This is a genomic window from Pseudoalteromonas sp. CF6-2, from assembly GCF_021729425.1.
GTDB classification, from domain to species: Bacteria; Pseudomonadota; Gammaproteobacteria; order Enterobacterales; family Alteromonadaceae; genus Pseudoalteromonas; species Pseudoalteromonas arabiensis.
In genome coordinates this window covers 3,407,007-3,464,677 of the sequence record NZ_CP091442.1, presented here as the reverse complement: position 1 = coordinate 3,464,677, position 57,671 = coordinate 3,407,007, and the positions used below count along the sequence as shown (strand labels likewise).

Sequence of the window (57,671 nt, the reverse complement as noted above, 5' to 3'; positions counted from 1 at the left end):
AGTGCTTACATTAAGTACCGCAATAATCAGTAGCCCTACCGCACCAGCTAACATCATCAAGCTTAAGTCATCGTTGTTACCCAGCTCAACGTCACGATACGGGGTTACTTCAGGTTTTACATCGGTAATCCCACCATTGTTTAGCCACTCTGATTTAACCGTATCAATTTGCTGTTTTAAATCGACTTTAACTTGATCCATGGTGACCCCAGGCTTTAAAGCAGCAATTAGTTTTAAGTTTTTGAAAGTGTTTGTCCATGGGCTTTGCCAATCGTCATTGTGAAAGAAACGGCGGTCAGCACTGGATGGAAACCACACTTCAACATCACTTGCTTTAAACATGTAAGGTGGGCTGAATGAGTCATCAACAACACCGACGATACGGTGCACATAATCGGTTTCACCCGCCATGACTGAAAGTGTTTTACCAATAATGTTCGGGTCGCTGTTGTAATGTTTACGCCAGAAGTTAGCAGAGATAACAACCCGATCATCAGGAGTTTCTAGCGTTTCTCCAAGGTCAAAACCTTGTCCCATTAAAAATGGCGTGTTTAATAAGTCAAAGTAGTTGCCGCCAACATACAGCACAGGCTCTTTTGGCTCGCCATCGAGGTTTGCAAAAATTTGCTCACCCGCATTGATCATCATACTTTGTTCAAAGCTTTGATTATGCTTAAGCCAATGCACCATGGACTGATAGCTTTGAAAGCCAGTGGCATCGTAGTCATCATAAGTAAGTGATTGCTCTACCACCACCATGCGGCTTTCATCGTATACATCAAGGGGCTTTAAAAAGTAGCTGTTAACAAGGCTAAGCACCACAAACAAGGTTGCCAGTGTTAAAGCAAGCGTTGCGATAACCGCAGTGACAAAGCCCGGTGCATTCATTAATGATGCCCACGCTAAGCTCAGTTGGGCGCGTGTTTTGGTTAATTTCATTACATCACCTCGGCGCTTTCGAGTGCATGCTCAGCAGTGTCGCTGCTAGGTGCTTGGCGAGCTTCAGAGTAGGAAACAATTTCACCATCTAGCAATTTAAGTTGCGTTTTAGCGCGCCCGGCATAACGTAAATCATGGGTTACCATACAAATCGTGGTGCCTTTTTTATTCAGCTCATCAAGCAAGTCCATAACTGCATCACCATTTTTTGAATCTAAGTTACCAGTTGGCTCATCCACCAATAAAATGCTTGGCTTGCCAGCCAATGCACGGGCAATGGCAATACGCTGTTGCTGACCACCGGATAATTGGTTTGGTTTATGCTGAGCACGGTGGCCCATTTCAACTTCATCAAGGGCCTGCTTTACCGCAAGCTCAATTTCGCTTGGGCTCATGGCTGGCTCTCGGTACGTGAGCGGCAGTGCCACGTTGTCAAATACCGATAATTCATCAATTAGGTTAAACGACTGAAATATAAAACCAATGTGACGGTTTCTAAGTTCAGCTTGCTGATCCATATCGAGGGTTTTTGTGTCGACTTCTTTAATGAAATAGTCGCCAGCAGTTGGGCTATCGAGTAAGCCTAATAATGACAGCAGCGTCGATTTACCACAGCCTGAAGGGCCGCTAATGCAAATATAGTCACCTTGGTTAATGTTTAGGCTGATGTCTTTTAATGCATAGGTTTCAACATTTTGGCCGCGATAAACTTTGGCGATTTTGTTTAATGAGATAAGCGTGTTGGTTTTCATAAACTGTCCTGTTCGATTTTTATTGTTGCCAAATGCTGCCATCTAGAAAGGTCTGAAATGATCAGCTGTTCGCCCACGGTGGCACCGCTCAAAAGTTGAATTTGATTGTCACTGAGTGTACCAAATTCGATATTGGTTGGCGTTGCTAACTGGGTATTTGGATTAAGTTTAAACAGCGTGGCTTCGCTGTATGCTTGTGCTTTTTGTGGCACGTTAATGGTTAACGCATTGGGAATAATGTTGCTAATTACATAGCCTTCAATGCTTAAATCTGGGCGGGCATTAGCAGGCAGTGTGCCTTGTAAATCAAGTTCGATAATAACTCGACCATCGGTAACGATAGGATCAATTCGGGTGACTTTGGCATCAACTTCACTGTGGCTTGCTTGGCTAAAGGTGTTTACTTTCGCTGCCATATTGAGTGCTACTTTTTCGGCATCAGCTTGCTTAACGCTTAGCTCTGCTTTTAGTGCTTTGTTTGAGCCAACCACGGCAAGGCGAGAACCCGGCACGAGATTTTGGCCAAGTTCAACATTCAACTCTTGCAACATGCCATCGATGCCTGCTGTTATTTGTAGCTGATCAAAAGCGTGTTGCTCAACTTGATAATTAAGCTCAAATTGGCTTAATAGTTCTTGCTGTATTTTGCTACGTTGTAAGTGCATTTCTTTAAGTTGTGCAAGGCGTTGCTGCTCGATACTTACTCGTTCTGTAAGCTGTGCAACGTTTAGCACGCTTCGTTTGTAATCGAGGCTTGAAACAATTCCTTGCTCGATCAGTTTGCTTTCGGCATCGACTCTGAGCTCTGCGCTTTGCAGCTCACTTTTTAAAATGGCGAGATTTGCTTGGCGTTCAAGTAGCTCGCTTTGCTGGTTAATTTTTTGCTCATTAACACTGGCTTTTTGGCGAGCAAGTTCTAGCCGAGCGACCGATAGACGCTGTGCTTGCTGCGGGTTTACTAGGCTTAAAATTACCGTGTCTTTTTTAACGATAGTGCCAGGGTAAACATGGATAGCTTCGACCATTGCGGTGTCGGTATTGGTTAAATAGCGTTGATACTTTGGCTTTAAACGGCCAAAACCACGTATTTTTACCACAAAATCGGCTTGTTCTACGGTTGCTATTTGCAATTGGCTTGCCGCAACCACAGTGGGTGTCGCCCATTGATACATCATTAAAGCGCCAAGAGCAGATACGCCAATAGCTGCACCAATCAGCCATTTTTTAGCTTTTGATTGTTGAGGTTTGCGTTTTAGTGTGCTGTCTAAATCCATTGGCGATATTTCATTATGTTGTAGGTTTAGCAACACAAAAGCGAGGAACGTGCCAAGGTTTAATTTATTGATTTTAAAAGTGTTATATTTTTGTGGTTAGGTGGGTTTTCCCACTTTTGGGATTAATAAAATCAAAAGTGGGACAAATTATAATGTGCTGTTTACTGCATCAGCTTTGCAAGTTTAGCCAGTTGCTTTTTAGCATGTGCGTTATCAGGTTTAAGCTTTAATACATGGTTATAATTGGTGGTTGCTTGCTTGAGATCACCGAGGTACCAATATGCCTCTGCTAAGCTATCAAAGGTATTGTAACTATGTGGGTAAAGGTGCGTATTAAGTTTAAAAATCGCTAACGCTTCATTGAGTTTATCTTGGTTAATAAGCGAGTAACCCCATAAGTTAATATCGTTTTCAGTAAATTGAATCTGCTCGTCTTTAGTTAATTGATCCGCAGCTGTAATCGCATTTTCATAGCCTTGTACTTCAAGAACTTGCCATAAGCGTTTAATATTTTTCGGTAAACCAAAGCCATTCTCTTGTTTCATTTGTGGAATATAAAAGCCCGCAATTTCATCTACAAATTGCGATGGCATTGCGCCAATTAAGTTGGTTAAGATCACAATCGACATATTATCTTCAGGGTAAACAAAGATACCAGCCCTGTTACCGCCCACAGCGGCTAATGCAGGATGCTCTTCTCGTCCCATAACTGGCCAGCCAAGACTGTAGCTATTTAAGCGTTGATTGAAGCCTTGAGTACGACCGTTTTTTAGTCGAGCCGGAGTCCACATTTGCTGCATACTGTCTTCACTAATAAATTGATTTGTTTGTAAAGCGATTAGCCAATTTGCCAATTCTGTTGCTGTTGAGGCCATACCTGCGGCGGTTTGTAACATTTCAGAAAAAATGGCTTCTCTTGAATTGAACAGTTCGTTGCCTTGCTTTTCATATCGTCTAGCTGAATGTTTTACAACATTGTTGAGATTACCAAAGCCCGCTTCAAGTGTTCTGCTCATTTCAGCCTGCTGTAATTGGTTTTTTTCGATAAATTGCTGAAATGGCATCCCCGATAGTTTGTTAATTAACTTACCAATAATAACGTAATTTGTTTGGTTGTATTTAAAGCGAGTGCCTGTTTCGAATTCTAATGGCTTGGTTTGAACTAATTGCCATGCATCATCGGGTCCTTGATCTGAGATTAAATCAGCAACTTCACCTTTTATTATGTCAGGTAAGCCTGATGTATGGCTCATTAACTCTCTGGTTGTTATAGCGTGCCACTCAGTTGGCAATTCTGGCAGATAAGTGCCAATAGGCGCATTAAGATCTAATTTCTTTTGCTCAACAAGCTGCATCAGCGCCACACCAACAAAAGCTTTTGTTGCAGAATTAATGGCAAATAAAGTGTTGCCATCAACGGCGATATTATCTTCAATATTTGCAACTCCGTAGCTGGCAACTTTAGTTACTTTATTATCTCGAACGACGGCGAGTTGTAGCCCTGGAATATTTCTTTTTTGCATTAACTCAACCACCCATTGGTCAAGCTCATCTGCATGTGCAGAAAAGGCGCAGAAACTGGCTGATAGCAGTGTTATGGTCGGAAGAATTAATTTTTTTGCTAGTTTTTTGCAAGCTGTGTACACGATGTTGTCCTTAGTGTTCATTTTTATCTATTATTTTTTACTTAGATAGTTTTGATGTGAGCACTATAGCGAGGAGCATGCCAATATTTAACGTTTTGAAATTTATAGTTTTTATTTTTTTCTTGGTTTAGGAATTCCCATTTATGGGAATTTCAAATTAAAACTGGGAGTAAATGCTTAAATTAGCTTTCTTCGATTTTGCCAACCTGCGAAAGCTGGTTAAACAAAATGCCCGCTTGGGTACGGTTATAGACATTAAGCTTACGTAAAATCGCTGACACATGTTGTTTGATAGTGGTTTCTTGAATCGACATTTCAAAGGCGATTTGTTTATTCAATAAACCGTCGGCAATCATTGCTAATACGCGGTATTGCTGCGGAGTTAGTTTTTCAAGGTTACGAGCAAATTCGCTTTGTTCGTCGTTGATCACCACATCGGTTAAATCAACTTCGGGTGGTAACCACGTATCGCCGTTGAGTACATGGCTAATTGCTTCACTAATAACATCTAAAGAAGATGACTTCGGAATATAGCCTGCAGCGCCAAGGCTCATAGCTTGTTTGATTATGGCAGGTGTCTCATTGGCAGAGACCATAATGACTAGAATATCAGGGTAGTGGTTACGCAGTTGCGAAAGGGCTTGTAGACCATTTGCACCTGGGATGGTGAGGTCTAAAAATATTAGTTCAATCTCAGGGTGAGCGCTTAACAGTGTAAACAAACCATCAATGTCACTGGTTTCTTTAATATGTTCTTCAGGCACTGATGTCGCGGCGGCTTGGCGCAGTGCACTTCTAAATAACGGGTGATCATCGGCGATTATAGTGTTCACAGCTAAAGACATTCCCTCTATTCTCCAATGCGTTATGTTATAAGTGATTTTGCCTTTTGAAACAAGGTTTGCCTGAGGGAAGTTTCAGACAAACCTTTTCTCACACAAGGATTTAGATTCTATTTTAGAAACGATAACCAACAGTGAAGGCGACAGTGCGAGGGTCGCCGTAGTAACCAATTAGCGTATTATCACCACCTAAACCTGGGGTATATTTGCTGGTATCTGTTGGGTCTGTTGGATCAGGTGCCACGAACTGGTAACCACCAATCATGTACTCTTCATCCGTTAAGTTTTTACCGTAAAGACCGGCAGTCCAGTGACCATCTGTGCTGTACCAAGTAATACCCATATTAAAAATACCGTAAGCATCTTGCGTTAATAGGCTATCTTCTTCGAATAACGCGTAGTCGCCTCTGTGGTAATAGTTACCATTAATTACAAAGTCGCCCATTTCTGTGTACATACGGTATGTTGCACCCAGATTAAAGGTTAAATCAGGTGTGTTTGATACCGTAAAACGGTCTGATTTATCGAACTGCTCACCTGTTACAGGGTCAAAATCAATCACGTTATCGAAGTTACTGTCAATATAACCTATTGATGCATCAAAGCTGAGCGATTCAGATGCTACATAGTTAAGCTCAAGCTCAATACCATCAGATGTTGACTCCCCAATGTTACCTAAGCGTTGGTTTAGATCTGCATCTGTTTCACCGGGTAACACAGAAATATATTGACGATCTTTATGGTCGAGTGAGAATAGGGTGACGTTTGCACGTAAGTTATTGTTCCACTCACTCTTCATGCCGATTTCGAATGAATCAACGATTTCTGGTTTTGCAGCAGGCTCTGCTGTACTTGCTCGTGGGTTGAACGTACCTGATTTAAAGCCTTGTGCGTAACTTGCAAAGAACATGATGTCGTTTGAGTACTGATATTCAACACCTGCACGCGGTGTGAAGCGTGACCATTCTTCTTCATCATCGAGTACCGTCGGTACGAGTTGACCTTCAGGGCGAGTGTAACCAGGGATCCAATCTGACTCTGGATAGACCGTATCAAAAATTAAACCGTTATAAACATTCGCTTCTTTTTTGTCTTTGGTGTAACGCGCGCCCAATGTCATTGACCATTGTTCGTTAAAGTCATAACTACCTTGAATATAAGCTGCCTTACTTGTTGAGTTACTACAGCCACCGGTTTCACGGGTTAAGCTTGGGCCACCTAATGCCTGACCTAATACTTTCAAGATAGCTTGGAATTGACCACATGATTCACCGTCATAGTAATAAAGACCCGAAACCAGTTTGTAGTTATCGCCTTGATGGTTTAGCTGTAATTCATGAGTGGTTTGCTCATCATCGTAAATTGCAGGAACATCGAAAATTTGAATTGAAGTATTATCAAAGTCGATGTTGGTTGGTGAGTAGCTCTCACGGCTTGAACCTACATATTTAATGCTGGTGTAGTCAGTCATATCCCAACGAGCAGTCAGGCTGTAGCCTTCAAGTTCAACTTTGTTCCATGTTGGTAAGCTGGTGTATGAGTCATACACGCTGTCTGGAACTGGTGCATCGGTTAGTAGGCTTGGTAGTAAACGGTAGCCACCTTTTGCGTTTGATTTGTCTTCTGTTTTATCCCACGCTAAGCGAAAGAATAAGTCATCAGTCGGTGTGTATTCCAGTGTAACACGTGCTGCGGTCACGTCTTTGTTGTAGTTTTCGCGGTCTTGGTTATCAAGAGCCGATGTTAAAAACTCACCAAAGCCATCACGGTTAAGCGTTGCAAACCCAAAGCCTACGTAAAGTTTTTCGTCAACAATCGGTAATTGGCCGGTAATCTTTAAATCTTTCTGGTTATAGCTGCCCACAGTCCCCTGTACATTTAACGTGGCATCACCGCTCATTTCTTTGGTGACGTATTTAATTGCACCACCAATGGTGTTTTTACCGTAAAGCGTTCCTTGTGGGCCGCGTAATACTTCGATTTGTTGCACATCAAGTAGGTCAAGCACGGCACCTTGTGGACGAGCAAGATAAACATCATCAATATAAATACCTACGCCTGGCTCATAACCCCAAAGAGGATCTTGCTGACCTACACCACGAATAAACGCAGTAATGGTAGAGTTAGTACCACGACTGGCTTGCAAGGTAGTATTTGGCGAGAACTGCTGAACTTCGGTCATGACGACAATGCCATTTTCTGCCAGTTCTTCAGCACCAATTGAAGTGACAGCAACAGGCACTTCTTGCAGATTTTCAACGGTTTTACGTGCTGTTACCTGAATACGTTCAAGTTCACCTTTTTTTGCTGCAGGTTCGGCTTGTTCTGCCGCTTGAGCACTGACACCTGCCAAAGCAAGTGATACAGCCAGAGTAAGTGGCGCGACTTTTGGGTTAAGCTTTATCATGTTGTATTCCTTGTTATTGTTGTCATTAGTCTTATGGCCACTCACATCGATGTTGCCGAAGACTGAATAAGATTTGCCCGTGTCACCTGTCAGTTAATGTAGAAGATAGTTGCAAAAATTGAATTAGTACCATAGTGCTATACCCACCACAGCCCTTTATTTATCAAGCAATTAAGCTATTTTTAAAGCAGATAGTACCTTAGTGTTATGTATTTTTTGAACGCTTAAGGTAAGACTAAAAGCATTATTCCGATGTCACCTCATCTGTGTAATAACAATAATTATAGGAATGTCTATGCTGAGCATGATAGGACTGTTAGGCGGCTTAATACTGCTGATCATTTTAACGCTGCGTGGGGTAAATTTATTTATCGCTGCGCCAATCTGTGCACTGTTAGTTGCACTTAGTAGTGGCATGGCCATTTTCCCTGTATCGGCAGATACAAACTTTATTAACGCCTATATGGATGGCTTTGCAGGCTTCTTAAGTGCGTGGTTCTTTATGTTCTTACTGGGTTCGTTATTCGGTAAGTTTATGGAAGACACCGGTGCTGCAGACAGTGTTGCAAGCTACATTGTGGGTAAATTAGGTATGAAACACGCAGTTCTTGCGGTGGTGATTGCCTGTGCTGTTTTAACCTATGGTGGCGTGAGCGTCTTTATCGTTGCGTTTTCTGTTTACCCAATGGCATTAAGTCTATTCAAAGATGCAAACTTACCACGCCGTTTTATTCCAGCAACGCTAGCATTTGGTTCGGTGACCTTTACCATGACCTCAGCTGGCTCGCCAGAAATTCAAAACTGGATCCCGGTTAAACACCTTGGTACGTCACCCTATGCGGCATGGGAAGTCAGCTTAGTGGTCGCTATTTTCATGGCGACAGCAGGTTATTTTTGGTTAAACAAGATGATCAAAAAGGCCGTTGCTAACGGCGAAACCTTTGAAGCGCGTGATGATGATCCTGTCATTATTGAACGTCGTCGTCCGCATCCAATCACGGGTGTGATCCCGCTAATCGTGGTGCTACTTTTATCATTTACACTACATGATGTACTGCAGCAAACAGCGCTGATTGTCGCTTTACTTGGTGGTGTACTGAGTATTGTGATTATCAACTTTAAGCATTTTCACGATATGGGTAATGCTATTAATGTGGGTACAACCGGTGCTTTAGTAGCAATCGGTAATACCGCTGCCGTGGTTGGTTTTGGCGCCGTGGCGAAAGTGTCACCAGCATTTACCGCCGCTGTCGATGTGATGACCCATATGCCGGGTAATGAACTACTTGGCGCAGCCGTGGCAGTGAGTGTCATTGCGGGTTTAACAGGCTCTGCTTCTGGTGGACAAGCCATCGCATTACCACTTGTCGCACCGGGTTATTTAGATATGGGTGTGAATCCAGAACAACTACACCGTGTGGTGGCGATTAGTTCTGGAGCACTCGATACCTTGCCGCATAATGGCTATGTGGTCACAACGATACGTGCTATCTGTAAAGAAACGCATCAACGAGCGTATTGGTCAATGGCAGCACTCACCGCGGTCATTCCGCTTATCGGTGTCGCATTGGCACTCGGACTCTTTATTTTCTTTTAAGGAACAGCAATGAAAACCAAATTAATAATTTTGCTATGGCTGGTTGTATTTAGTAGCACTGCGTTTGGCGCCGAAAACAAAGCCGACACCATGCTGGTGGAAAAACAGCATTTTACAACAAAAGATTTTACCACTGTGTCTGGTGTGACTTTAGAGCAAGTGGATATTGGCTGGGAAAGTTACGGAAAACTAAATGCCAATAAAGATAACGTGATTTTAATCACTCATTACTTCTCTGGTACGTCTCATGCCGCAGGTAAATATAAAGCGGATGATGCCTTACCAGGTTATTGGGATGCGATTATCGGCCCAGGTAAAGCTATCGATACGAATAAATACTTTGTGATTAGCTCAGATACCTTAGTGAATGCCAACTGGCATGATGAAAATGTAATCACTACAGGTCCTGCGTCAACCAATCCCAAAACAGGTCAACCTTATGGCTTGGACTTCCCTGTAGTCACAATTACTGACTTTGTGAATGTGCAAAAACGTTTACTAGAAAGCCTAGGTATCACTAAATTACATGCTGTGATGGGCGCATCAATGGGTTCGTTTCAAGCTCTTGAGTGGGCAACGCGTTACCCAGATAAAGTAGAGCGTTTAATTCATGTGATTGGCGCTGCAACGATGGATGCATGGACAGTCGCTGCACTTGAAAAATGGGCGTTACCAATTCGTTTAGATAAAAACTGGCAGCAAGGTAATTACTACGGCAAAGAGCGTCCGTTAGATGGCTTAGCGGCAACCATGCTTAATATTACGCAAGATGCGATGCATCCAATTATTTATAACGCGAGCTTCCCTGACTTTAACGTATTGGATGAAGGCGCGTTAAAAGACATTCGTACCTTGCCTAAGTTAAATCAAGTATTGGCTGGGCGGGCAATGGCGCGTGCGAAAACGCAAGATGCAAACCATGTACTTTATTTGGTCCGGGCATCACAACTATTTACCGCTGGCATGCAAAGCGATTTAACAACGGCACTTAAAAATATCTCTGCAAAAACCTTACTGCTTCCTGCGAGTAACGACTTATTGCTACGCCCCGAAAACATGCGCGCTGTGTATGAAACCATGAATGCACAAGGTAAAGATGTTGCGATTTCAGAAATTGAAGGGGGCTGGGGACACCTTGATGGCATCTTCTCAATCGCCCCTAAAGCGCAGCTTATCAGTGAGTTTTTAGAGGAGTAGCCCGATGAGCAGGACAGTTTTAATTACCGGTGCAGCCAGTGGTATTGGTTTATATGTTGCAAAGCAGCTGGCGATGCAAGGTCACACTATTATTGTCACTGATTTAAATCAGCAAGCAGCACAACAAGCGGCAGCAGACATTGTTGAGCAAGGTGGCAGCGCCGAAGGGTATGCACTCAATGTGGCAGAAAGCACCGCAATAGAGCAGTTTTTCACTGAGCTTAATCAGCCAATAGATGTACTTATTAATAATGCAGGTATTCAGCACGTTGCAAGGCTTGAAGATTTTCCGGCAGATAAATGGCAGTTTTTACAACAAGTCATGCTTGTTGGCCCTGCGATGATGACCAAGGCTGTACTCCCTCGCATGCGTGAGCAAGATTTTGGTCGCATCATTAATATTGGCTCAATCCATGCCATGGTGGCGTCTAAGTATAAGTCGGCTTATATCGCAGCAAAACATGGTTTAATCGGGTTTGCAAAAACCATGGCCTTAGAAACGGGTGATGCCAATATTACAATCAACACGGTGTGTCCGGCGTATGTGAAAACCCCGCTTGTGGAGCAACAAATTGCCTCGCAAGCAAAAGAGCATGGCATTTCTGAGCAACAAGTGATCGACACGATTATGCTGGCACCAATGCCGAAAAAAGCATTTATCGGCTTAGATGAAATACTGCATACCGTTAGCTTTTTAATGGCCGATGCAGCACGCAATATTACCGCCCAAGCAATCGCCATTGATGGCGGTTGGACTGCACAATAGGAGGAGCCAATGGCAGGTTTTGATAAAGTAGTTACAAGTTACAGCGAAGCGATGGCTGGCCTTGAAGATGGCATGACAGTGATAGCGGGTGGTTTTGGTTTATGCGGTATTCCTGAAGGCTTGATTGCGCAAATTAAACATCAAGGCACCCGTGGTTTAACTGTGGTATCGAATAACTGCGGTGTTGATGGTTTTGGTTTAGGTGTGCTGCTTGAAGACAAACAAATCAGTAAGATGGTTGCCTCTTACGTCGGTGAAAACGCGTTATTTGAGCAGCAGCTATTAAATGGTGAGCTTGAAGTTGAGCTCACACCGCAAGGCACTTTAGCGGAAAAAATGCGTGCTGGCGGTGCGGGCATTCCTGCATTTTATACCGCAACGGGTGTCGGTACACCGGTGGCTGACGGTAAAGAAACCCGCAATATTAATGGTCGCGATTATTTATTAGAGCCAAGTATTACCGGCGACTTTGCGATTGTTAAAGCGTGGAAAGCAGATCGCTACGGTAACTGTATTTATCGTCATACGGCGATGAACTTTAACCCGATGGCAGCAACCGCAGGCAAAATTACGGTTCTTGAAGTTGAAGAAATTGTTGAGCCAGGGGAGCTGGAGCCAAGCCAAATTCACACGCCGGGTATCTATATTGACCGAGTGATTAAAGGTGAATTTGAAAAACGCATCGAGAAAGTTACCACCAAGCAAGAGAATCAATAAGGAGCACGCTGATGGCATTATCACGAGAACAAATCGCTAAACGCGTGGCGATGGAACTACAGGATGGTTACTACGTTAACTTGGGCATAGGTATTCCAACCTTGGTCGCTAATTATATCCCTGATGGCATCGAAGTGATGCTGCAATCAGAAAATGGCTTACTCGGTATGGGACCTTACCCAAGTGCAGACCAAGTTGATGCCGATATGATCAACGCAGGCAAAGAAACGGTCACCGCAGCAACAGGCGCAGCTATTTTTAGCTCCGCAGAAAGCTTTGCCATGATCCGCGGTGGACATGTAGATTTAACCGTTCTGGGTGCGTTTGAAGTGGACCAAAACGGCAACATTGCCAGTTGGATGATCCCGAAAAAGTTGGTTAAAGGGATGGGTGGTGCGATGGATTTAGTGGCCGGTGCTAAAAACATTATTTGTACTATGACCCATGCCAACAAGCATGGCGAGTCAAAACTGCTGACTGAATGTAGTTTACCGCTAACTGGGGTTGGTTGTATCAATAAAGTGATCACCGATTTGGCATTGTTAGAAATTAAAGACGGTGCATTTCATTTATTAGAGCGTGCCCCAGGAGTCTCAGTCGATGAGATTATAGCGAAGACACAAGGTAAGCTTATTGTCTCTGAAGATGTACCTGAAATGACCTTTAGTTAGCAATTAAGCTCCTAATTTGACTGAATTTTATACTAAACCCTAGTAATGTGCTTTTTGTTCATGAATTTTATGAGCAAAAAGCCATTTATTATCATCAATGCAACTTACCTCCTAAACATTTCGTTAATCTATCGTTAACACTAAGCTCCAAACCAGATCGCCATTTGCAGTCGGCCGATCAACGACAACAAATAATTATAATCTGGTGTGGAGTAATTCATGAAAGCAAGTAACACACAGCTCGCTTTAGCCGTTGCAGCGGCGTTAGCAAGTACATCAGCGTTCGCACAAAGCGACACTGAACAACTACAGCAACAACTCGATGCACTTCAAAAAGAAGTGGACTCATTAAAAACATCTAGCGGCTTTAACCTAGAATTTGGTGGTCGCGTACAGCTTGATTACAACTATTTCGACGGCGCTTACAATGCCGACAATGATGGCGCTGGAGGCAGCGACTTCTTTCCTCGACGTATCCGTACTTATGTTGAAAGTGAACATGGTAACTGGGATCACAAACTATTACTCGAATTTGCAGAAGGCACAGCTGAAATTGTTCTAGCCCGTGTTCGTTATGCATTCGACAACGGCTTAAAAGTAAAAGCCGGTAAAATTCGTGAAGACATGTCGCTCAATGCGCTAACCAGTTCTAAGCACATTAACACTATTGAGCGCAGCACCCTTGCTAATACCTTCTCACCTTTCTTTCGTTGGGGTATTTCAGCTTATCAATACTTTAAGGACTCAGGCTTACGTTATGCCGTAGGTGTTTACAAAAATGATGCGTTTGGTGCATCAGGCCATGACGAAGACGACAAACTCACATTGGCTGTAACAGGTCGCTTAACGTGGTCAAGTGCGGCGCCTGGTGATGTGATTCATTTAGGTGCTTGGCACTCCTATCGCGATATGGGCGGTAATGATTTAAGCGCTCGTTTTGCCCGCGGTGAAGTGCGTGAAACCAATGTGCGCTTAGTGGATTACGCAGTAGGCGGTGAAACGGCTGCACTCGATAGTATGTCGCAAACAGGTCTTGAATTTGCCTACCAAGCAAATGCTTTCACTCTAGAGGCTGAATATGCCAGCCGTTACCTCGATACGATTGATAGTAGCAATGCATTAGATGGTGAGCGCTTTGATGGTTTTCATGTTTCTGCCAGTTACTTCTTAGGTGGTCAGCAGCGCAATTACAAAGCGGGCTCTGCGTTATTTGTTCAGCCAAAAGGGATTAAAGACGCATGGGAATTGGTTGCCCGTGTTTCACAAATGAATGCCAGTAGTAAAGACCAAGGCACTGACGTAACCACTTATACGTTAGGCACATCCTATTACCTAAGCAGCGATATTAAGTTTATGGGCAACCTGATTTACAGCGATGTTGATGGTGCAGGCGCTTCTTCGCTGGTAGGTGATGAAGATTCAGGTATGGGCATCAGCGCTCGTATGCAGTACTTATTTTAGGAGTCGTGCATTATGACTATGTTTAAATCAATTAAGAGCTCTTTATTAGCAGCCTCGTTATTAGTAACCAGCCCGTTGGCGTTAGCTGACTTACACTTTTTAGTACCCGGTGGTCCAGGTGGCGGTTGGGATACCACAGCCCGTGGTGTGGGTGAAGCCATGGTAAAAGCGGGGATTGAAGATAATGCGTCGTTTCAAAATATGTCGGGTGGCGGCGGTGGCCGTGCGATAGCTTATTTGATTGAGTCGGGTACTAAAAAAGGCGATATGTTGATGGTGAACTCAACGCCTATCGTACTACGCGCATTATCAGGCAAAATTCCTTACAGCTATCGTGATTTAACGCCAGTTGCCAGCATGATTGCCGATTACGGCGCGTTTGTTGTACGTAATGATTCGCCTTATAAAACATGGCAAGACGTTATTGATGCTATGAAAAAAGATCCAAGCTCAGTCAAAGTGGCGGGAGGGTCAGCGCGCGGCAGTATGGATCACTTAGTGGCAGCACAAGCTGTAAAGGCGGCGGGTATTGATGGTCGTCGATTACGTTACATTCCCTATGATGCGGGTGGTAAAGCGAAAGCAGGTTTGTTGTCGGGTGAGGTCAACTTACTTTCAACGGGCTTAAGTGAAGCACTCGAAGTCGCCAATGGCGGTCAAGCGCGTATTTTAGCAGTGACTTCAGCAGATGCTTTACCGGATTATCCTGAAATTCCAACCTTAAAGTCGCTAGGTTACGACATGGAATTCGTAAACTGGCGCGGCTTTTTTGCAACCCCAGATTTACCCGCAGACAAACTAGCTCAGTACACAGAAAAGTTGCGTAAATTACAAGCAACACCTGAGTGGGAAGCGGTTCGTGCACGTAATGGTTGGTTAAACCTGTTTCAAGAGAAAGAAGCGTTTATTAAAGCGCTTGAGCAGCAGGAAGCACAGCTAAAAGTGGTCATGGAAGAGCTTGGTTTTATTCGTAGACTAGGTTAGTTGGGACTTTTTAATGTTAAACCGTGAACTAATTGGACCAAGTTTATTCTTGGTCCTCTTTACCCTTTACGCCCTTGTGGCTTGGCAAATTCCACTCATGCCATTTGAAGAGTATGAAAGCGTTACTTCTGCAACCTTACCAAAAGTGTATGCCGTATTTGGTATTGTGGTGTGTGTACTATCGATTGGTGCCAACTTATTAAAGCAAGCGCCAACAGAAAAAGCAGAGCTACTCAGTAAGGGCAACTTACTACGTACCTTTGCACTTTTAGTGCTAATGGTTGCCTATAGCGCCATGCTCGAGCCGTTTGGCTTTTTAATTGCCACCAGTGCCTTTTTAATTGCTGGCTTTTTTATTATGGGCGAACGCCGTAAAACGGTGTTGTTGTTTGCCTCTGTGCCTGTGGCTGTGGTTTTTTGGTTTTTAATGACACAAGTACTGGGCATTTACTTAGTACCTGGCAACCTGTGGAGTTAAGTTATGCTTGATGGAATTATGTTAGGTTTGTCGACCGTACTCGACTGGAACAACTTGTTATATGTGATTGTTGGCTGCTTTGTCGGCACCTTTATCGGTATGCTACCTGGACTTGGTCCAATTACTGCGATTGCATTGATGATCCCGATCACTTACAGCATTGGTGCTGATTCGGGCATGATTTTAATGGCGGGTGTTTACTACGGCGCTATTTTCGGTGGCTCTACATCTTCTATTTTGATTAATGCGCCAGGGGTTGCAGGGACGGTAGCGTCATCGTTTGATGGCTACCCGCTAGCAAAACAAGGCAAGGCAGGTAAAGCCCTTGCTATTGCAGCTTATGCATCTTTTATAGGTGGGACAATTGGTGCCATTTTACTGATGGTGGCTGCGCCATTATTAGCGAAAGTATCGTTAAGTTTTCAATCCCCTGATTATGTTGTACTAATGTTTTTAGGCTTAACGGCCATTGCCGCGTTCTCTAATAAAGGGCAATTTTTAAAAGCCATGATGATGACGGTATTTGGTTTAATGCTGGCAACGGTAGGGATTGATCCCTCTTCAGGTACTGAACGTTTTACCTTTGGCCAAGCCGATTTATTAGATGGCATTAGCTTTTTATTAGTGGCAATGGCAACGTTTGCGTTGGCTGAGGCACTGATTAATGTGGCGCGCCCTGAGGCTGAGCCAGATAACAAGTTGGATGATCCTAATACGCCAAAAATTGGTTCAACAAAATTAACCAAAGAAGAAGTAAAAGACATGGCTCCTGTGGTTGGCCGTTCCTCTTTACTTGGTTTTATTGTCGGTGTTTTACCAGGGGCAGGGGCGACGATTGCCAGCTTTATGGCCTATGCCACGGAACGTAACCTTGCTCCAAAGGCACTGAAAGATAAATTTGGTAAGGGCTCGATGCGTGGCTTAGCAGCCCCTGAATCGGCTAATAATGCAGCCTGTACGGGGTCATTTGTACCGCTACTGACGTTAGGTATTCCTGGCTCTGGCACGACAGCGATTATGTTAGGCGCCTTAATCGCCTACGGCATTCAACCAGGTCCTATGTTAATGCAAGAAAACCCAAGCGTGTTTTGGGCTGTCATTGTCAGTATGTATTTTGGCAATATCGTACTGCTTATTCTGAACCTGCCGTTGATCCCATATTTTGCTAAAGTGCTGGCTATGCCTAAATCGGTGCTAACCGTGATGATTTTGTTCTTTAGCTTAATTGGCGTGTATTTAGTGTCATTTAACACCTTTGATTTATTTATGATGGTGGGCTTTGCATTGGTGGCATTAGTCCTTAGGTTGCTAGCTTTCCCAATGGCACCTTTGTTACTTGGCTTTATACTTGGCGATATGATTGAGCGAAATTTCCGTCGTGCGATGATGATTTCAGATGGCTCATTGAGCTTTTTATGGGACCGCCCATTAACACTCAGTATTTTCGTAATTTCAATCTTAGTGTTGTTGTTCCCATTGAAAGACTATATTGTCCAACGTCGAAAAGAAAAAGCAGCCACGCAAGCAGAGCAGCATGCGTAGTACAAGGCGATAAGATGAGATACACCAATAAGCTAAACCCATTTCAGCATATGGTTAAAAAGCCAAAGCGCTTAGAAACGCGACTCATTATTTGGGTTACCGGTCTATGTGTTTTACAAGCTGTGTTGTTTGGCGCTTTGGTGTATCAGATCACAGCGCAGAGTCTACATAGTCACATGGGTGACAAGGCACTGGCGTTAGCAACGAGCATCGCATCGCGAGATGATGTACAAAAAGCGTTACTCACACAAAAAGACCACGCAAAGCTTAATATTGAAATAGAGCAAATTCGTGAATTAACGGAAGCAAGTTTTATCGTTATTGGCGATAGCCAAACAACACGTATTGTTCATCCAGATGCTAATAAGCTGGGTAAGCACATGGTTGGGGGTGATAGCCAAGCGGCACTAAGAGGTGAGCGCTACGTATCTATTGCGAAAGGCAGCTTAGGTGAGTCAATTCGCGGAAAAGTGCCAGTCTATTCTGAATCAGGTGAGATAATAGGGCTTGTTTCAGTGGGGTTTTTGGTGCAATCGATTGAGCCGCTCATTCGTGCTCGAAGCGCCGAAATCATGCTTTGGGGCTTATTGTTAGTGGGGTTGAGCATTTTGGCTGCGGTGTATATTGGTCAACGGGTTCGTAATGCTATTTTTGGCTTGCAACCAGATGAAATAGCACGATTGTTCTCTGAGCAAGATGCTATTTTGAATACGGTTCGTAGCGGTATTATCGCCCTTGATCCAGAAGGCAATGTGCGTAACTTAAACCAACGTGCCTGCGAAATCCTTGGCAAACCGACTAGCTGTATCCATCAGCCACTTAAGCTTGAAGACTTACTTCCTGAACATACCGAGTTTTTAATGCATAACCAACAGCGACCGATTGTTGGTTTTGAATTGTTTGCTGCCGATAAGCGTATTGTGTTGTCGCGATATGCATTGCAAGTGCAAGGTCAGGCGGATGGTATTTTGTTGAGTATGCGCCCTGCTGATGAGCTTGAATATTTATCGCAGCAATTAACCAAAGTGCAAGCCTTTGCTGAGTTATTGCGGGTGCAAACGCATGATTACTCAAACAAGCTAAACTTAATTGGTGCGTTAATTCAAATGGGGCAAACGGATCAAGCTATTGAATTAATAGGCCAAGAAAGCAAAGGCTCACAAGCGCAGATCCATCATTTACTCGAAAGGATCCAAGATCCGGTACTTGCTGGGTTACTGGTTGGTAAATACCATAAAGCCCGTGAACTTAATGTAATCCTTGAGCTCAATCCTGATAGTTTACTGGGATCGATCACCCGTAAAGATATGCTGGAACGGGTTGTCTCTATACTCGGCAATTTGATTGATAACGCAATTGAAGCTGCGATTAGAGCCAGCGATACACGTATACCCAAGGTGCGAGTTACGGTCGATGAAACCAGTAAAACCTTGCTGTTCGATGTTGAAGACAGCGGCTTTGGTTTGGGCGATGACAAGGATGTGATATTTACACCACAATACAGTTCTAAGTCAGGGGCAGAGCATGGCATAGGTCTTTATTTAGTTAAAACCAACTTAGATTCGTGTCGTGGTAGTTTAGAAATAGGTGAGTCTGATCTGATGGGGGCACGCTTAAGTGTCTACATTCCAAAATAATAAAAATGATCAGCCTATAAATAAAAGGTAAAGAAGATGACTTATTCGGTTGTCATAGTTGAAGATGAAGTCGAGGTTGCACAGCTGTTAGCGCAATATTTATTACTTCCTCATGGTATTGCAGGTCAACAAGGAGCGCGTCAAACATTACGCCAAGGGCAATATCAAGTGGTGGGTATTGCCGGTAATTTAGCGACAGCCAAAGCATTATTACAAGCAGTTGATGCAGATTTAATTCTGCTTGATATCCACCTTCCTGACGGTAATGGTCTTGAGCTGTTAAATGAGTTGCGACGTAATGAGCTTAAAAGTGAAGTGATGCTGTTAACTGCGGCAAAAGAAGTCGAAACATTGGAAAAAGCCATGCAACTTGGTGCATGCGATTTTTTAGTTAAACCACTTATGCTTAATCGTTTAGATCAAGCTTTAGCGCGCTTTGAAGCAAGACAGCAATGTTTGTCAGATGCAAATGAAGTCACACAATCTATGGTTGATACCCTTTTTGGTTCACAAGAGCAGCAAAAAACGCCTGTTAGATTACCTAAAGGTGTCGATCAGCTTACTTTGCAAAAAATTCTAAAAGCATTTGAAGCGAACCTAGGAACGGATTTTACTGCCCAGCAGATGGGTGATTTAGTTGGGGTAAGTCGCTCAACGGCTCGTCGATACCTTGAATATTTACTGGAAGCAGAAAAAGTCAGTGCTGATCAAAGCTATGGCAGTATTGGTAGACCTGAACGCTGTTATAAAATGCTTACTGGTTAGATAGCGGTGTTTTATTAGTGTGTTCGCGGATTTTATGTGATTTTTACAGCGTAAAATCATTTCAAGCTACTTTAAAAAGTACCACTTATCTTTAGCATAGAAAAATTTTATAAAATTGATTGCATTTTAAGCGACTTCGATGGTGATGTTCGCTTTAAGTAATGCTATACTCCCGCCGAATAATTTTTCGACTTTATTAAGAGTAAAATAATGGCAGATTTATCGAAGTACAGAAATATTGGTATTTTCGCCCACGTTGACGCGGGTAAAACTACCACCACTGAGCGTATCCTTAAGCTTACGGGTAAAATTCATAAGACTGGTGAGGTACACGACGGTGAGTCTACTACTGACTTCATGGAACAAGAAGCTGAGCGTGGTATTACAATCCAATCAGCAGCTGTAACTTGTGAGTGGAAAGGCCACCGCTTAAACGTTATCGATACTCCGGGACACGTTGACTTCACAGTAGAAGTATACCGTTCACTTAAAGTACTAGACGGTGGTATCGGTGTATTCTGTGGTTCTGGTGGTGTTGAGCCGCAGTCAGAAACTAACTGGCGTTATGCGAACGAATCAGAAGTTGCACGTGTTATCTTCGTAAACAAACTAGACCGTATGGGTGCTGACTTCTACCGCGTTGTAGGTCAAGTTGAGAAAGTACTTGGTGCTAACCCACTAGTGATGACTTTACCAATCGGTATCGAAGACCAATTCTGCGGCGTTGTAGACGTACTTGAGAAAAAAGCATACGTTTGGGATGACACTGGTCTTCCTGAAAACTATGAAGTACAAGACGTTCCTGCTGACATGGTAGACAAAGTTGATGAATACCATGAAATGCTTGTTGAGTCTGCTGTTGAGCAAGACGAAGACCTAATGATGGCGTACATGGAAGGTGAAGAGCCTTCTTTAGAAGACATCAAACGTTGTATTCGTAAAGGTACTCGTGACCTTGCGTTCTTCCCAACGTTCTGTGGTTCTGCATTCAAAAACAAAGGTATGCAATTAGTACTTGATGCTGTTGTAGATTACCTACCTTCGCCTACAGAAGTTGATCCACAGCCTCTAACTGATCCTGAAACAGGTGAGCCTACTGGTGAAGTTGCTACAGTTTCTGCTGATGAGCCACTTAAAGCGCTTGCGTTCAAAATCATGGACGACCGTTTCGGTGCACTTACGTTCATCCGTATCTACGCTGGTCGCATGAAAAAAGGTGACACAGTACTTAACTCAGCAACAGGTAAAACTGAGCGTATCGGCCGTATGGTTGAGATGCAAGCTGATGACCGCAACGAGATCTCTGAAGCACAAGCGGGTGATATCATCGCTGTTGTTGGTATGAAGAACGTTCAAACTGGTCACACTCTTTGTGATCCTAAGCACGAATGTACACTTGAAGCGATGATCTTCCCTGATCCAGTAATCTCAATCGCTGTTGCACCTAAAGATAAAGGTGGTAACGAGAAGATGGGTATTGCGATCGGTAAAATGGTTGCAGAAGATCCTTCATTCCAAGTTGAAACTGACGAAGATTCAGGCGAAACCATCCTTAAAGGTATGGGTGAGCTTCACTTAGATATCAAAGTAGATATCCTTAAGCGTACTTACGGTGTTGAGCTAGTTGTTGGTCAACCTCAGGTTGCTTACCGTGAAACTATCACGAAAGAAATCGAAGATAGCTACACGCATAAGAAACAATCTGGTGGTTCTGGTCAATTCGGTAAGATTGATTACCGCATCAAGCCAGGTGAGCCTAACTCAGGTTTCACATTCACATCTTCAGTTGTTGGTGGTAACGTTCCTAAGGAATTCTGGCCTGCAGTTGAGAAAGGCTTCAAGTCTATGATGGAAGAAGGTGTTCTAGCTGGCTTCCCAGTATTAGACGTTGAAGTTGAGCTTTTCGATGGTGCTTTCCACGCAGTTGACTCATCAGCAATCGCGTTCGAAATCGCTGCTAAAGGCGCGTTCCGTCAGTCTATCCCTAAAGCGGGTGCACAACTTCTTGAGCCAATCATGAAAGTTGACGTATTCACTCCGGAAGACAACGTAGGTGACGTAATCGGTGACCTTAACCGTCGTCGTGGTATGATCAAAGACCAAGAAGCAGGCGCAATGGGCGTTCGCATCAAGGGTGAAGTACCACTTTCAGAAATGTTCGGTTACATCGGTCACTTACGTACTATCACGTCTGGTCGTGGTCAGTTCTCTATGGAGTTCTCACACTACGCACCATGTCCACAGAACGTAGCTGAAACTGTAATCGCTGCAGAAAAAGAGAAAAAAGCTGCTAAATAATTAGCCTTTTGACCTTTATAAAAAAACCCGCACTCGTTGCGGGTTTTTTGTTTATTAGGTTGCTGATATAAATAACTTACTGGTTATTCTTTAACCATGTTGCTGCTTGCTTGGCAAAGTAAGTCAGAATACCGTCTGCACCCGCTCGTTTAAATGCAAGTAACGATTCCATGATGATTGCCTCTTCAGCAAGCCAGCCGTTGTCGATAGCCGCTTTATGCATCGCATATTCACCACTAACTTGATAAGCAAATGTCGGAACACCGAATTCATCTTTGACGCGGCGAACTACGTCTAAATATGGCATTCCTGGTTTTACCATAACCATGTCTGCACCTTCTTGAAGGTCTAGTGCAACTTCGCGAATTGCTTCGTCTGAGTTGGCAGGGTCCATTTGGTATGTTTTCTTATCTGCACCTTTTAAATTACCCGCAGAACCAACAGCGTCACGGAATGGACCATAGTAGCTTGAAGCGTATTTCGCAGAGTAAGCCATAATACGTGTGTGGGTATGACCTTCAGCTTCGAGTGCTTCACGAATCGCACCAATACGACCATCCATCATGTCTGATGGAGCAACTACATCAGCACCTGCTTCGGCGTGAGATAAGGCTTGTTTTACTAAAATCTCAGTCGTGACGTCATTAATGACATAGCCATTTTCATCAATAATACCGTCTTGTCCATGCACTGTGAAAGGGTCAAGCGCAGCATCGGTGATAACGCCGAGCTCTGGGAATGCTTCTTTTAATGCGCGTACAGTTCGTTGCGCAAGTGCATCAGGGTTGTAAGCTTCTTCAGCGAGCAGAGATTTTTTATCGCTTGGAGTCACAGGGAAAATAGCAACTGCGGGAATACCTAAATCCACTAGTTCTTTGGCTTCTTCTAGTAATAGGTCAATTGAGAGGCGATCAACACCAGGCATCGATTCAACCGCTTCACGACGGTTTTTACCCTCTAATACAAATACAGGGAAAATAAGGTCATTGACGGTAAGTTGGTTTTCAGCCATTAGGCGACGAGAGAAATCATCACGGCGCATACGGCGCATGCGTGTATAAGGAAAGAGGTCGAGTCCTGATTGGGCCATTCTTTAATGCTCCTAGTCTGGTAGAGGATAACTAACTACACGATTTCGGCCTGATTGCTTGGCATGATAAAGGGCTTTGTCGGCATAGTCAGTGAATAAATTTGGGTTATTTATATCTTCAGCAATTGCGCTGTAAACGCCTGCACTTAATGTAAATTTAATCGTTGTTCCGGCGACTATTATATCAGTGTTCTGAGCCGCTTTGCGTATTTGCTCAGCAATTTCTAATGCGCCTCTATGAGGGGTGTTGGGCAACAGCACAACAAATTCTTCCCCGCCATATCTTGCTACATCATCAAGAGGACGTTTTAAGTGGGCTTTTATAATATTTGCAGCAGCCTGAATTGTTTGATCCCCTGTTAAATGTCCATAGTTGTCATTAATCGCTTTAAAGTGATCAATATCGAACATAATAATACTTAAGGGGGTTTGTTCGCGTCTCGAGCGGCGTATATCCATCAATAGCTTTTTATCAAAGTAACGACGGTTTTTTGTTTTTGTTAATGCATCTTCCATATTGAGCTGCTCAAGGGCTCGGTTTTTCTCTTCAAGCTCTCTTAATGTTACTTGTAACTCAAATGTACGTTCTTCGATGTTGCTTTCTAAGTCTTGCCTCGCTTGCTCTTGTATCGCTAAACGCTCACGCATGAGGGTGTCTTGGGCTTTACTTTCGGCAAGGGCATTTTGTTGAGCACTTACTTCAGCGTCTCGCTGCATTAAAAACATTTTTATCACGGCGTAACTCAAACTAAGGCTACATATTAAGAAGCACACAAAGGTGAGTGATAACACGCCAATGTTTAAATCAAAGGGATTAAATACACCTAAGGCACTGTAAATAATGGCACAGAAAAAAGCGTTGATTGCAATCAAGTAAGCGATAGAAGGCTGCGTGTACTGATAATTATAGTGTTTAACTGATATGGCAGCAATTAAGCTAAGAAAAATGGGTAAACTTAATAAACATAGCGACAGAGCGATATGAACGGGTACAAACCACGTGAACAGGGTGAGTAGCATTATTGCATACCCTAACCCATGTATAAGCCGACGCTTAGCTGGACCAAAAATAGCCTGTTGCAGTGGTGCAAATAAAGCGCTACTTATAAACAGCAAGCTAGGAATAGCGAGTTGCTGGAATGAGATGCCATCAGGCTGTAAGTAGCGATAACCATAGCCGTATAAGTAAGCGAGTGTGAGCCAAAGCAAAGTGAGTAATATGCCTGTATAAGCAAAATAATGTCGCCTAGAAAACCCATATAAAACAAAGCTTGTTATGGCGAGCGACAAGATAAAACCAACCAGCAAACCATACAGTAAGTTAAACTTCGTTTTATGTTTTAGATACTCGTTTGGTGACCATAAACTTAAAGGGATACGCAGTCCTGCATCATTCTTTACTTGTAAATAGACCGTAGTATGACTTGCTTTAGGGAGTGTGAGCGATACTAGCAAAGACTCACTCTTTATTTGCCGATTAGCAAGCGGTAATGCATCGCCTATCTTTGTCACAAAAATAGTTTTAGTGCCTTGAGTATGCAGTACATTAACTTCATCTAAGAGGGGGTTATCAATAGATAAAATAACGGGTATATCTGTAAGGGAAGTATTATTTATTGCGAGTTTTACCCAGACAGGAGTTAAGTTCATACCTAAATTAAGGGATGTTCCATCACTGTCTAGCCACTCTATTTGATTGTTATTAAGAATCTGTTGTTCAGTGCTAGGCGCAAGGGTGTACTCAACATTTAAAAGCTGCTGAGACTTGAAATCAATGCCAACATTAATAGGATTAGCCACTAAATAGGGACTGAATAAAACAACAAAGAGTACGCTACACAGTGACCATAGGCGTGTCATTTTAGCCCCTAATGGAAAATAATTGCTGAAAGTTGAGTGTAGTTTGTTTTGCCACCTCAGTAAATTCGCAGCCTTTTAAATCAGCAATTTGCTGACAGATATAGGTTAAATAACTAGGTTCATTACGACGCGATTTTGGTTTCGGTTTTATTGTTCTTGGAAGTAAAAAAGGTGCGTCTGTTTCAATCAACAAGCGCTCTAAAGGTATGCTAGGTATTAATGATTGTAATTGCTCTCCTCTGCGCTCATCACACACCCAGCCAGTAACGCCAATATAAAGACCTTTCTCTAAGTAACGTTGTAGTGCAAACTCATCACCAGTAAAGCAGTGAAGCACTCCTTTTACACTATACTCACTAAGTATTGCGAGCATATCCTTGCTTGCATCGCGCTCGTGTAAATAGACTGGCATATTAAGTGTTTCAGCAAGAGCGAGTTGTCTTCTGAATACAGTACGTTGTACATCGCGAGGTGAAAAATCACGGTTATAATCGAGTCCACACTCACCAATAGCAACGACTTCTGGGTGACTTGCTAGTAAGGTTAGCTGCTGTTCTAAAGCTGTATCAGCCGTTTTTGCATCATGGGGATGAATACCTGAGGTGCACAGCAGGGAGTGGCGTTTTGCAAGTTCTAATGATGCTTGGCTGCTCTGTAAATCACAGCCAATCAATAGCATCTGTTTTACTCCGGCTTGAGCTGCACGTTGTAACACTTCATCATGATGCTCATCAAATTGATGATTGCTTAAGTTGACGCCAGCATCAACAAGCTCAATAGTCATTAGTTAGTACGTTTTACGCGAATAGAGCGATTTTGGCCTTTGATTTTCAATAAGAAAGAGTTGAAAACACCACGTTCAATTATCACTGTGTCATTTGCTTTTAAGCGCATACGATCAGAGCCTACTTGACGCCATTGCTGACCGTTATCAAGCTCAATAATGAGTTCACCATAAGCAGCCTGTTCAACACTTTTAACAACCGCGCTGATTTCGTCATCGTTCTCTTTTGTGACTTCTTTGTGCTCTAAACCAAAGTTGTCATTTTTCGCTTGGATAGGTTGTTGAGTAGGTGCTGCCGCTACAACCGCTTTAGTATCCGTAGCAGAAGAGCTGGTTGCGGCAGGTTTTTCTAGCTGTTTTTTGGCTGCAGGCTTTGTTAGTGATTTACCTGCCATGATGTTGTCGTAGCAAAGTAAACGATTAAAATCATTTTCAACGAAAGTGCAGGCTTGAAGTGCTTGGATATTTACTTCGTTAGCGTGCGCAGTGCCAGTAATCGTGAAAAGTGCAACGATGGGAATGAGTTGTTTTTTCATTTTATTCCTCTGATTCCTGTTGAGGCTTAGCAGTGTAAAATGCAGCCAAAATTAAGCCTAGTTCGAATAATAGCAGCATAGGTAATGCTAGTAATGTTTGTGACAGTACGTCTGGCGGTGTTAAGAACATGGCAATCACGAATACACCAACCACAATATAAGGCCGTTTTTCTTTTAAACTTTTTGTTGTTGTTGCGCCACTCCAACATAACAGCATAATAGCCACCGGTATTTCAAACGCAATGCCGAATGCAAAAAACAGTTTTAAAGCAAAGCCTAAATAGCTACTAATATCAGGCGCTAATGTCATCATATCAGGGCCCGTGCTAGTAAAAAATCCTAAAATAATAGGCAACACCACAAAGTAACAAAATGCGATTCCACTATAAAATAGCAAAATGCTAGAGGCTAGAATAGGCATGAGCATACGCTTTTCATGTTGATATAAGCCCGGTGCTATAAAACTCCAAACTTGATGCAATATCATTGGGATAGCAGCAAATAACGCAACAAATAAAGTGAGTTTAAACGGTGCAAAAAACGGTGATGTTACATCCGTTGCGATCATGGTGGCTGTGCTAGGCAAATTTGCGATTAATGGTGCTGCAATAAAATCATAAATATCGTTGGCAAAATACACCAAGCCGATAAATATTAGCAAAATGCTTAACAACGCTTTCATGAGTCGATTTCGTAACTCAATTAAGTGGCCAACAAAGCCTGTATGAGCTTGCTCGGTCATAGTTTATTATTCATCTTCATTATCATTGACCACAAAAGCAGAAATTAAATTCACTTTTTTTCATCATTATTCTTCGTTTCTAGTTGTTCGGATGTACGTTTCTTGTAACTGTGAGTTACTGATTGGGCTGCTTTTTGAAGCTCGTCCACAGAGCTTTTCAATTCAGGAGAAAGCTCCTGTAGGTTTTGTTGCTCTGCTTTTTTCAAGTCTTCATGAAGTTCATGGATACGAAGCTCTTCATTCACCTCAGCTTTGACTGAGTTAGCCACTGACTTTAGTGTTTTTATCCAGCGGTTTACCGTACGAATCGCCACAGGCAAGCGCTCTGGCCCTAAAACAATTAGACCTACTATCATTACAACAACGAGTTCCCACATCCCCATGCTGATTAAACCTTATGGTCGTCTTTGCTTTTCTCTGTGGTTTCTTTGTTTTGCGTAGTATTCGACGTTTGCTCTATTTTTTCGTTTTTTGAATTTGCTTGTTCATCATCAGATACTGCTTTTTTGAAGCCTTTAACAGCACTGCCTAAATCACCGCCGATGCCACGTAATTTTTTTGTGCCAAATAATAAAACGATGATTGCTAAAATGATGACTAATTGCCAAATACTGATACCACCAAAACCCATGGGTTACTCCAATTATTGTCAAATTTAATGAATTTACTTGTTTAGATTATACTCGCCAAAACATAAATAGCACTTAGTTTATGCGCTTCGCCATGCAGCAATAAAACCAATAACTGCAAGTGCTGTTGTGATACCAGCAGCAATTAGGTCATCCTGCAAATAACACAGGCCTGATACAATAAAGCAACTCCCCGCAAAAATACTTAAAAGTAAAGGTTTTGACGATGGCTGTGGCGGCAATTGTACAGGTTGTTGATGACGCTTTAAGTTTTGATAGATTAAATCCGGTAATTCGGGCATTTTTTCAGCCCAAAATGGTAGGTTTGCGTACATTTTTTTCATGACAGCCAGCGGGCCCACTTGTTCTTTGACCCAGTCTTCTAAAAATGGTTTAGCGGTTTTCCACAAATCGAGTTGAGGATAAAGTTGCCTACCAAGCCCTTCAACATACAACAGGGTTTTTTGTAGTAACACTAATTGTGGTTGAACCTGCATATTAAAGCGACGAGCTGTGTTGAACAAATTGACCAACACATGGCCAAATGAAATTTCAGCCAATGGTTTATTAAAAATAGGCTCACAGACAGTACGAATTGCAAATTCAAACTCTTCAATACAGGTATCGGCGGGCACCCAGCCTGAATCAACATGCAGCTGTGCAACTTGGCGGTAATCGCGGTTAAAAAAGGCGATAAAGTTTTCTGCAAGATAGCGTTTATCTTCGCGGTTTAAAGTACCCACGATGCCACAGTCAATGCCAATATATTGTGGGTTGTGCGGGTTTTCTCGCGAGACAAAAATATTACCTGGGTGCATATCTGCATGGAAAAAACTGTCACGGAACACTTGTGTAAAAAATACTTCAACGCCTCGCTCAGCGAGTAATTTCATGTTGGTATTTTGTGCAAGTAGTGCCTCTGTATCAGATACAGGAATACCATATATGCGTTCCATAACCAGCACATTACTGCGACTATAGTCACTGTAAACAAAAGGGATATAGAGTGAGTCAGATTCTTCGAAATTACGGCGCAGCTGAATCGCATTTGCACCTTCACGCATTAAATCAAGTTCATCAAGCAGTGTTTTTTTGTATTCGTTTACGACTTCGATAGGACGTAAGCGTTTTGCTTCTTTGAGTAGCTTGGCAACCAGCCTTGCCACTTTTTGCATGAGCATTAAGTCGGCATCAATTTGCTCTTTGATGTTAGGACGGATCACTTTGATCACCACATCTTGTGGCGCACCTTGCTCATCAATTAAGGTGGCAGTATGTACTTGTGCAATGGAAGCGGATGCCAGTGGTGTTTGCGAGAAATCGCTAAATAATTCACTAATATCGTTAATGCCAAGTGCTTTTTCAATCAGCTGTTGAGCAAGCTCACCTTCAAATGGTTCGACTTGATCTTGTAATAACGCTAATTCTAGAGCGACGTCGTGAGGGAGTAAGTCACGACGGGTTGAAAGCATTTGTCCAAATTTAATCCATACAGGGCCAAGTTTTTGTAAGGCTAAACGCAAACGCATCCCTGCAGGTTTATCTTTATGTTGGTTACGCAACCAAAATAAACTGCCGCGGGCTAGTTTGGCAAACCAAGGTACTTTTTTTTGTGGGATGAGCTCATCAAGGCCGTAGCAAAGTAATGTTTTGGTGATGAAGTATAGACGTGTAGTAGACACACAATATCCTTAGCAAACTAGCATGATTTCAATAGCGCATTGACTCGCATCTCCAGTTGAGATACTTGGCTTTTTAATTGACGGTTTTGTTGTTTAAATTCTGCTAATTCAAGCGGGTGGATTGTAACTGCTAGCTCATCTTGGCATAACGTTGTGAGTGTTTTTTCAAGTTTGCCTTTCATTTGCGCGCCACGTGTTTTGAGCGTTTGTAATGAAAGCCATAGTTGTTGAGCCGGCGCGTCGCCAATATAACGTGAGAAATGCTCTGGCCAATCAATATCAAGCTCTGCAAACGCATTACTGAATCCTTGCGCTATATTTAAATCGCCCTGTAAATCTAATTTATCTTGGCGAATTAGCTGAGTCAGCATTGCGGGATTTTTGAGTGTTAAAAGCGTATTTATATCAGCACTGATCATACAATCAAAACTCAGCTCTTCAGTGCTGTATAAATGGATTTGCTCGTTGCTGTAAACGCACAAAATGCGCTGTTGCCAGTCGCGGATCTCTATGAGTAATTGCTTATCGGCAATAGCAGCTAATCTATCCTTTAAAGAGTTATCTAGCTGCAAGACATGATTAACAACTCGTTCTACCAGTGATAATAGAGCATTTGCTAACATAATTTATGCCTTTTAGTACTTAAAGCCGCGGTGCAGGGCGACAATGCCACCGGTTAGGTTTTGGTAACTCGTTTGCTCAAAGCCTGCGTCTTCCATCATACCTTTGAGTGTTTCTTGATCTGGATGCATGCGAATAGATTCTGCAAGATATTGATATGACTCACTATCATTAGCAACAAGTTGACCCATTTTAGGGAGGATGTTAAACGAGTAGAAGTCGTAAGCTTTGCTGAGAATTTCTTGTTCAGGCTTTGAAAACTCAAGCACTAATAAACGGCCACCAGGCTTAAGAATTCTATACATTGAACGTAGTGCTTTATCTTTATCGGTCACATTACGAAGGCCGAATGCGATAGTGATTAAATCAAAGCTATTGTCAGGGAATGGCAGTGCTTCGGCATTCATTTGCACATATTCAATATTGCCAACGTGGCCTAGGTTTCTTAGCTTTTCACGGCCAACTTTAAGCATTGAAGAGTTAATATCACCAAGAACGACTTGTCCTGTGTCACCAACAAGCTGGCTAAATTTAGCTGTTAAATCACCCGTGCCACCGGCTAGGTCTAATACACGATGACCCTTGCGAACACCTGAACTTGCTATAGTTTGACGTTTCCATAAACGATGAATACCAAACGACATGAGATCATTCATTACATCATATTTTGCTGCAACTGAGTGGAATACATCTGCAACCATCGATGCTTTATCGTTTTCAGCAACGGTTTTATAGCCAAAATGCGTGGTCTTTTCTTGATTCTCGTTCATGATTAATCTCTATCGTGGCAATAAAGTCTAGTGTACTTGATTGTGGCTGTAGGGTGCAATTTGATTATAACTAAATCACCAGATTAGCGATTATTTTTATCATTAAGCGCAGGGTTACTGGCCTGCGATGAAACTGCTTTGACCCAGAGATTTAGCTTTCGCCGCTGCATGAGATGCTTTGCGGGCAAGATTGGTAAAGTCACCCTCGTTTTCATATTTGGCAATACCAAGGGCTAAGTGGATTGGAGGTAATTTAGTACCATTCTTTGAACTAACAAAACGAAGCTTCTCAACGCCATTACGGACTTTTTCAGCAATGACATTGGCCGTTTCAGGCTCTATGTCGGCAAGTAAGATAGTAAATTCATCTTTGCCTGTACGGCCAGGTAAACCACTTTCAAGTACATATTTTTGTACTTGCTTGGCGACTTTATTCAAAATAACCTCGCCAATGACATCACCATAATTATCAATAAAATGGTCAAGGTTTTCGATATGAATCGCAATTGCACATATCGCTTTGTTTTGGTCGAGCCATAACTGTGTCTGTTGGTTTAAATAATGACGCTTGTATAAACCTGTTTGCTGATCAGTTATGTGTTGCTTACGTAATTGCGTGAGTTGTTTTTGTGTTTTCTCTTGTAACGACTTGGCTTTGGCTATTTCTTGTTTAAATTGACGATGCTGAGCAAGTAGTTGCTCAGATTGCTTGCTCAGCATTTTTAACGCGTGGCGTGTTTGTTCTTTGTTGTTCTCATCAATTGCATGAACACAATCATTTATATGCTCGGCAAAACGAACAATGTGTTGTTCATTATTATTTGCGCCGCGAGATAAGGAATTAATAACAGAGTCAACGTTGCGAACAATGGCCGTTTTCATTTTGTGGCCTTGCTCAATGAAATCAAAATAAAGCTGTTCTATATAAACTGAATCGATAGAGACTTTTTGGGCTATTGCACGGTCGAGAGTGGCATTGAGTTTAGGATTTACTTGGCTGACGTAAGTGTAAACTACTTGGTAATTTAGCGGCGACGGCGGTAATGCGTGATGTTCTAAAAAGATACACACCTTCGTCATTTTTTCTTGGGCAATTACCATGGAATCATGGAACATCATTTTCAATACCACTAAATACGCATAACAACCATAAAATCATCTCCTCCGTAAGGTTTCTTTTGCTTCCAAGCAATAATCCGCAAATTATATTGATAATTTGTGTTCAATTAATTTGGGTATACCAGTCTACAGTAATCTGTAATGAGTCTATTTAAAAGCAAAATCGCTAACTTTGGAACATAAATTTGTTTCGTTTGGGTTCATTAGTTGATTTTATCGGCAACTTTAACAAGTGTAACTGAAAGCTGTATAAACACTGTGCATTGTTGATTCTGCAATGGTGTTTATTTGACCGTACTTTAGGTGAGCTTGGTCGCATTTGTTTGGGTTTTTTTACATGCTACGTTACTTTATCGATAAAGATTAAAATGAATAAGAAGCCCATGAGACAAACCCTATCTAGAACATTAAATCATTCACTGATTGCTGTTGCACTCGCCTGTACCTTAAGCGCATGTCAAATAACAAAAGTGGATGCTGATCAGCAGTTTACTCAAGTTGCGCAACACATTGTTGATTATCGAGCGAGTATTAATCCATATGGTAAGGCCGAAGGTGTTGATGGTTATTTATTAGAGAACCTTTCAGCCTCATTTCTTGAGAAAAAATATCAAAAAAATACTGAATTTCTTGCTGAGCTAGATGCAATTGACCGCGATAAGCTGTCGGAAGAAAATCGCATAAATTTAACGATTTTACGTGGGCAAGTACAAAATAGTGTCGATGAATATGTCTTTAATACGCATTATATGCCACTGACATCTGAGTATGGTTTTCACTCAAGCTTGTCGTTTATGATTTCAAGCTCAGACTACACAAAAGCAAGTGATTACGAGCTATATCTAGCAAAATTACAGCAAATACCACGCTTTTTTGAACAAAACATTGGTTGGATGCGTAAAGGCCTTGAAGTAGGGTTAACACAGCCCAAGGCGGTTTTAGAAGGGTATCAAGATTCAATTACTGCTTATATTGTTGATGATGCCACTCAGTCTGAGTTCTACAAACCATTTTTAAAAAATACTGCTGGTGTGAGTCATAGCAAATTCGTGAACTTACAACAGCAAGCAAAAAAAATTATCAAACAGCAAGTTATTCCTGCTTATAAAGATTATCTCACCTTCTTTAATGATGAATACCAACCAGGTGCACGCACTGATATTGGTATTTCTAGTACGCCAAACGGTAAAGCATTTTACGAAAACCGTGCAAAGTACTACACCACGACTGATATGACGCCAAAAGAAATCCATGAGTTGGGCCTTAAGGAAGTGGCGCGTATTCGTGCTGAAATGGATGAAATAATCAAAGAGGTAGGCTTTGAAGGTAGTTTTGCTGAATTTGTACATTTCTTGCGTACCGATCCGCAGTTTTATGCAAAAACACCAAAAGAATTATTGAAAGAAGCATCTTATATTGCGAAAAAAATGGATGCACAATTGCCTAAGTTATTCCATACCTTACCAAGAATGCCTTATGGCGTTGCGCCAGTGCCTGAAAGTATTGCTCCTAAATATACGACCGGACGATACTCGGGTTCGCGTCGTGATGATCAAGCCGGCTACTATTGGGTCAATACGTATGCACTGGATAAGCGTCCACTCTATGTACTCGAAGCGTTAACACTTCATGAAGCTGTGCCTGGTCATCATTTACAAATATCACTCAATGCTGAGCTTGAGTCATTACCAAGTTATCGTCGCAATGCATATTTATCGGCATTTGGTGAAGGTTGGGGGCTTTATTCAGAATTTTTAGGCATAGAAGCTGGCTTTTACCAAGACCCTTACAGTGACTTTGGTCGCCTAACTTACGAAATGTGGCGAGCTGCGCGTTTAGTGGTTGATACTGGCATGCACATGTATGGTTGGAGTCGTGAGCGGGCTATGAAGTTTATGAGTGAAAATACTGCACTGTCATTACATAACGTTAAAACGGAAACCGATCGTTATATTTCTTGGCCAGCGCAGGCGCTCTCTTACAAAATTGGTGAGCTAACAATTAAGCGCTTGCGTCATGAAGCGGAACAAGCACTAGGACAAGATTTTGATGTGCGAGAGTTCCATCATCAAATTTTGCGTCATGGCTCGGTTCCTATGTCTGTACTTGAAGAGCAAATTCAGCTTTATATTAACGCTGAACTTGCAAAAAAAGCGTAACAGACAGAGAGTTTAAAAAAGGCGTGTTTAAAACACGCCTTTTTGTTTATTGCGTGTATTTTAAACTACTTATATGATTTGCAGGAAATCGTCACTACAAAGGGGCCTTGAATGAGTGATTTTATAATTTTCAGTATTGATGTATTTGCCAGCTTATTTATCTTTTTACTTGGAGTTGGATTGCTGGTGATAATCTGTTTTTACATCAGTGATGTAACCCAGTCTAAACATGCTATTCGTCGCAATTATCCTGTGATAGGACGGTTTCGTTATTTTTTTGAGCGCCAAGGCGAGTTTTTTCGTCAGTACTTTTTTGCAATGGACAGGGAAGAGCTTCCTTTTAACCGTGCAGAGCGTAGCTGGGTGTACCGAGCAGCCAAAAATGTGGATCGCACGACCGCATTTGGATCAACACAAAGTTTAGAAACAACAGGCACTGTAATGTTTATGAACTGTGCATTTCCAACGTTGGATGAAGAAGCGCTTGAACCTAGTTATGTCACTTTAGGCCCATATTGTGAGCAGCCCTATTCGACTAATTCGTTATTTAACATTTCGGGCATGAGCTTTGGTGCATTGTCTAAACCTGCTGTGCGAGCATTATCGCGAGGCGCTAAACTGGCTGGTTGTTGGATGAATACGGGGGAGGGGGGATTAAGCCCATATCACCTTGAAGGAGGGGCTGACATTGTATTTCAGATTGGCACAGCTAAATACGGTGTGCGAGATGAACAAGGCAAGCTTAGTCTCGAAAAGCTAAAGTCCATCGCTGAACACGAACAAGTTAAGATGTTTGAAATAAAGATGAGTCAGGGCGCTAAACCAGGTAAAGGTGGCATGTTGCCAGGTCGTAAAGTTACAGCTGAAATTGCCAAAATTCGAGGGATCCCAGAGGGACATGACTCTATTAGCCCTAATGGTCATCCCGAAATTAAAACACCCGCTCATTTGCTCGATATGATCGCAACCGTGCGCTCTACAACAGGTAAACCTACCGGTTTTAAGGCTGTGATTGGTGAATATGCGTGGCTGGAAACTTTATTTAGTGAAATTAATAATCGCGGGATTGAGTCTGCACCCGACTTCATAACAATCGATAGCGCGGATGGTGGTACAGGTGCGGCACCACAACCTTTAATGGATTCTGTTGGTTTGCCGCTTAAGGAAAGCCTGCCTTTAGTGGTTGATTTACTGAAAAAACATGGCCTGAGAGAGCGTGTTAAAGTGATTGCTTCTGGAAAGTTAATTGTGCCTTCAAAGGTTGCATGGGCACTTGCACTGGGTGCTGATTTTATTGTTTCGGCGCGCGGACATATGTTTTCATTGGGCTGTATTCAAGCACTGCAATGTAATAAAGATACTTGCCCTACTGGCATAACAACGCACAATGAACGCTTACAACGAGGTTTAGATGTAACGGATAAAGCACAGCGCGTCGCTAACTATAATAAATATATTCACTACGGTGCAGGGCTCATTGCTCATTCCTGTGGCGTATCAAGTGCCAGAGAACTTGCTCGTCATCATGTGCGTGTGGTGCAAGAGAATGGCTTATCAGAGCCGCTCGATAAAATGTACGAACATTATCAGTAAAGAACAAAGGCGCTCAATGCGCCTTTATTTAATTTAGTAAGCTGACAAGCAATGAGTAAAACTCATCTTTAGAGGTGCAACTTGTTGCATTGAGCATGAGTTGTTCACCCAGCACTAACGTTTGTTGTTGTACAGCCAGTCGAGCTTGCTCATCTTCTATACCATCAATATCAGCAACATGTGCGAGGCCAATCGTACGGCGAATAAGCTCAGCACCACAATAACCAATCGCGTCACGCAATACATCGTGTAAATAATCTTCGGTAAATGCGTTACTTGCAAAGCTAACATCCGTTGTTTCGCTATTTGCAAGACGTAGCCAATGTTGTTCAAATTGGTTATAGCAATCTTGTAAGCAGGTTAATAAATGTGTTTGATATTGACGGCGCTTTGCAAGCTCAGTAATACGACCATTTTGAGCACAATAGTTTAGTAACAGATTGCCCATAAAAGAACCAATATCGAAGCCAATAGGGCCAAAAAAGCCAAATTCGGGGTCTATCATTTTGGTGCTGTTTGCATCCACAAAAATGCTGCCACTGTGCATGTCACCGTGTAATAAAGTTTGTGGGCTCGATAGGAACTTAGCTTTTAACTTGGCTGCTGCAAGTTTTAGAGCCTGATTATTACGAATACTCTCTACATGACTTTTAAGTTCGATGGGAAAGTTATTTCGCTCATGCTCGATATAGGGATCTGTAAAAAACAAATCTTCAGTAATTTTGCACAAGTCAGGGTTAATAAATTGACTGACTTTGGCCTTTTTATCTTCTGCAGATAAATAAAAATCAGAGTTATAAAAGCTTGTATAGCTTAGATAAAGTGCGACATGACTTGCCAGCTTTGGAAATTGCTCTGCATTGTTTTGTGCACTACGCAATATTTGTAGATGCCCCAAGTCTTCAAGAACCGTTAATGCTAAATCAGCATTGTGATGCAAAATCGCGACGGTATGCTCGGGGCATAATTGACCATGATTGATAAGTACTTCGGCTTCAATACGTGCTCTATCTAATGATAATGGCCACGACTCACCAACACAGCGGGCGTAGGGTAAAGCCTGTTTGAGAATTACGCTGTTACCATCTTGATCTGCGATACGAAAAACAAGGTTTAAATTACCATCACCAAACTCATACGCGTTGAGCTCTGCATTATCAGCGAAAACAGTAATCAACTCTTTTTTGATGATCTCTTTAATATAATCAATAGCATGCTCTGCAGTGAAGGCTATGTAGTTCGCCATGGTTTCATCTCATTGAAAAGTAACTTTAAGCATTCTATACCTTCATGCGTTTAGATGTCCATACATCTAGCTTGTTAGTTGTGAAAACTGCTGTAGAATAGCAATCTGCTAATTAAGTAACTTGGACTTACTATGAAAGACCTCATCGCAAATAGCATCAAATACCAAAGTGGTACTTTAACAGTGCTTGACCAGTATTTACTGCCTCATCAACAACATTGGCATGTATGTCACGATGTTGCAGCAATGAAAGATCTGATTTTAACGTTGAAAATACGTGGAGCACCTTTGATTGGTCTAGGAGCCAGCTTGCTTGTAGCTCATTTGGCTGAGCAAGGCATGAGTAAAGAAGCGCTTGCAGATGCGATTGATGAGTTAGAGTCTACCAGACCAACGGCTGTGAATCTGATGCATTGCATGACCAAGCTGCGAGAGGCTTTAGCAAAAAGTGACTTTGTTGAAGAGATGGTTAAAACAGCAGAGCAGTTATTTAATGAGGATATAGCGCTTTGCGATAGCATGGCTGAACATGGTGCAAACCTTGTATTAAAAGGCGATAACATTCTTACCCATTGTAATACAGGTGCATTAGCTACTGCGGGCATTGGTACTGCACTAGGTGTGATATATAAAGCACAACAACGCCACGGTGATATTCACGTATGGGTTGATGAAACAAGACCTTTATTACAAGGTGGCCGACTTACCGCGTTCGAGCTTGAATGTTGGCAAATACCGTACACATTAATTTGCGATAATATGGCTGCAAGTCTAATGGCAGCGGGTAAAGTCGATAAAATCTTTGTTGGGGCAGACCGTATTGCCGCTAATGGGGATTTTGCCAATAAAGTAGGCACCTACAATCTTGCTGTTTTAGCTCACTTTCATAATATCCCATTTTATGTTGTTGCGCCTCTCACTACGTTAGATACAAAAACAGCCTGCGGTGATGATATTGAAATCGAACAGCGCAGCCCCATTGAGGTACGTGGTGTGAGTGGCAGCTTTGGCGAAGCCTTGTGGGCTCCTAATAACGCACAGGTTTATAATCCCGCTTTTGACGTCACGCCGGCTAAGCTAGTAACAGGGTGGGTACTTGATACGGGCGTTTATAATCAAGCAGACATTGCCCGTGGGGCATTAAGGGAGTTAAAATAGCGATTTGGGAAAGCGCTTACTTATAAGCGCTTTACTGGTTTTGAAGGGGGCTTTTCACCACATAAACCCACGCATTTGCTCCACACTGAAACTGCTGTGCAATCCGTTGATAATCATCAACCTCATACTCATCAGCTTGGGCAAGCTCTTGCTTTGTAATTGCGTAAATTGTGCCATTAACTGTGTCGTTTTGATTCCCAGTGTAAAATAGGGCAGGATGAAAACGCTGCCCACTACTTTTTAAAACAGCCGCATCAGTAATTTCAATTTCGCCAATGACATAACCTAATAAGGTAGCTGACTGACCTTCGAGTAAGCGCCCAAAAGTGTCTAGCTGAACTTGCGGGTATTGCAACGTCCCATATGAAAACAACTTTTCCATGTTAATCCAGTAACGGGAAACGTTTAGCGATGGCTGATTCTGTACTTTTAGCAACCCATCCTTCGGTATTATTAAATAAGCGAATTGCTGTAAATTCAGGATTACTGCCCATATCAAACCAATGGGGGGTAAGCTCTGGCACAGAAATCAAGTCACCTTGCTCGCAAAGCACTTGATAGACCTTATCGTTTAAATGTAAGCAAAATAACCCTTGGCCTTTTACAAAAAAGCGCACTTCATCTTCGCTGTGAGTATGTTCAAATAAAAACTTGCTACGTAATTCCGCTGCATTCGGGTTACCTTTAGCCAGTGAAATAACATCGACAGTTTGATAGCCCCCTTCGCTCTTAAGCTGTTCTATATCGTTATCATAGGCAGCTAAAATTGCGTCATGACTGGTGCTTTCATCAATATGCTGAGTTGCTTTCCATTGCTCGAAACGTACCCCTACTGCTTTAAGTTCTTTTGCTATGGCGCTTAAGTCTTCACTATAAAACAATACATCGTCAGCGTTGTTATCATTAAAAATCGTTAATTGACTCATGCTAAAAGCTCCGCGCTAAATGTCGTAAAATCATTAATATATGGGTGCGCGTCACTCACTTGTTGGCCATCACGAACAAGGTGCAAGGTACGAAGACCCGCAGCTTTTGCAGCATTAAGCTCTGCTTCCACATCGCTTAAGAACAACACCTCTGCGGCGTCAAATGGCAACTCTGCAATAATATTCTCGTAAGAGTGCTGCTGTTGCTTAGCGCCAACTTTAGTGTCAAAGTAGTTGCTGAACAAAGGTCTAATATCGCCGTAATCAGAAAACTCAAAAATAAGGTGCTGCGCTTTTACTGAGCCAGAAGAGTACACATACAGGTTTTTTCCTGCTTGTTTTTGAGCTTGCAAGAAATCATAAGCATCAGGGTAAATATGACCTGTAAAATCGCCATTTTCATAACCTGTTTGCCAAATTAAACCCTGTAATTGTTTTAATGGTGTGACTTTTTGGTCTGTTGCAATCCAATGTAGCAAGGTATTTATTACTGTTTCTAAGTCAGCTTCTGGCTGCTCAATGTGCGCTTTGACTGCGCTTATCTGCTCTACAACGTCAGGGTCGTTCTTGTGTGTTTTAATAAACTCAGGGAGTTGCCCTGCAGCATAAGGAAATAACACATCTTTGACAAATGAGATGCGTGTAATCGTTCCTTCAATATCGGTTAAAATTGCTTTGATCATAATTGCACTCCAGCTTGAATGCCCTCTAGTTTTAGACGTTCGAGCTCACAACTGAATAAAAACTCTAGCCCTTCTAAGTGGCGTAAAACTTCTTTAATGTCTCTGCCTACAACGTATAAACCATGACCACGAATAAGCACCGCATGTTCAATTGGTGTGTGCAAGTGATGATCGCTGACTAATAAGCTAAGACGGTCAATATCTTGGTCATTATCAAAAATAGGAATACTAAGTGTATCTAGATGTGATTTTACCCCACTCAAGGCTTTTTGCATTTCGTAGCCATGTAAATGAATGGCATGACCTTTGATTACGCGAGATAATACCGTTGCAGCTACTGAGTGGGTGTGAAGAACAAACTTTGCTGAAGGGATCAGCTTATACATGTTCAAGTGAAGCTCTGTTTCTGCGGATGGTTTACCTGAGCCCTTAGTGCGGTTTCCGTTATGATCAAACTCAATAAATGCATGGGTACCAAGTTGGCCTTTATCAAAACCACTGGCGGTGACCACATAACCACTTTCTGTACGAGCTGAGAAGTTACCACCAGTAGCAGGAACCCAACCACGTTGGCTTACCCACTTACCAGCTTCAATTAGTTCTGAAATAGCGGTATTGTTATGCATACATTCCTCGACATTCTAAAAGTTTTTTAGACGGCTATACATCTGTTTTAAGCAATGATAGCATCGCTTCGGGCGCAAAACCATCTTTAAGGAATCTCTGTGTTTGAAAGTAAATTACCAAACTTAGGCATCAGTATTTTTAGTCAAATGACAGCTTTGGCAAATCAGCATCAAGCTATTAATTTATCTCAGGGTTTTCCTGAATTCGATGCGCCTGAATTGCTAAAAAAACAGCTCAACCATTATGTGTTAGAAGGCTTTAATCAATACGCACCTTCTAGTGGCATTGTGCGCCTGCAACAGCAAATTGCGGCACTGATAGCTAGAAAATACCATAACAACATAGATTATGAGCAACAAGTAACGGTGACATCAGGCGCAACCGAAGCATTATTTGTTGCCATTCAAACGCTTGTAAAAGAGGGTGATGAAGTAGTGGTGTTTGATCCCGCTTATGACTCATACCAACCAGCGATTGAGCTGGCTGGTGGGCGATCGGTTCATGTGGCATTACAGGCTCCTGATTATCGTATTGATTGGCAAGTCGTTGCGAATACTATTAGTGAAAAAACCCGTGCTATTATTATCAATACACCACACAACCCGAGTAGCAAAACGCTTAAAGCTGAAGACTTTTCAGCACTTAAGGATCTTGTTAAAAAACATGATTTATATGTCATCAGTGATGAAGTTTATGAGCATATTATTTTCGATAAAGAAGCTCATTTAAGTGTACTCACTGACGCAGAATTGTTTGCTCGCAGTTTTGTCATTTCAAGCTTTGGTAAAACCTTCCACAGTACGGGGTGGAAAATGGGTTACTGTGTGGCACCGAGTGAGTTAATGGAGGAGTTTCGTAAAATTCATCAATACGTGACATTTTCTAGTTTTACTCCTGCACAGCATGCACTCGCTGATATGTTAGAGTTAAAACCTGAGCATGTTGAGCAGTTAAATGAATTTTATCAGCAAAAGCGTGACTTACTAAGTGAAGCATTAAAAGAAAGCCGTTTCACTATTTTGCCAAGTGAAGGAACCTATTTTTTATTGCTTGATTACAGTGACGTGTCTGATTTAGATGATGTTGAGTTTTGTCATTGGTTAGTTGAGCAAGCAGGTGTGGCGGCAATTCCATTGAGTGTGTTTTACAGCACTCAGAGTCACGATAAAGTGATACGGTTATGTTTTGCCAAAAATGATGACACGTTAAAACGTGCCGCGGAGATTTTATGTCAACTTTAACCTTAGCCTTAGTACAGTCATCACTGCATTGGCTTGATAAAAGCGCTAACCTTGCACACTTTACTGAGCAACTTAATAGTTTTAATGAGCAAGTTGATTTAATCGTATTACCAGAAACCTTTGCCACTGGTTTTGCGATTAATCTTGATTGCAGTGAGCCAGAGCAAGGTGAAGTACTAAATTGGTTACAAGCCACAGCAAAGCAAAAGAATGCCGTGATTGCTGGCTCTGTGCTGGTTGCGCAAGGAGACAAAAAGGCAAACCGCTTTTATTGGGTTTGGCCAAATGGTGAAGTGAGATTTTACGATAAACGCCATTTATTCTGCTTAGGTAACGAAGGCGATTATGTTATTGCAGGTAAACAGCGTGAGGTGTTCACCATCAATGATTTTCGTATTCTCCCACAAGTGTGTTATGACTTACGCTTTCCCGTGTTTCAGCGTAATAGTGATGATTATGATGTAATGATTAATATCGCAAACTGGCCAGCAGCCAGACGTCATGTATGGGACACATTATTAAAAGCACGAGCGATGGAAAATCTTTGTTATGTTGCAGGTGTCAATCGCATCGGTGAAGATGGCAATGATGTTGCCCACAGTGGTGGCACAGCAATTTATGATTTTAAAGGGGATACGCTTGCTAAGCTAGATGATAATCAGTCGGGTATTATTATTCAGCATATAGAAAAATCGCCGCTGGAGGATTTTCGTCGTACTTTTCCTGCCCACTTAGATGCTGATCAATTTCAGTTACTCTAAGCCGAACCCTTAAAAATTTGTTAAACTCATGGTTGTTTTTTTTACTGTAAGCAATCATGAGTTACAAAATCACGCCTGTTATTCTTGCTGGTGGCATCGGCTCTCGGCTATGGCCATTGTCGCGTAAAGCAATGCCTAAACAATTTTTATCTTTGCTTAGTGATGAGTCACTGCTACAAAGTACTTTGAAACGGGTGATAAGCTCACGCTTCAATCCGCCTATTTTGGTATGCAATGAAGAGCATCGCTTTATTGCGAAGTCACAGGTATCTGAAGTCGTTGATGACTTTACTTTGCTACTTGAGCCAGAAGGTAAAAACACGGCGCCAGCTATCGCACTAGCCGCTGAATATGCAGTGCAAAATGGTTTAATGGATCCGTTATTAGTCATGCCCGCTGATCACCATATTAGTGATTTTGAAAAGTTAATAGCGCGCTTAGATGACGCTATTGCTCTTTGCGAACAACAGCAACTAATAACATTTGCAATTAAACCGACCGCACCACATACCGGTTATGGTTACATCCGCCAAGGTGAAGAGCTAAGCCATGAAGGGTGTTTTAAGGTTGTAGAGTTTAAAGAAAAGCCAGCTCAAACGCTGGCAGAGCAATACGTACTTAGTGGTGACTATAACTGGAATAGTGGCATGTTTTTGTTTCTACCTAATGTGTATTTAAACGAGCTTAACCGCTTTGCACCAAAAATAGCAGAAAGTGTCACTAAGGCTGCTGAATTTAAAGAAGATCTAGGTTTTCTCAGGCCGAATAACACAGTACTTAGTACATGCCCAAGTGACTCAATTGATTACGCTATTTTAGAGCGTAGTGACAAGGTCGCAGTGATCCCGATTGATTTAAATTGGAGTGATATAGGGAGCTTTTCTGCGCTTTCGAAACTTGCTGATAAAGACCCGTTTGGTAATTACTTAAGCTCACAAGGGGTGAGCGTTGATAGCGATAATAATCTACTAATAAGCGAAGCCGATCATACAATTGCCGCGTTAGGGGTGACTAATAAAGCAATTATACATACCCATGATGCGACTTTAGTCGCTGATAAAAATGCCCTTAATAAACTCCCTGAGTTACTCAAACAACTTACTGTATCAGCAAGTGATAAACTAACGCACCATCAAGTCGTATTTAGGCCATGGGGTAACTATCGCACATTGGTAGAAAGCGTTGGTTTTAAAGTAAAAAAAATTAGCGTCAATTGTGGCGCTACGCTGTCTACACAACGGCATCAACATCGAGCAGAGCATTGGGTTGTGGTTTCAGGTATTGCAAGTGTACGTGTGGGCGATGATGAATTTGAACTAAGTGCCGATCAGTCTTGCTACATTGCAGCAAAGCAAATACATCGCTTAGCTAACTATTATCATGAGCCACTTGTTGTTATTGAGGTGCAAACCGGTGCTGTTTTAGATGAATGCGATATTGAACGTTTTGAAGATGAGTATGGCCGAAATGGCCACAACTCTTGACGCTTAAGTAAGTTGCGCTTACTGAAAACGCTATTATGCTCTTTACTCAAGAGGCAAGCTAAACTAAACCAATAGCGAGCCCTAAAATGAGTACCAGCCAGAAAATAGCGGTCTCTCTGAAATGGTTCAACAGCCAAAAATAAATTAACGCGAGTACCCCAGAAATGGCAGCGCTAACAATGGATGCAATGAAACCAAGGCCGAACATTAGGTTAAACAACAACACAATAGCTGTGTAAATACCCGCACATAAACTGGGTCGTTCGGTATTTATTAACAGCTTTAATAATGCAACTAAAATTAAAATTTTAAAAATCAGCATAAGTCCTATCCTTGGTTCTGTAGTGCGTTAATTATCATTACTTGAGTAACGGTACTTTGTATATTTAATTTGTTTGGCCTTATAACTACATCTAATTTAGCTCAACTCACTTCTTACATGTGCCAAATATGCTTGCAAGCTTTCTTGCCAAAGGCCTAGCGCACCGGTGAGGGATTCCTTTAGGGGCTTATTATCGAGTAATTTACGTTCTACTTTTTTTAATTCTAAGCCATAGCGGTTAAAGCCAAGCTGTAAAGCAGTACTTGCTTGGCGGTGCAAGAGCTTTATACATTGCTCTTTATCATCTTCAACGAGTTGCTGGCAGCGAATTAGTTTATTACGAGCTGATAAAACAAATTCATTATAAATAGAGGATACTTCATCTTCATTGAATGAACTAATAAGTGCTGCGGCAGCTGTTTCATCGTAAAGGGTATCTCGAAGCTCGACTGCGATGCTCGCCGCTTGATTTGATTGTGAATCACTAAGCGCTTGGCGCAGCTTTTGCTGTTTAATTGGTTTGCCAACGATGTCTTTGATACCTAGAGCCAAATATTCTTTTATTTCATCAGGGCTGAGGCTTGCAGTAAAAGCAAGCACAGGAGTACGTTGGTTTAGATGGTCCATCGCCTTGAGCCTTTTAAGCACTTCTTGGCCTGTCAGATCCGGTAAATTCATGTCGAGAAGTACGACATCAAAGTGATGCTTTTGCATCAGATCAATAGCGCTATTTCCGTCTTTTGCCAGCTTAATTTTATGCTCGTCATCAGCCATAAATTCAATTGCAATCTTTTGGTTTAAGTCGAGATCTTCCACTAATAGAACATCTAGGCCTGTGACATAATCTTTAGATTGATGGCGTTGTTCTACAAGGCTTAATTCACCAACAGCAAGGTTAATATCAAAGCTAAACGTACTACCTTTTGCCAGCTCACTTTTTATATTTAACTTACTGCCGAGCTTTTCAAGCAAGCGACTAGTAATCGCCAAGCCGAGGCCTGTACCGCCTTTTTCTTTTCCTGCGCTACTTTGTACATAGGGTTCTGTTAGATATGCTATTTCTTCATCTTCAATGCCTGGGCCTGAGTCAATAACACTGATGCGAAGGAGGTTTTCAAACTGACCTTCTTTAAGTAGTTTTACATGAATTTTGACTGAGCCGTGATCTGTAAATTTAATCGCATTACCGACAAGATTGATGATTACTTGTCTGAGCTTTTGTTGATCACAGTAGTAACATGCTTGCTCAGGAAGGTCATAAATAAGTTCAAACTTTAAGTGCTTTTGTTCAGCCAGAGGACTCAGCAATAGACACAAATTATTAAGCCATGTTTTAAGCTCAACATCTTCTTCGTAGAGGGCTTCGTCTCGCTGGTCGAGACTTGCATAATCAAGTACCTTATCGACCAGTAAATTAAGGGATTCAGCTGAGTTAATAATCGCTTCGCAATAAGGTTTATCTCGGGGATCGCTAGATTGGTTCATAATAAGCTGCGCACTGCCTAAAATACCATTCAAAGGAGTGCGAATTTCATGGCTGATAGTCGATAAAAATAATCCTCTAATTTCGAGGTCTTTATGTGCTTTCTCGGTAAGCTGATTTAAATTTTGCTCGCGTCTTTCATTACAAAGTAAAGCCATACCTGTGGCGTAAAACATAGGTGCAATGACACCATTGATAAACAGCGTGATACTAAACCAGTTCTCAGATAATAAATTGGCTGTACTGACATCACCCATCATTAAGGTGCGACCAGTGAATACTGCAAGAATAATTACTAAGATCATAATGTATACAATGCTGCCATTCGGATAGCTTTTCCGACCGTTACGGATAAATAGAGCCAGCAAAAATAATGATTCAATAATGTGCTGTAAATCTGAGACGAGGATTCGGCTACGTAGCTCGGTATTGTCTGTGGCAAGGTAAATCATTGTCAGTGCCAGCACGATAGTTATGCCAATAAAGGCTTTTAAACCAATACATTTCGCGTTAAAAAATTGGCAAATTGCGAGAACGTGAATGATTGATGCGCTAAACATAAATGAGTTAGCGATGGAAATACTCGCGATGTTATTGATATGACCATGCAGTGCAAAGCTCATAACTGAAATAAACATCACCAATGGGTAAAAAATATAAAGTAAGGTGCCTGGAGTATTTTTGTTGGTTCGCCACGTGAGATAACTAAGTAATGTCATCACAGCCATCATGGCTGCGCTTGCATAGTAGAGGGTCGCTGAGTCGAGCATTGTATTTCCGAGGCATTAATTAACAGCTTGAGAATAAAGTCTATTGTTATGTTTAGCAACCAGAAACAAAAACAGACGCAATGTGCGTCTGTTTTTTAGAGAATAAATCTTAACGAATTTCGTCAGGAATATTTTGCTGTGCCCAAGATAAAAGCTCAATACGGTTACGGCATTTAGTTTTTCTAAATGCACTGTATAGATGAGTTTTCACCGTGTGCGGACTAATACTTAAGTCCTCAGCAATCTCTTTGTTTTTAGAACCTTTGCTCATTAGCGAAATGATCGCTTTTTCGCGTTTAGTTAGTTTAACAGGTTCAATATCACCATCAGTCAATTTATGTAATGCATCTTTGTTGAACTGCAACATGCGATTTAATGCGTTACACATTATTTCACGGCGATACCAAAGTTGGTCTTCTAACAATAGACGAATGCCTTTCATTAACACGTCGGCATTATCTGTTGTGTAGAACACACCACGAATACCCGTTAATAAAGCGCGATTCGCAAGTTCTGGGTTTTCATCAAGATTAAACAATACAATGTCGCATTTAATACGAAGATTCACCAGTTGCTCTTTAAGTTTTCCCCACGCGTCGGTGCTTGATGTTTCAATGAATAACAAGCGTGTACCTTCCGGAACTTCAGAAATATCAGTACCAGATGTAACCGCAAGGCCTTGAGTCTTCAATAAAGGTTCTAAGACATTAATGCCAATTGTGTTAACCGGTTCCGAATCTAATAGTAAAAAGGCTGAACTACTCATATTTATACACTCTTGAATAAAGTTGACTCTTGCATCCTACCACGCCATCCACCCCTTTCGTATTAGAAATTTCTGAGTCTTGCGCAGGAAAAGTACAGTTTGTGTCTATTTTGTTTCAAAAAATACCGTTAGTTAACCTTAATATTTATGTTAACTAACTGATATCTATTTATAATAGACAGTATTAGTTAGTTTGTATTGTTTTTTACAATTATTAACATTAAAACGTATTAGATTTGTTGTTTCTTCTTATCTTGATAAGGAGGCCAACCCATCTCTTTACCTGCAAGCATGTGTAGGTGGATATGGTACACGGTTTGGCCGCCATGGTCATTGCAATTCATAACAACGCGAAAACCATCATCACTAAAACCAAATTGCTTCGCGAGTTTTGCAGCCACTACATATAGGTGACCAACAAGAGGTGCATGCTCCTGTGTGATGTCATTAATCGTTGCGATAGGCGTTTTTGGAATAATTAAAACGTGAAACGGTGCTTGTGGATTTATATCTTTAAAAGCGAGTGCTAAATCATCTTCATACACGATATCAGAAGGGATTTCGCGGTTAATTATCTTTGTAAAAATAGTCTCTTGGCTCATACTTAGCTCTCTTAATTCGTAGTTAATTGACCGCCCACTAATGACAAACTTTATTTGCAGTGTCAAACTGAAACTGCCGCAAGTTAAACAACCAAGGAGTGATCATGCGTAAGTCAGTATTACTAACTAGTATGTTTGCACTATTTTACAGTGCCAGCAGCCTAGCTGAAACTATCCACTTTCCAGAAGAGTTTGTGCCTTTGCAGGTGGGTGAACGTTTAATAGAACAATCGTTTTTTAGTCGAGTTGACGATGTTGAGCTTGCACCTGGTACTTATCAGTTAAAATTAAAATACACCGATCTTTATGAACAAGGTTATGACGATCATCAAGTTGTTGAATCGGAGCCATTTTGGGTTGAAGTAACGGTTGAAAGCGGCAAAAACTATGATTTAGTGTTTAATCGTGCCAGCAATGCCGTGGCAGCAGAAGTGTTTGCTGAATCACCGCAAGTAAGTTTAAAAGCAAAAGGTAGCGAGCTTGCTATGCCATTATCAACCATAGGCTATCGTACAGCACCAGCACCAGCACCAGCACCTGCTCAAGCCGTGGCGAGGGCGCCTGTTGCTGCATCAAGTCCTCAACCGGCAACGGCAGCCCCTGTTACTTTGCCAGCAAAAGTACCCGGCGGACAGGCGGGCTTGAAAAATATGCCAAACGCAGCGTCCATGCTTGAGTTTTGGTGGCAACAAGCAAGCCCTGAAGAGCGTCGTGCATTTTTAGATAAAGTGACAAAATAAGAATTGGAAAATTAAAAGGCGCTGATTTTCAGCGCCTTTTTTGTGCTTGACTTATTATTTTGCGAATAAGTCGTCAACGGTACCTTGTGCAAGTGGGTGATAACCCGCACGGGCTTTTAAGTACACATCATGCGCCCAGTCTTTTTTACCGTTGTTAATAAGTGCTCTATAAAGTGGCACAATTAACTTACGGCGACCAATACCAGATAAGTGCTTATCAAGTGCAGGGTAGATAGGTTGATAACCATTACCGACTGCTAACATAAACCATGCGAAAGCACGCTCCGCATTAGTTGACTGCGTTAGATTGAACTGGTTATCAAGCTCAGTCATTTTCTCAATGCTTAAATCACGAGGTAGGTTATTTAAAAAGTGTAGCCACTCATGAACAGACCAATCCGCGGTTGGTAAGTCAGCTGCGCTAATCTCACCGTTTAGCCATGTTTCTGTAACTGCGTCGACTTTATCGAATGCATCAGACGTTGGGTTTGGTGCATCACTTGGTAAACCAGGCTCAAAAATCCACTCATTTACTTTATCCATGCTGACAATGCCTGGATATTTTTCGATTAAGTTGGCTTTTAAGTAAGTAACAAACTGAGCTGTTGTTAAAGACTTAAATGAAAACTCATCGAAGTAAGCTTTTACAAATGGATCGAACTTATCACGACCAAACTTGTTTTCTAGGTAGATTAAGAAAAGCTGGCCTTTGGTGTAAGGTACTGAGCTAAATGCGTCGTCAGGATCACGGCCATTAAGTTTTAAGTTAAGGCGTGTATCTGGTGCCGGTAACGTTTTAATGAGCTTACGCAAGCCAGCGGCATCAAGCGCTTGTTCCATCACAGCACGGTCACGACCAAATACTTCTTCCATGATGCGGTTTTCAACATAAGACGTGAAGCCTTCGTTTAACCATAAATCTTCCCACGTAGCATTCGTCACTAAGTTACCCGACCAAGAGTGAGCAAGCTCGTGAGCAATTAGATTTACTAAGCTTTTATCGCCAGCAACAACAGTTGGAGTGATGAAGGATAAACGCGGGTTTTCCATGCCACCAAATGGGAAGCTTGGTGGTAGCATTAATAAGTCATAGCGCCCCCATGCATATTCGCCATACATCGCGTTCGTTTTATCAATCATCGCTTGCGTGTCGTTAAACTCAGCCACAGATGCATCTAAAATGGTTGGCTCAGCAAAAATACCGGTTTGCTTAGACATGGCTTTAAATTCTAGATTACCCGCACCAATTGCGATTAAGTATGGCGAGATGGGTTGTGGCATATTGAATAAATAGTCACCATCTTTATAGAGCGCATCTTTGTTGTCTGCACTCATTACCGCACGAATATCTTTTGGTGTGTGAATACGAGCAGAGTACGTCACGCGCATTGCTGGCGTATCTTGTACTGGGATCCAACTACGAGCGTGAATTGCTTGTGATTGGCTGTACATAAAGGGGTGTGACTTACTGGCTGTTTGCTCTGGTGTTAACCACTGTAAACCTGAAGCTTCTGGACGGCTGTTGTAGTAAATACGCGCTTTAACCGCTTGGCTTTTAAATTTAATTGTTAATTTTGAGCCCTTTACGTCATCACGTGCAGCAAGGGTAAAGTCAGCGTTGTGCCAGCTGCCTTTGTCATCTTGATACATGACTTTGTCGATATCTAAATCGCGGGTATCAAGAACAAGCGTTTTGCTGGTTGCATTATGCCAATCTAGCGTATGCTCAACAAAACCTTCTAATTGCTTATCATCAAAATCAACATCTAAATCTAGTAATAGGTGAGTGGTTGTTACGTCATCTAAGTTTGCGTAAGTGTGCTGGCTGATTGCGTCAGCAGTTGCTTGAGAGCAAGCACCGGCCATAGCAAGACTTAAAAGTAATGGTTTAAACTTCATAATAACCCTAGAACGGTAATGAAAAGAGCCTGTTTTATAACATGATTAGTGCAGTGGGTTGAGTGATTTTTACAATCTAATGCGTATTTTGCGACGATAGGTTACACTAATGCGATTAGTTACCGGTAACCTTTGAGGCGTTTTGTGGCTCAGTCCCTGCAATCTTTTCATACCTTTTCTTTGCCAAGCCAATGCCAGCACTTCTATCAAATCGATGATGTGAATCAGCTTATAACTACAGACTTTTCTGTCCCTTTTTGTATTTTAGGCGAAGGCAGTAATACGGTATTTTTATCTGACTACCAAGGCTCAGTGATTCACATGACAACCAAAGGGGTAGCAATTCAAGAACAAAGCGATGCTTTCTTATTGCATGTGGCGGCTGGAGAGAACTGGCATCAATTAGTTGCTATGACTATTGCTAATGGCATGCCTGGGCTTGAAAACCTAGCTCTGATCCCCGGTACTGTGGGAGCCGCGCCTGTGCAAAATATTGGTGCATATGGTGTAGAACTGGAAAAGTTTGTTAGCTATGTTGAATACTTTGATATTGCGACAAAGACGATTAAACGTTTAGCCAAAGACGAGTGCCAATTTAGCTATCGCGACTCTATTTTTAAACATGCACTTAAAAATAAAGCGGTGATCACTCATGTAGGATTACTCTTACCTAAAAAATGGCAGCCAGTACTAAGTTATGGGCCATTGCAAAAACTTACACAACCTTCTCCACAACAAGTGTTTGAGCAAATCATTGCGACTAGAAACAGTAAATTACCTAACCCAAGCGAACTTGCGAATGCGGGCAGTTTTTTCAAAAACCCAGTGATCAGTAATGAGCAGCTAGCATTATTGTTACAACAATACCCAAACTTGCCTCATTATTTTGTCGATTCTGAGCATCATAAAGTTGCGGCAGGCTGGTTGATTGAGCAGGCTGGCTTAAAAGGCTATAAAGTTGCAGGGGTAGAGGTTCATCAGCAGCAAGCATTGGTGTTAGTGAATCACGGTAATAGTAATGGTGATGACTTAATTAAAATGGTGAAACATATTCAGCAGCAGGTCTGGCAAAAATATCAAATTGCTCTGCAACACGAAGTGCGACTGATTAACGCCGAATGTGAATGCCATATTGAATTGGGAGCTTCATCATGAAAGCGCCAGACGGCAATAAACTGGCAATTTTACAGGCTCTGAATACCGGTGGTTTTATTTCTGGTCAGCAATTGGGTGAGCAGCTCGGTATCAGCCGCGCAGCAGTGGGTAAACATATTCACTCTTTGCAGGAAATGGGGCTCGATATTTTCAAGGTCACGGGTAAAGGGTATTGCCTTAATAATAGTGCGGGCTTACTGAACAAAGATAAAATTGGCAAGCATTATAATGAGTTGGGTGGCACCACAGCTAATGTCGAAGTACAGCCAATTATAGATTCTACCAATAGTGAGCTAATGCGTCGCTTACAAAGCGATATTCCACTCACGTCCGGCACCGTACTCGTTGCAGAAATGCAGCAAGCAGGAAGAGGTCGCCGTGGGCGTGTTTGGCAGTCTCCGTTTGGTGCAAATTTATATTTTAGCTATTTTTGGCGTTTGGATGATGGCTTGCAAGCGGCTATGGGTGTATCTATTGCCGTTGGGCTTGCTGTTTACGACACGCTTAAGGCCTTATATCAATTGGATATAGCGCTAAAATGGCCTAATGATATTTACTTAAACCGTGAAAAACTGGCTGGCGTATTAGTTGAGCTTGATGGTCAGCCGCAGGGGCCTTGCCAGCTTGTGATAGGCATAGGTATTAATTTGCATATGCCAGAAAGTGCCAGTCAGCATATCGACCAAGCATGGACAGACTTAAGTCAACATGTTCAGGAACTTGATAAAAATAAGCTGGTGGCTTACTTATGTTTTTATTTAGAAAAACGTTTAGCGCAGTATCAACAAACAGGCTTAAATGATATGTATCTGACGTGGAATCAGTTAAACGCATTTGCAAATGAATACGTTGAGCTTAATACAGGGCATCGGAGTTGGCGTGGTATTTGTGAAGGGATTGACAGCCAAGGTGGCGTTCGTATTCGTCAAGATGGCGAAGTAAAAAGCTATTATGGTGGAGAAATTTCATTGCGTAAGGCTGAGTTATGAAACTGTTAGTTGATGTAGGTAATACCGCAATTAAAGCGGTTTTGTTTGATGGTAACCATTATCAGGCATGCGAACTTAACGCGATACCTTGGTCACAAATACAAGAACTGGTTTATGCGTGTGTGGGTAGCGCAGAGTTACTCAAGCCTTTATTAGCCCAAGCACAACAACATTCCATTCCTAACTTTGAAGCGGTGGTCACTGCTAAGCTTACCACCTTAAGCTGCGCCTATCAGCAGTATCAAAATTTAGGGATCGATCGTTGGTTAGCAGTGATTGCTGCTTTTGTAGAGTATCCTCAGCAAAACTGCATTATTATTGATGCCGGCACAGCTACAACGATTGATGTACTTAACTCTGAAGGTACGCATTTAGGGGGATGGATATTACCAGGTCTTGATTTAATGACGACCTCGTTGACCCAAAACACTAAGCGGGTGTTTGATGATGCACAAATACCTTTTAGTTCTGAATTAGGCTGTAATACACCGAATGGCTTAAAAAATGGTGCGCTGGTGGCCACGATAGGTGCTATTGAACAAGCTAAGCAGCATATAAATGATGCATCAGTTACCTTGTTGTTTGCCGGCGGTTATGGAAAATTGCTAGCTGATTCATTTTCTCACAGTCAATTTGATAGCTTATTGGTTTTTAAGGGCCTTAATTATTGGCGAGAACTGACAGCAAAACCGTAAAAAAGCGGTAATTTGCCTGAATAGTGAGCGTTTAACACATAAAATCACACTTTTTTTAATTTTATTGTTGCATCACAATAAACCTTACCTTAGAATCTCGCCCCGTACTAAAGCAGTGCCGACTTAGCTCAGTTGGTAGAGCAACTGACTTGTAATCAGTAGGTCATCCGTTCAACTCGGATAGTCGGCACCACTTTCCTTTTACCGGAAGTGACTTAGTAAAGAATTTTCGTGGAGGGGTTCCCGAGCGGCCAAAGGGATCAGACTGTAAATCTGACGGCTCAGCCTTCGCTGGTTCGAATCCAGCTCCCTCCACCACTTTATTCTTGACGGTTAGAGGTAGTTTAAGAACAGGTTTCTATGCGGGCATCGTATAATGGCTATTACCTCAGCCTTCCAAGCTGATGATGCGGGTTCGATTCCCGCTGCCCGCTCCAGACTCTGGTGTTGCTGATATAGCTCAGTTGGTAGAGCGCACCCTTGGTAAGGGTGAGGTCGGCAGTTCAAATCTGCCTATCAGCACCAGTATCGAGAACTCATCTTAATTTCTTCCTTTATCTGTCAGAAAAAACTATTTGAAATTTGAAAAAATTAAATTAATCTACCCTCGGTGGATTATTTTCATATGTAATCTAGATACACAAAACTGATAGGTTCCGTCATGGCAAAAGAAAAGTTTGAACGCGTAAAACCGCACGTAAACGTAGGTACAATCGGCCACGTTGACCACGGTAAAACTACCCTAACTGCAGCAATCACTAACGTACTTGCAAAAGTATACGGTGGTGTAGCGAAAGACTTCGCATCAATCGATAACGCTCCAGAAGAGCGTGAGCGTGGTATCACAATCTCAACTTCACACGTTGAGTACGATACACCAACTCGTCACTACGCACACGTAGACTGTCCAGGACACGCCGATTATGTTAAAAACATGATCACAGGTGCTGCTCAAATGGACGGCGCAATCCTAGTAGTTGCTGCGACTGACGGTCCTATGCCACAAACTCGTGAGCACATCCTACTTTCTCGTCAGGTTGGTGTACCTTACATCATCGTATTCATGAACAAATGTGACATGGTTGACGACGAAGAGCTACTTGAGCTAGTTGAGATGGAAGTTCGTGAACTTCTTTCTGAGTACGACTTCCCAGGTGATGACTTACCACTAATCCAAGGTTCTGCGCTTAAAGCGTTAGAAGGCGAAAAAGAGTGGGAAGACAAAATCGTTGAGCTTGCAGAAGCACTAGATTCTTACATCCCAGAGCCAGAGCGTGACATCGATAAGCCATTCATCATGCCTATCGAAGACGTATTCTCAATCCAAGGTCGTGGTACAGTTGTAACTGGCCGTGTTGAAGCTGGTATCATCAACGTGAATGACGAAGTTGAAATCGTAGGTATCAAAGAAACTACGAAGACAACGTGTACAGGTGTTGAGATGTTCCGTAAGCTTCTAGACGAAGGTCGTGCGGGTGAGAACATCGGTGCACTTCTACGTGGTACTAAGCGTGAAGACGTTGAACGTGGTCAAGTACTAGCGAAGCCTGGTTCAATCACTCCACACACGAAGTTCACTTCAGAAGTATACGTACTGTCTAAAGATGAAGGTGGTCGTCACACGCCATTCTTCAAAGGTTACCGTCCACAGTTCTACTTCCGTACAACTGACGTAACAGGTGACGTACAGTTACCAGACGGCGTTGAAATGGTAATGCCTGGTGACAACATCAAGATGACTGTAGAGCTAATCGCTCCAATCGCGATGGACGAAGGTTTACGCTTCGCTATCCGTGAAGGTGGCCGTACAGTTGGTGCTGGTGTTGTAGCTACAATCGTAGAATAATCTACAGATTGCAGTAACACTGTGAAAAAGGTCGCTTAGGCGGCCTTTTTTAATGCCTAACAGAAAGTTTTAGCTACTGCTCGATAAATTTATTGAGCTCATCTCTTAAGTGCGGGTGCTTAAGGTTATTAGTCATAGCATTCGCCACTTTACTATCACCATTGGATTCTAGAATTTGGATGCGCTGTGCCAGAGTCGTCGCTAATTGGGTTTTTCCCAACTGCTTGGCGCGGAAAAACTGCGCCACTAATGCACTTGCTGAAAGATTTTTAACGTACTCATTCGCATCATTTAATAACAGCTTTTGAAAATAGTCGGCTAGTTTAGGTGAAACTGCATCTAAGTGAGATAAATTCTCCAATGCTTGAATGCGTATCTTAGGCTCGTTTGTATACTCACTGATGCTTATCATGGCATCAATGGCCGAGGATTCCTGTGTATCATCCAAGTCTCGTCTCAGCATACCTAAGGTCATTTTGAGTTGTCCATAAGCTGCTAGGCGATCATCGTCGGTATTACTCATGTTTAATAACGCTGTAAATGCATCATTAATCGATTTATTCGCGTAGTTCGGATCGGCTTTTATACGCTGTCGATAATCTTCAGGTAAATGTCGGAACCAATTTACGGAAGGATTTCTTTTCGTTGCTTCTGCGATACGTGCTTTTTCACGCTCTTCGATGACTTGTTTTACTTTTGATTCGATAAGCGAAGGCTCAATCGTGGGCGTTCTATTTTCAAGCTCGTTAATACGTGTCTCTAAGTCAAGAATATAACCATGTAGAGCAACGAGGTTTTCTCTATCTTGTTTGGGAATAATTGAATCATCGATAGTAAAGGGAAGTGAGCTAGGAGCACGTTGCTTATCTACACTGAAATGGTTGTAAACCGTTAGTCCAAGCGCAGTGCTTGCCAAAGCAAGTGCAATATTTCCTTGCCAAGTCGACATATCACATAATCCAAGTTGCTGTGTAATACCAGCAGATTAAAACAGGCAATTAGTATGATCAATCACTTGTACTGATAAAAACAAAAAGCGCAGTGAGTACTGCGCTTTGATTGGTGATTAAAAATTAGTGCGCTTTTGCATACGCTTCAGCTTGTTGCCAAACACGTAGCATATTGCCACTTAGAATCTTTTTAATATCTTTATCGCTGTAGCCTCTATCCATAAGCCCTTGAACAAGGTTAGGGTAGCTTGCTACATCTTTTAAGCCAGTAGGTAGAGAGTCGCCTACACCATCGTAGTCAGAGCCAATACCAACATAATCAATACCAATGAGCTCAACGACATGGTCGATGTGATCTAGCACCTGCTCAAGGCTTGCATAAGGGAATGGGTTTTTAGCACGATAAGCTGCGTCAAAATCTTTGCTTAGCTTAGTACCGTCTTTTTTCTTATCGGCTTTTGCTGATTTTAGTTGGTCATACCAAGAGCCAGCTTGTGCTGTCACAAAGCTTGAACCAAAGTTGATTTGAATAACGCCGCCATTCTTTTTCAGCGCTAATAGCATGTCATCATTCATATTACGCTCAAAGCCAGGCGTATATTTACGAAGTGAAGAGTGTGATGCAATCACAGGGACTTTTGAAATTTCCATTACTTGATAAAATGCATCATCAGAAATATGTGAAACATCTACCAACATACCTATGTTGTTCATTTCTTTAACAAGTTCTTTACCGAATGGGCTCAGGCCTTTCCATTTACGGCGGATATCATAAGATGAGTCAGAAATGTGGTTGCTCTGTGAGTGTGCAAGGGTGATGTAACGTACACCACGATCATAAAAATGCTTAAGGTTTTTCATCTCACCTTCAATCGGCGAGCCGTTTTCCATACCCATTGCAATCGACATTTTGCCTTGTTTAAACTGCGCTTTGATATCGGCGGTTGAATCTGCAATAGCAAACTTATCAGGAGCACGTTGCACAATGGCTTCCATACTATCAATCAGCTGATTAGCAAGTTGGTAGCTTTTCCCTTTGCCTTCAAATTCTAGGTTTGCAGGAATATAAATCGACATAAAAGGAGCGTTTAAACCTCCTTGTACTGCGCGTGGGTAGTCAAAATCGCCGTCATCGGTGGCTTTTGTTACATCAGCCCACTTATTATGAATGCGATAAGGAACATCGATATGGGTGTCGATTAAAATAGTGTCTTTTGCCAGTTTTATGGCTTTGTCTGATGCAGTAGCCTGTTCAGCGTGTGCTTGGCTAATTAAAGCCAGCGAAACGGCGGCAACCAATGAGCTTAGTTTTTTCATTTTTAATGGCTCTTTAAGTTAAAAAGCCATTGTGAAGGGTTACAGTATAACTTACAAGTTTAGTCGTTAAACGACGCTTGATACTCAGGATCAGCTTGCAGAGCAATGAATTCAGCTTTCGATATTATTGTTACCGATTCATGTAACTCAGAAAAAAACACCATCGCTTCACCACTTTTAAGCTGTTGATGAACCTGCGCAACTTTATTTTCAATACTTACCTCTTGCTCACCATAATCGGTGCCTTCACGTAGCACATAGCTTTCAATTAAGTTATATAGCGTGTCTTTATCAATTTGTTCATGAGGGATGATCATAACTGCTCTTTTTTAACGATCTGTGTGAAGTAGCTAGGCACTATGTGCTCTAACCAATAAACAGGCTTAAATGGGTTATTACCACTAATAAAGCCTACGTGTCCGCCTTTATCTGACACCCGCAGAGTAACATAGT

At 42.1% G+C, this 57,671-nt stretch carries 54 protein-coding genes and 4 tRNA genes (2 of these 58 cut by a window edge); 27 read left to right on the top strand and 31 right to left on the bottom strand.

Annotated features, from left to right (window positions below; genetic code table 11):
- The 6 genes from L3Q70_RS16140 to L3Q70_RS16115 all read right to left on the bottom strand — a co-directional run.
- On the bottom strand, window positions 1-939 hold the beginning of the coding sequence (locus tag L3Q70_RS16140; protein WP_237114595.1) for an ABC transporter permease. 1,512 nt of this gene lie to the left of the window's left edge; the window shows 939 of its 2,451 coding nt (coding positions 1-939); it begins with the start codon at window positions 937-939; its stop codon lies off the left edge, out of view.
- On the bottom strand, window positions 939-1,691 hold the full coding sequence (locus L3Q70_RS16135) for an ABC transporter ATP-binding protein (protein WP_237114594.1): 753 nt from the start codon (window positions 1,689-1,691) through the stop codon (window positions 939-941). Before L3Q70_RS16135 ends, L3Q70_RS16140 begins: the two co-directional genes overlap by 1 nt.
- Window positions 1,688-2,965: an HlyD family efflux transporter periplasmic adaptor subunit gene (locus tag L3Q70_RS16130; RefSeq protein ID WP_237114593.1), complete on the bottom strand. Its 1,278-nt coding sequence runs from the start codon at window positions 2,963-2,965 to the stop codon at window positions 1,688-1,690. Before L3Q70_RS16130 ends, L3Q70_RS16135 begins: the two co-directional genes overlap by 4 nt.
- A 161-nt stretch (window positions 2,966-3,126) precedes the next feature.
- Window positions 3,127-4,632: a beta-lactamase family protein gene (locus L3Q70_RS16125; protein ID WP_237114592.1), complete on the bottom strand. Its 1,506-nt coding sequence runs from the start codon at window positions 4,630-4,632 to the stop codon at window positions 3,127-3,129.
- A gap of 161 nt (window positions 4,633-4,793) precedes the next feature.
- Window positions 4,794-5,456, bottom strand: coding sequence for a response regulator transcription factor (locus tag L3Q70_RS16120; protein WP_054562939.1), 663 nt, complete (start codon window positions 5,454-5,456; stop codon window positions 4,794-4,796).
- 112 nt (window positions 5,457-5,568) lie between these two features.
- Entirely contained in the window at window positions 5,569-7,860 is a 2,292-nt protein-coding gene (locus tag L3Q70_RS16115) for a TonB-dependent receptor (RefSeq protein ID WP_237114591.1), read from the bottom strand.
- Window positions 7,861-8,155: 295 nt separating this feature from the next.
- On the opposite strand from L3Q70_RS16115, the gene L3Q70_RS16110 reads away from it, so the two are divergent.
- From L3Q70_RS16110 to fusA, 12 genes are all read left to right on the top strand, one after another.
- Window positions 8,156-9,457 carry a GntP family permease gene (locus L3Q70_RS16110; protein ID WP_062567503.1) on the top strand — a complete coding sequence of 434 codons (1,302 nt, stop codon included), beginning with the start codon at window positions 8,156-8,158 and terminating at the stop codon, window positions 9,455-9,457.
- Window positions 9,458-9,466: 9 nt separating this feature from the next.
- Entirely contained in the window at window positions 9,467-10,654 is a 1,188-nt protein-coding gene (locus tag L3Q70_RS16105; protein ID WP_237114590.1) for a homoserine O-acetyltransferase, read from the top strand.
- 4 nt (window positions 10,655-10,658) lie between these two features.
- Complete coding sequence (locus tag L3Q70_RS16100; protein ID WP_062567505.1) at window positions 10,659-11,420, top strand: 3-hydroxybutyrate dehydrogenase; 762 nt, start codon at window positions 10,659-10,661, stop codon at window positions 11,418-11,420.
- Between the two features lie 9 nt (window positions 11,421-11,429).
- Entirely contained in the window at window positions 11,430-12,137 is a 708-nt protein-coding gene (locus L3Q70_RS16095; protein WP_119853699.1) for a CoA transferase subunit A, read from the top strand.
- Between the two features lie 11 nt (window positions 12,138-12,148).
- Window positions 12,149-12,808 (top strand): CoA transferase subunit B, encoded by a 660-nt coding sequence (locus tag L3Q70_RS16090; RefSeq protein WP_193987998.1) that lies wholly within the window; start codon window positions 12,149-12,151, stop codon window positions 12,806-12,808.
- 219 nt (window positions 12,809-13,027) lie between these two features.
- The gene (locus L3Q70_RS16085) at window positions 13,028-14,269 is read left to right on the top strand and encodes a porin (RefSeq protein ID WP_062567508.1); all 1,242 of its coding nucleotides are present in this window, start codon (window positions 13,028-13,030) and stop codon (window positions 14,267-14,269) included.
- Window positions 14,270-14,287: 18 nt separating this feature from the next.
- Window positions 14,288-15,253, top strand: coding sequence for a tripartite tricarboxylate transporter substrate-binding protein (locus L3Q70_RS16080; RefSeq protein ID WP_062567551.1), 966 nt, complete (start codon window positions 14,288-14,290; stop codon window positions 15,251-15,253).
- Window positions 15,254-15,266: 13 nt separating this feature from the next.
- Window positions 15,267-15,731 (top strand): tripartite tricarboxylate transporter TctB family protein, encoded by a 465-nt coding sequence (locus L3Q70_RS16075; RefSeq protein WP_062567509.1) that lies wholly within the window; start codon window positions 15,267-15,269, stop codon window positions 15,729-15,731.
- Between the two features lie 3 nt (window positions 15,732-15,734).
- On the top strand, window positions 15,735-17,273 hold the full coding sequence (locus tag L3Q70_RS16070) for a tripartite tricarboxylate transporter permease (protein WP_062567510.1): 1,539 nt from the start codon (window positions 15,735-15,737) through the stop codon (window positions 17,271-17,273).
- 14 nt (window positions 17,274-17,287) lie between these two features.
- Window positions 17,288-18,910 (top strand): sensor histidine kinase, encoded by a 1,623-nt coding sequence (locus tag L3Q70_RS16065; protein ID WP_062567511.1) that lies wholly within the window; start codon window positions 17,288-17,290, stop codon window positions 18,908-18,910.
- 36 nt (window positions 18,911-18,946) lie between these two features.
- Window positions 18,947-19,675 carry a response regulator gene (locus L3Q70_RS16060; protein WP_237114589.1) on the top strand — a complete coding sequence of 243 codons (729 nt, stop codon included), beginning with the start codon at window positions 18,947-18,949 and terminating at the stop codon, window positions 19,673-19,675.
- 210 nt (window positions 19,676-19,885) lie between these two features.
- A complete protein-coding gene (gene fusA, locus L3Q70_RS16055; RefSeq protein WP_062567513.1) occupies window positions 19,886-21,973 on the top strand; it encodes an elongation factor G in 2,088 nt (695 codons plus the stop codon).
- Between the two features lie 76 nt (window positions 21,974-22,049).
- Here the strand turns inward: fusA and hemB are convergent, their stop codons facing one another.
- The 11 genes from hemB to L3Q70_RS16000 form a co-directional block, all read right to left on the bottom strand.
- A complete protein-coding gene (hemB, locus tag L3Q70_RS16050) occupies window positions 22,050-23,063 on the bottom strand; it encodes a porphobilinogen synthase (RefSeq protein WP_237114588.1) in 1,014 nt (337 codons plus the stop codon).
- Between the two features lie 12 nt (window positions 23,064-23,075).
- A complete protein-coding gene (locus L3Q70_RS16045; RefSeq protein WP_237114587.1) occupies window positions 23,076-24,923 on the bottom strand; it encodes a diguanylate cyclase in 1,848 nt (615 codons plus the stop codon).
- Window position 24,924: 1 nt separating this feature from the next.
- Window positions 24,925-25,707 (bottom strand): TatD family hydrolase, encoded by a 783-nt coding sequence (locus tag L3Q70_RS16040; protein WP_062567516.1) that lies wholly within the window; start codon window positions 25,705-25,707, stop codon window positions 24,925-24,927.
- Window positions 25,707-26,243: a hypothetical protein gene (locus L3Q70_RS16035; RefSeq protein ID WP_062567517.1), complete on the bottom strand. Its 537-nt coding sequence runs from the start codon at window positions 26,241-26,243 to the stop codon at window positions 25,707-25,709. Before L3Q70_RS16035 ends, L3Q70_RS16040 begins: the two co-directional genes overlap by 1 nt.
- Window position 26,244: 1 nt before the next feature.
- Complete coding sequence (gene tatC, locus L3Q70_RS16030) at window positions 26,245-26,985, bottom strand: twin-arginine translocase subunit TatC (RefSeq protein WP_062567518.1); 741 nt, start codon at window positions 26,983-26,985, stop codon at window positions 26,245-26,247.
- Window positions 26,986-27,035: 50 nt separating this feature from the next.
- Window positions 27,036-27,368: a Sec-independent protein translocase protein TatB gene (tatB, locus tag L3Q70_RS16025; RefSeq protein WP_062567519.1), complete on the bottom strand. Its 333-nt coding sequence runs from the start codon at window positions 27,366-27,368 to the stop codon at window positions 27,036-27,038.
- Window positions 27,369-27,373: 5 nt separating this feature from the next.
- A complete protein-coding gene (gene tatA / locus L3Q70_RS16020; RefSeq protein WP_062567520.1) occupies window positions 27,374-27,616 on the bottom strand; it encodes a Sec-independent protein translocase subunit TatA in 243 nt (80 codons plus the stop codon).
- A 78-nt stretch (window positions 27,617-27,694) separates the two neighbouring features.
- Window positions 27,695-29,296, bottom strand: a complete 1,602-nt coding sequence (ubiB, locus tag L3Q70_RS16015; RefSeq protein WP_062567521.1) for a ubiquinone biosynthesis regulatory protein kinase UbiB — start codon at window positions 29,294-29,296, stop codon at window positions 27,695-27,697.
- Window positions 29,297-29,313: 17 nt separating this feature from the next.
- A complete protein-coding gene (locus L3Q70_RS16010) occupies window positions 29,314-29,919 on the bottom strand; it encodes an SCP2 sterol-binding domain-containing protein (RefSeq protein ID WP_062567522.1) in 606 nt (201 codons plus the stop codon).
- 12 nt (window positions 29,920-29,931) lie between these two features.
- Complete coding sequence (gene ubiE, locus L3Q70_RS16005) at window positions 29,932-30,687, bottom strand: bifunctional demethylmenaquinone methyltransferase/2-methoxy-6-polyprenyl-1,4-benzoquinol methylase UbiE (protein ID WP_237114586.1); 756 nt, start codon at window positions 30,685-30,687, stop codon at window positions 29,932-29,934.
- A 114-nt stretch (window positions 30,688-30,801) separates the two neighbouring features.
- Window positions 30,802-31,788, bottom strand: coding sequence for a GGDEF domain-containing protein (locus tag L3Q70_RS16000; RefSeq protein ID WP_237115282.1), 987 nt, complete (start codon window positions 31,786-31,788; stop codon window positions 30,802-30,804).
- A 401-nt stretch (window positions 31,789-32,189) separates the two neighbouring features.
- On the opposite strand from L3Q70_RS16000, the gene L3Q70_RS15995 reads away from it, so the two are divergent.
- Both L3Q70_RS15995 and L3Q70_RS15990 read left to right on the top strand, forming a co-directional pair.
- Window positions 32,190-33,965: a DUF885 domain-containing protein gene (locus L3Q70_RS15995; RefSeq protein ID WP_062567524.1), complete on the top strand. Its 1,776-nt coding sequence runs from the start codon at window positions 32,190-32,192 to the stop codon at window positions 33,963-33,965.
- Window positions 33,966-34,076: 111 nt separating this feature from the next.
- Window positions 34,077-35,558 (top strand): FMN-binding glutamate synthase family protein, encoded by a 1,482-nt coding sequence (locus L3Q70_RS15990; protein ID WP_237114585.1) that lies wholly within the window; start codon window positions 34,077-34,079, stop codon window positions 35,556-35,558.
- A 28-nt stretch (window positions 35,559-35,586) separates the two neighbouring features.
- On the opposite strand, the gene mtnK is transcribed toward L3Q70_RS15990, so the two are convergent.
- Window positions 35,587-36,804, bottom strand: a complete 1,218-nt coding sequence (mtnK, locus tag L3Q70_RS15985) for an S-methyl-5-thioribose kinase (protein WP_062567526.1) — start codon at window positions 36,802-36,804, stop codon at window positions 35,587-35,589.
- A gap of 132 nt (window positions 36,805-36,936) precedes the next feature.
- On the opposite strand from mtnK, the gene mtnA reads away from it, so the two are divergent.
- Window positions 36,937-37,962 carry an S-methyl-5-thioribose-1-phosphate isomerase gene (gene mtnA, locus L3Q70_RS15980; protein ID WP_193987987.1) on the top strand — a complete coding sequence of 342 codons (1,026 nt, stop codon included), beginning with the start codon at window positions 36,937-36,939 and terminating at the stop codon, window positions 37,960-37,962.
- Window positions 37,963-37,993: 31 nt separating this feature from the next.
- Here mtnA and L3Q70_RS15975 read toward each other — a convergent pair whose 3' ends face one another.
- From L3Q70_RS15975 to L3Q70_RS15960, 4 genes are read right to left on the bottom strand one after another with little or no spacing between them, the layout of a single operon-like run.
- Window positions 37,994-38,344 (bottom strand): gamma-glutamylcyclotransferase family protein, encoded by a 351-nt coding sequence (locus tag L3Q70_RS15975; RefSeq protein ID WP_193987986.1) that lies wholly within the window; start codon window positions 38,342-38,344, stop codon window positions 37,994-37,996.
- A gap of 1 nt (window position 38,345) precedes the next feature.
- Window positions 38,346-38,888, bottom strand: a complete 543-nt coding sequence (locus L3Q70_RS15970) for an acireductone dioxygenase (protein WP_062567529.1) — start codon at window positions 38,886-38,888, stop codon at window positions 38,346-38,348.
- A complete protein-coding gene (gene mtnC, locus L3Q70_RS15965) occupies window positions 38,885-39,571 on the bottom strand; it encodes an acireductone synthase (protein WP_062567530.1) in 687 nt (228 codons plus the stop codon). The genes L3Q70_RS15970 and mtnC overlap by 4 nt, the downstream gene beginning before the upstream one ends.
- On the bottom strand, window positions 39,568-40,197 hold the full coding sequence (locus L3Q70_RS15960; RefSeq protein WP_062567531.1) for a methylthioribulose 1-phosphate dehydratase: 630 nt from the start codon (window positions 40,195-40,197) through the stop codon (window positions 39,568-39,570). The genes mtnC and L3Q70_RS15960 overlap by 4 nt, the downstream gene beginning before the upstream one ends.
- Window positions 40,198-40,296: 99 nt before the next feature.
- On the opposite strand from L3Q70_RS15960, the gene L3Q70_RS15955 reads away from it, so the two are divergent.
- From L3Q70_RS15955 to L3Q70_RS15945, 3 genes are read left to right on the top strand one after another with little or no spacing between them, the layout of a single operon-like run.
- Window positions 40,297-41,439, top strand: coding sequence for a methionine aminotransferase (locus L3Q70_RS15955; protein WP_062567532.1), 1,143 nt, complete (start codon window positions 40,297-40,299; stop codon window positions 41,437-41,439).
- Window positions 41,427-42,200, top strand: coding sequence for an amidohydrolase (locus tag L3Q70_RS15950; protein ID WP_237114584.1), 774 nt, complete (start codon window positions 41,427-41,429; stop codon window positions 42,198-42,200). The genes L3Q70_RS15955 and L3Q70_RS15950 overlap by 13 nt, the downstream gene beginning before the upstream one ends.
- 56 nt (window positions 42,201-42,256) lie before the next feature.
- On the top strand, window positions 42,257-43,684 hold the full coding sequence (locus tag L3Q70_RS15945) for a mannose-1-phosphate guanylyltransferase/mannose-6-phosphate isomerase (RefSeq protein ID WP_237114583.1): 1,428 nt from the start codon (window positions 42,257-42,259) through the stop codon (window positions 43,682-43,684).
- Window positions 43,685-43,742: 58 nt separating this feature from the next.
- Here the strand turns inward: L3Q70_RS15945 and L3Q70_RS15940 are convergent, their stop codons facing one another.
- From L3Q70_RS15940 to L3Q70_RS15925, 4 genes are all read right to left on the bottom strand, one after another.
- Window positions 43,743-44,006, bottom strand: a complete 264-nt coding sequence (locus L3Q70_RS15940; protein ID WP_237114582.1) for a hypothetical protein — start codon at window positions 44,004-44,006, stop codon at window positions 43,743-43,745.
- 96 nt (window positions 44,007-44,102) lie between these two features.
- Complete coding sequence (locus tag L3Q70_RS15935; RefSeq protein ID WP_237114581.1) at window positions 44,103-46,259, bottom strand: ATP-binding protein; 2,157 nt, start codon at window positions 46,257-46,259, stop codon at window positions 44,103-44,105.
- A 109-nt stretch (window positions 46,260-46,368) separates the two neighbouring features.
- On the bottom strand, window positions 46,369-47,025 hold the full coding sequence (locus L3Q70_RS15930; protein WP_062567537.1) for a response regulator transcription factor: 657 nt from the start codon (window positions 47,023-47,025) through the stop codon (window positions 46,369-46,371).
- Window positions 47,026-47,255: 230 nt separating this feature from the next.
- On the bottom strand, window positions 47,256-47,627 hold the full coding sequence (locus tag L3Q70_RS15925; protein ID WP_062567538.1) for a histidine triad nucleotide-binding protein: 372 nt from the start codon (window positions 47,625-47,627) through the stop codon (window positions 47,256-47,258).
- A 104-nt stretch (window positions 47,628-47,731) separates the two neighbouring features.
- Here L3Q70_RS15925 and L3Q70_RS15920 point away from each other — a divergent pair, with 104 nt between their 5' ends.
- The gene (locus tag L3Q70_RS15920) at window positions 47,732-48,367 is read left to right on the top strand and encodes a DUF2057 domain-containing protein (RefSeq protein ID WP_237114580.1); all 636 of its coding nucleotides are present in this window, start codon (window positions 47,732-47,734) and stop codon (window positions 48,365-48,367) included.
- A 54-nt stretch (window positions 48,368-48,421) separates the two neighbouring features.
- Here the strand turns inward: L3Q70_RS15920 and L3Q70_RS15915 are convergent, their stop codons facing one another.
- Entirely contained in the window at window positions 48,422-50,266 is a 1,845-nt protein-coding gene (locus L3Q70_RS15915; protein WP_237114579.1) for a M1 family metallopeptidase, read from the bottom strand.
- A 144-nt stretch (window positions 50,267-50,410) separates the two neighbouring features.
- Between L3Q70_RS15915 and murB the strand changes: the two genes are divergently transcribed.
- From murB to tuf, 8 genes are all read left to right on the top strand, one after another.
- Window positions 50,411-51,421, top strand: a complete 1,011-nt coding sequence (gene murB / locus L3Q70_RS15910) for a UDP-N-acetylmuramate dehydrogenase (protein WP_237114578.1) — start codon at window positions 50,411-50,413, stop codon at window positions 51,419-51,421.
- Complete coding sequence (birA, locus tag L3Q70_RS15905) at window positions 51,418-52,410, top strand: bifunctional biotin--[acetyl-CoA-carboxylase] ligase/biotin operon repressor BirA (protein WP_062567542.1); 993 nt, start codon at window positions 51,418-51,420, stop codon at window positions 52,408-52,410. The genes murB and birA overlap by 4 nt, the downstream gene beginning before the upstream one ends.
- Entirely contained in the window at window positions 52,407-53,105 is a 699-nt protein-coding gene (locus L3Q70_RS15900) for a type III pantothenate kinase (protein ID WP_237114577.1), read from the top strand. The genes birA and L3Q70_RS15900 overlap by 4 nt, the downstream gene beginning before the upstream one ends.
- A gap of 117 nt (window positions 53,106-53,222) precedes the next feature.
- Window positions 53,223-53,298, top strand: a tRNA-Thr gene (locus L3Q70_RS15895).
- A gap of 40 nt (window positions 53,299-53,338) precedes the next feature.
- Window positions 53,339-53,423, top strand: a tRNA-Tyr gene (locus L3Q70_RS15890).
- 44 nt (window positions 53,424-53,467) lie between these two features.
- A tRNA-Gly gene (locus L3Q70_RS15885) sits at window positions 53,468-53,542 on the top strand.
- Between the two features lie 12 nt (window positions 53,543-53,554).
- Window positions 53,555-53,630: transfer RNA gene (locus L3Q70_RS15880), tRNA-Thr, on the top strand.
- Window positions 53,631-53,766: 136 nt separating this feature from the next.
- Entirely contained in the window at window positions 53,767-54,951 is a 1,185-nt protein-coding gene (gene tuf, locus L3Q70_RS15875; RefSeq protein WP_062567544.1) for an elongation factor Tu, read from the top strand.
- Window positions 54,952-55,024: 73 nt separating this feature from the next.
- On the opposite strand, the gene L3Q70_RS15870 is transcribed toward tuf, so the two are convergent.
- The 4 genes from L3Q70_RS15870 to L3Q70_RS15855 form a co-directional block, all read right to left on the bottom strand.
- Window positions 55,025-55,900, bottom strand: coding sequence for a hypothetical protein (locus L3Q70_RS15870; RefSeq protein WP_237114576.1), 876 nt, complete (start codon window positions 55,898-55,900; stop codon window positions 55,025-55,027).
- Between the two features lie 124 nt (window positions 55,901-56,024).
- Window positions 56,025-57,218 (bottom strand): dipeptidase, encoded by a 1,194-nt coding sequence (locus tag L3Q70_RS15865; protein WP_193987976.1) that lies wholly within the window; start codon window positions 57,216-57,218, stop codon window positions 56,025-56,027.
- Between the two features lie 59 nt (window positions 57,219-57,277).
- A complete protein-coding gene (locus tag L3Q70_RS15860; RefSeq protein ID WP_062568381.1) occupies window positions 57,278-57,535 on the bottom strand; it encodes a YheU family protein in 258 nt (85 codons plus the stop codon).
- Window positions 57,532-57,671: the 3' end of a hydrolase gene (locus L3Q70_RS15855; protein WP_062568380.1), read on the bottom strand. 841 nt of this gene lie beyond the right edge of the window; only the last 140 of its 981 coding nucleotides appear in the window; the start codon falls outside the window, past its right edge; it ends in the stop codon at window positions 57,532-57,534. Before L3Q70_RS15855 ends, L3Q70_RS15860 begins: the two co-directional genes overlap by 4 nt.

Bases quoted from the DNA above. Each gene is read 5' to 3' on its own strand.
- L3Q70_RS16135 (WP_237114594.1), bottom strand. From the start codon at position 1,691: ATGAAAACCAACACGCTTATCTCATTAAACAAAATCGCCAAAGTTTAT.
- L3Q70_RS16130 (WP_237114593.1), bottom strand. From the start codon at position 2,965: ATGGATTTAGACAGCACACTAAAACGCAAACCTCAACAATCAAAAGCT.
- L3Q70_RS16125 (WP_237114592.1), bottom strand. From the start codon at position 4,632: ATGAACACTAAGGACAACATCGTGTACACAGCTTGCAAAAAACTAGCA.
- L3Q70_RS16120 (WP_054562939.1), bottom strand. From the start codon at position 5,456: ATGTCTTTAGCTGTGAACACTATAATCGCCGATGATCACCCGTTATTT.
- L3Q70_RS16115 (WP_237114591.1), bottom strand. From the start codon at position 7,860: ATGATAAAGCTTAACCCAAAAGTCGCGCCACTTACTCTGGCTGTATCA.
- L3Q70_RS16110 (WP_062567503.1), top strand. From the start codon at position 8,156: ATGCTGAGCATGATAGGACTGTTAGGCGGCTTAATACTGCTGATCATT.
- L3Q70_RS16105 (WP_237114590.1), top strand. From the start codon at position 9,467: ATGAAAACCAAATTAATAATTTTGCTATGGCTGGTTGTATTTAGTAGC.
- L3Q70_RS16100 (WP_062567505.1), top strand. From the start codon at position 10,659: ATGAGCAGGACAGTTTTAATTACCGGTGCAGCCAGTGGTATTGGTTTA.
- L3Q70_RS16095 (WP_119853699.1), top strand. From the start codon at position 11,430: ATGGCAGGTTTTGATAAAGTAGTTACAAGTTACAGCGAAGCGATGGCT.
- L3Q70_RS16090 (WP_193987998.1), top strand. From the start codon at position 12,149: ATGGCATTATCACGAGAACAAATCGCTAAACGCGTGGCGATGGAACTA.
- L3Q70_RS16085 (WP_062567508.1), top strand. From the start codon at position 13,028: ATGAAAGCAAGTAACACACAGCTCGCTTTAGCCGTTGCAGCGGCGTTA.
- L3Q70_RS16080 (WP_062567551.1), top strand. From the start codon at position 14,288: ATGTTTAAATCAATTAAGAGCTCTTTATTAGCAGCCTCGTTATTAGTA.
- L3Q70_RS16075 (WP_062567509.1), top strand. From the start codon at position 15,267: ATGTTAAACCGTGAACTAATTGGACCAAGTTTATTCTTGGTCCTCTTT.
- L3Q70_RS16070 (WP_062567510.1), top strand. From the start codon at position 15,735: ATGCTTGATGGAATTATGTTAGGTTTGTCGACCGTACTCGACTGGAAC.
- L3Q70_RS16065 (WP_062567511.1), top strand. From the start codon at position 17,288: ATGAGATACACCAATAAGCTAAACCCATTTCAGCATATGGTTAAAAAG.
- L3Q70_RS16060 (WP_237114589.1), top strand. From the start codon at position 18,947: ATGACTTATTCGGTTGTCATAGTTGAAGATGAAGTCGAGGTTGCACAG.
- fusA (WP_062567513.1), top strand. From the start codon at position 19,886: ATGGCAGATTTATCGAAGTACAGAAATATTGGTATTTTCGCCCACGTT.
- hemB (WP_237114588.1), bottom strand. From the start codon at position 23,063: ATGGCCCAATCAGGACTCGACCTCTTTCCTTATACACGCATGCGCCGT.
- L3Q70_RS16045 (WP_237114587.1), bottom strand. From the start codon at position 24,923: ATGACACGCCTATGGTCACTGTGTAGCGTACTCTTTGTTGTTTTATTC.
- L3Q70_RS16040 (WP_062567516.1), bottom strand. From the start codon at position 25,707: ATGACTATTGAGCTTGTTGATGCTGGCGTCAACTTAAGCAATCATCAA.
- L3Q70_RS16035 (WP_062567517.1), bottom strand. From the start codon at position 26,243: ATGAAAAAACAACTCATTCCCATCGTTGCACTTTTCACGATTACTGGC.
- tatC (WP_062567518.1), bottom strand. From the start codon at position 26,985: ATGACCGAGCAAGCTCATACAGGCTTTGTTGGCCACTTAATTGAGTTA.
- tatB (WP_062567519.1), bottom strand. From the start codon at position 27,368: ATGGGGATGTGGGAACTCGTTGTTGTAATGATAGTAGGTCTAATTGTT.
- tatA (WP_062567520.1), bottom strand. From the start codon at position 27,616: ATGGGTTTTGGTGGTATCAGTATTTGGCAATTAGTCATCATTTTAGCA.
- L3Q70_RS16010 (WP_062567522.1), bottom strand. From the start codon at position 29,919: ATGTTAGCAAATGCTCTATTATCACTGGTAGAACGAGTTGTTAATCAT.
- ubiE (WP_237114586.1), bottom strand. From the start codon at position 30,687: ATGAACGAGAATCAAGAAAAGACCACGCATTTTGGCTATAAAACCGTT.
- L3Q70_RS16000 (WP_237115282.1), bottom strand. From the start codon at position 31,788: ATGGTAATTGCCCAAGAAAAAATGACGAAGGTGTGTATCTTTTTAGAA.
- L3Q70_RS15995 (WP_062567524.1), top strand. From the start codon at position 32,190: ATGAGACAAACCCTATCTAGAACATTAAATCATTCACTGATTGCTGTT.
- L3Q70_RS15990 (WP_237114585.1), top strand. From the start codon at position 34,077: ATGAGTGATTTTATAATTTTCAGTATTGATGTATTTGCCAGCTTATTT.
- mtnK (WP_062567526.1), bottom strand. From the start codon at position 36,804: ATGGCGAACTACATAGCCTTCACTGCAGAGCATGCTATTGATTATATT.
- mtnA (WP_193987987.1), top strand. From the start codon at position 36,937: ATGAAAGACCTCATCGCAAATAGCATCAAATACCAAAGTGGTACTTTA.
- L3Q70_RS15975 (WP_193987986.1), bottom strand. From the start codon at position 38,344: ATGGAAAAGTTGTTTTCATATGGGACGTTGCAATACCCGCAAGTTCAG.
- L3Q70_RS15970 (WP_062567529.1), bottom strand. From the start codon at position 38,888: ATGAGTCAATTAACGATTTTTAATGATAACAACGCTGACGATGTATTG.
- mtnC (WP_062567530.1), bottom strand. From the start codon at position 39,571: ATGATCAAAGCAATTTTAACCGATATTGAAGGAACGATTACACGCATC.
- L3Q70_RS15960 (WP_062567531.1), bottom strand. From the start codon at position 40,197: ATGCATAACAATACCGCTATTTCAGAACTAATTGAAGCTGGTAAGTGG.
- L3Q70_RS15950 (WP_237114584.1), top strand. From the start codon at position 41,427: ATGTCAACTTTAACCTTAGCCTTAGTACAGTCATCACTGCATTGGCTT.
- L3Q70_RS15945 (WP_237114583.1), top strand. From the start codon at position 42,257: ATGAGTTACAAAATCACGCCTGTTATTCTTGCTGGTGGCATCGGCTCT.
- L3Q70_RS15940 (WP_237114582.1), bottom strand. From the start codon at position 44,006: ATGCTGATTTTTAAAATTTTAATTTTAGTTGCATTATTAAAGCTGTTA.
- L3Q70_RS15935 (WP_237114581.1), bottom strand. From the start codon at position 46,259: ATGCTCGACTCAGCGACCCTCTACTATGCAAGCGCAGCCATGATGGCT.
- L3Q70_RS15930 (WP_062567537.1), bottom strand. From the start codon at position 47,025: ATGAGTAGTTCAGCCTTTTTACTATTAGATTCGGAACCGGTTAACACA.
- L3Q70_RS15925 (WP_062567538.1), bottom strand. From the start codon at position 47,627: ATGAGCCAAGAGACTATTTTTACAAAGATAATTAACCGCGAAATCCCT.
- L3Q70_RS15920 (WP_237114580.1), top strand. From the start codon at position 47,732: ATGCGTAAGTCAGTATTACTAACTAGTATGTTTGCACTATTTTACAGT.
- L3Q70_RS15915 (WP_237114579.1), bottom strand. From the start codon at position 50,266: ATGAAGTTTAAACCATTACTTTTAAGTCTTGCTATGGCCGGTGCTTGC.
- birA (WP_062567542.1), top strand. From the start codon at position 51,418: ATGAAAGCGCCAGACGGCAATAAACTGGCAATTTTACAGGCTCTGAAT.
- L3Q70_RS15900 (WP_237114577.1), top strand. From the start codon at position 52,407: ATGAAACTGTTAGTTGATGTAGGTAATACCGCAATTAAAGCGGTTTTG.
- tuf (WP_062567544.1), top strand. From the start codon at position 53,767: ATGGCAAAAGAAAAGTTTGAACGCGTAAAACCGCACGTAAACGTAGGT.
- L3Q70_RS15870 (WP_237114576.1), bottom strand. From the start codon at position 55,900: ATGTCGACTTGGCAAGGAAATATTGCACTTGCTTTGGCAAGCACTGCG.
- L3Q70_RS15865 (WP_193987976.1), bottom strand. From the start codon at position 57,218: ATGAAAAAACTAAGCTCATTGGTTGCCGCCGTTTCGCTGGCTTTAATT.
- L3Q70_RS15860 (WP_062568381.1), bottom strand. From the start codon at position 57,535: ATGATCATCCCTCATGAACAAATTGATAAAGACACGCTATATAACTTA.